At 57.5% G+C, this 56,260-nt stretch carries 61 protein-coding genes (2 of these 61 running past the window's edge); 38 read left to right on the top strand and 23 right to left on the bottom strand.

Going from position 1 to position 56,260, the window contains the following annotated elements:
* The 3 genes from H7850_RS06975 to H7850_RS06965 form a co-directional block, all read left to right on the top strand.
* Positions 1–613, top strand: partial view of a TRAP transporter large permease gene (locus tag H7850_RS06975; protein ID WP_227368800.1) — the 3' portion only. It extends 731 nt beyond the left edge of the window; only the last 613 of its 1,344 coding nucleotides appear in the window; its start codon lies beyond the left edge, outside the window; it ends in the stop codon at positions 611–613.
* Positions 614–812: 199 nt separating this feature from the next.
* A complete protein-coding gene (locus H7850_RS06970) occupies positions 813–1,301 on the top strand; it encodes a universal stress protein (RefSeq protein WP_227368799.1) in 489 nt (162 codons plus the stop codon).
* Positions 1,302–1,407: 106 nt separating this feature from the next.
* Positions 1,408–2,481: a YeiH family protein gene (locus tag H7850_RS06965; RefSeq protein ID WP_227368798.1), complete on the top strand. Its 1,074-nt coding sequence runs from the start codon at positions 1,408–1,410 to the stop codon at positions 2,479–2,481.
* Positions 2,482–2,610: 129 nt separating this feature from the next.
* On the opposite strand, the gene H7850_RS06960 is transcribed toward H7850_RS06965, so the two are convergent.
* Positions 2,611–3,402, bottom strand: coding sequence for a TraX family protein (locus H7850_RS06960; protein WP_227368797.1), 792 nt, complete (start codon positions 3,400–3,402; stop codon positions 2,611–2,613).
* Positions 3,403–3,664: 262 nt separating this feature from the next.
* Between H7850_RS06960 and H7850_RS06955 the strand changes: the two genes are divergently transcribed.
* Positions 3,665–4,396, top strand: a complete 732-nt coding sequence (locus tag H7850_RS06955) for a glutamine amidotransferase-related protein (protein WP_227368796.1) — start codon at positions 3,665–3,667, stop codon at positions 4,394–4,396.
* Positions 4,397–4,591: 195 nt separating this feature from the next.
* On the opposite strand, the gene H7850_RS06950 is transcribed toward H7850_RS06955, so the two are convergent.
* From H7850_RS06950 to H7850_RS06915, 8 genes are all read right to left on the bottom strand, one after another.
* Positions 4,592–5,365 (bottom strand): transporter substrate-binding domain-containing protein, encoded by a 774-nt coding sequence (locus H7850_RS06950; protein WP_227368795.1) that lies wholly within the window; start codon positions 5,363–5,365, stop codon positions 4,592–4,594.
* A gap of 147 nt (positions 5,366–5,512) precedes the next feature.
* Positions 5,513–6,241 (bottom strand): ABC transporter permease, encoded by a 729-nt coding sequence (locus tag H7850_RS06945; RefSeq protein WP_227368794.1) that lies wholly within the window; start codon positions 6,239–6,241, stop codon positions 5,513–5,515.
* Positions 6,229–6,945 carry an ABC transporter permease gene (locus tag H7850_RS06940; RefSeq protein ID WP_227368793.1) on the bottom strand — a complete coding sequence of 239 codons (717 nt, stop codon included), beginning with the start codon at positions 6,943–6,945 and terminating at the stop codon, positions 6,229–6,231. Before H7850_RS06940 ends, H7850_RS06945 begins: the two co-directional genes overlap by 13 nt.
* A 13-nt stretch (positions 6,946–6,958) precedes the next feature.
* Complete coding sequence (locus H7850_RS06935) at positions 6,959–7,729, bottom strand: ABC transporter ATP-binding protein (protein ID WP_227368792.1); 771 nt, start codon at positions 7,727–7,729, stop codon at positions 6,959–6,961.
* 245 nt (positions 7,730–7,974) lie between these two features.
* Positions 7,975–8,964: a succinylglutamate desuccinylase gene (locus H7850_RS06930; RefSeq protein WP_227368791.1), complete on the bottom strand. Its 990-nt coding sequence runs from the start codon at positions 8,962–8,964 to the stop codon at positions 7,975–7,977.
* 116 nt (positions 8,965–9,080) lie between these two features.
* Complete coding sequence (locus H7850_RS06925; RefSeq protein ID WP_319799269.1) at positions 9,081–9,638, bottom strand: lipocalin family protein; 558 nt, start codon at positions 9,636–9,638, stop codon at positions 9,081–9,083.
* 88 nt (positions 9,639–9,726) lie between these two features.
* Entirely contained in the window at positions 9,727–10,167 is a 441-nt protein-coding gene (locus tag H7850_RS06920) for a hemerythrin domain-containing protein (protein ID WP_227368790.1), read from the bottom strand.
* 138 nt (positions 10,168–10,305) lie between these two features.
* Positions 10,306–11,385, bottom strand: coding sequence for a tartrate dehydrogenase (locus tag H7850_RS06915; protein WP_227368789.1), 1,080 nt, complete (start codon positions 11,383–11,385; stop codon positions 10,306–10,308).
* 288 nt (positions 11,386–11,673) lie between these two features.
* On the opposite strand from H7850_RS06915, the gene H7850_RS06910 reads away from it, so the two are divergent.
* A complete protein-coding gene (locus H7850_RS06910) occupies positions 11,674–12,981 on the top strand; it encodes a glycosyltransferase (RefSeq protein ID WP_227368788.1) in 1,308 nt (435 codons plus the stop codon).
* Positions 12,982–13,011: 30 nt separating this feature from the next.
* Here the strand turns inward: H7850_RS06910 and H7850_RS06905 are convergent, their stop codons facing one another.
* Positions 13,012–13,710 (bottom strand): TVP38/TMEM64 family protein, encoded by a 699-nt coding sequence (locus H7850_RS06905; protein ID WP_319799268.1) that lies wholly within the window; start codon positions 13,708–13,710, stop codon positions 13,012–13,014.
* Between the two features lie 63 nt (positions 13,711–13,773).
* Positions 13,774–14,958 (bottom strand): TauD/TfdA family dioxygenase, encoded by a 1,185-nt coding sequence (locus H7850_RS06900; RefSeq protein WP_227368787.1) that lies wholly within the window; start codon positions 14,956–14,958, stop codon positions 13,774–13,776.
* Positions 14,959–15,081: 123 nt separating this feature from the next.
* On the opposite strand from H7850_RS06900, the gene H7850_RS06895 reads away from it, so the two are divergent.
* Both H7850_RS06895 and H7850_RS06890 read left to right on the top strand, forming a co-directional pair.
* Positions 15,082–15,984, top strand: coding sequence for a LysR substrate-binding domain-containing protein (locus H7850_RS06895; RefSeq protein ID WP_227368786.1), 903 nt, complete (start codon positions 15,082–15,084; stop codon positions 15,982–15,984).
* A 4-nt stretch (positions 15,985–15,988) separates the two neighbouring features.
* On the top strand, positions 15,989–16,348 hold the full coding sequence (locus tag H7850_RS06890) for a hypothetical protein (protein ID WP_227368785.1): 360 nt from the start codon (positions 15,989–15,991) through the stop codon (positions 16,346–16,348).
* Here the strand turns inward: H7850_RS06890 and H7850_RS06885 are convergent.
* Both H7850_RS06885 and H7850_RS06880 read right to left on the bottom strand, forming a co-directional pair.
* Positions 16,285–17,145 carry a zinc-dependent peptidase gene (locus tag H7850_RS06885; RefSeq protein ID WP_227368784.1) on the bottom strand — a complete coding sequence of 287 codons (861 nt, stop codon included), beginning with the start codon at positions 17,143–17,145 and terminating at the stop codon, positions 16,285–16,287. The genes H7850_RS06890 and H7850_RS06885 overlap by 64 nt on opposite strands.
* A gap of 8 nt (positions 17,146–17,153) precedes the next feature.
* On the bottom strand, positions 17,154–18,731 hold the full coding sequence (locus tag H7850_RS06880) for a bifunctional GNAT family N-acetyltransferase/carbon-nitrogen hydrolase family protein (RefSeq protein ID WP_227368783.1): 1,578 nt from the start codon (positions 18,729–18,731) through the stop codon (positions 17,154–17,156).
* Between the two features lie 454 nt (positions 18,732–19,185).
* Between H7850_RS06880 and H7850_RS06875 the strand changes: the two genes are divergently transcribed.
* From H7850_RS06875 to H7850_RS06850, 6 genes are all read left to right on the top strand, one after another.
* Positions 19,186–20,274, top strand: coding sequence for an ABC transporter ATP-binding protein (locus tag H7850_RS06875; RefSeq protein ID WP_227368782.1), 1,089 nt, complete (start codon positions 19,186–19,188; stop codon positions 20,272–20,274).
* Between the two features lie 13 nt (positions 20,275–20,287).
* Positions 20,288–21,442 carry an ABC transporter ATP-binding protein gene (locus H7850_RS06870; RefSeq protein ID WP_227368781.1) on the top strand — a complete coding sequence of 385 codons (1,155 nt, stop codon included), beginning with the start codon at positions 20,288–20,290 and terminating at the stop codon, positions 21,440–21,442.
* A complete protein-coding gene (locus tag H7850_RS06865) occupies positions 21,439–22,302 on the top strand; it encodes a carbohydrate ABC transporter permease (RefSeq protein ID WP_227368780.1) in 864 nt (287 codons plus the stop codon). Before H7850_RS06870 ends, H7850_RS06865 begins: the two co-directional genes overlap by 4 nt.
* Positions 22,303–22,310: 8 nt before the next feature.
* A complete protein-coding gene (locus tag H7850_RS06860) occupies positions 22,311–23,111 on the top strand; it encodes a carbohydrate ABC transporter permease (RefSeq protein WP_227368779.1) in 801 nt (266 codons plus the stop codon).
* 15 nt (positions 23,112–23,126) lie between these two features.
* Complete coding sequence (locus H7850_RS06855) at positions 23,127–23,399, top strand: DUF2160 domain-containing protein (RefSeq protein ID WP_227368778.1); 273 nt, start codon at positions 23,127–23,129, stop codon at positions 23,397–23,399.
* A gap of 101 nt (positions 23,400–23,500) precedes the next feature.
* Positions 23,501–25,207, top strand: a complete 1,707-nt coding sequence (locus H7850_RS06850) for an ABC transporter substrate-binding protein (protein ID WP_227369166.1) — start codon at positions 23,501–23,503, stop codon at positions 25,205–25,207.
* A gap of 95 nt (positions 25,208–25,302) precedes the next feature.
* Here H7850_RS06850 and H7850_RS06845 read toward each other — a convergent pair whose 3' ends face one another.
* On the bottom strand, positions 25,303–25,782 hold the full coding sequence (locus H7850_RS06845; protein WP_227368777.1) for a DUF6314 family protein: 480 nt from the start codon (positions 25,780–25,782) through the stop codon (positions 25,303–25,305).
* Positions 25,783–25,791: 9 nt separating this feature from the next.
* Between H7850_RS06845 and H7850_RS06840 the strand changes: the two genes are divergently transcribed.
* Positions 25,792–26,673, top strand: a complete 882-nt coding sequence (locus H7850_RS06840) for a carboxylate/amino acid/amine transporter (protein WP_227368776.1) — start codon at positions 25,792–25,794, stop codon at positions 26,671–26,673.
* A 9-nt stretch (positions 26,674–26,682) separates the two neighbouring features.
* On the opposite strand, the gene H7850_RS06835 is transcribed toward H7850_RS06840, so the two are convergent.
* Positions 26,683–27,684: a DUF1853 family protein gene (locus H7850_RS06835; RefSeq protein ID WP_227368775.1), complete on the bottom strand. Its 1,002-nt coding sequence runs from the start codon at positions 27,682–27,684 to the stop codon at positions 26,683–26,685.
* A gap of 153 nt (positions 27,685–27,837) precedes the next feature.
* Between H7850_RS06835 and H7850_RS06830 the strand changes: the two genes are divergently transcribed.
* From H7850_RS06830 to pepN, 10 genes are all read left to right on the top strand, one after another.
* On the top strand, positions 27,838–28,719 hold the full coding sequence (locus H7850_RS06830; RefSeq protein WP_227368774.1) for an NAD(+) kinase: 882 nt from the start codon (positions 27,838–27,840) through the stop codon (positions 28,717–28,719).
* 7 nt (positions 28,720–28,726) lie between these two features.
* Positions 28,727–29,725: a metallophosphoesterase gene (locus H7850_RS06825; RefSeq protein WP_227368773.1), complete on the top strand. Its 999-nt coding sequence runs from the start codon at positions 28,727–28,729 to the stop codon at positions 29,723–29,725.
* A 194-nt stretch (positions 29,726–29,919) separates the two neighbouring features.
* Complete coding sequence (locus H7850_RS06820; RefSeq protein WP_227368772.1) at positions 29,920–30,768, top strand: rhomboid family intramembrane serine protease; 849 nt, start codon at positions 29,920–29,922, stop codon at positions 30,766–30,768.
* Positions 30,769–30,788: 20 nt separating this feature from the next.
* Positions 30,789–31,049 carry a YeaC family protein gene (locus H7850_RS06815; protein WP_227368771.1) on the top strand — a complete coding sequence of 87 codons (261 nt, stop codon included), beginning with the start codon at positions 30,789–30,791 and terminating at the stop codon, positions 31,047–31,049.
* A gap of 26 nt (positions 31,050–31,075) precedes the next feature.
* On the top strand, positions 31,076–31,873 hold the full coding sequence (locus H7850_RS06810; protein WP_227369165.1) for a DUF2797 domain-containing protein: 798 nt from the start codon (positions 31,076–31,078) through the stop codon (positions 31,871–31,873).
* Between the two features lie 54 nt (positions 31,874–31,927).
* Positions 31,928–32,806, top strand: coding sequence for a glycine betaine ABC transporter substrate-binding protein (locus H7850_RS06805; protein WP_227368770.1), 879 nt, complete (start codon positions 31,928–31,930; stop codon positions 32,804–32,806).
* A 135-nt stretch (positions 32,807–32,941) separates the two neighbouring features.
* Positions 32,942–33,427, top strand: a complete 486-nt coding sequence (locus H7850_RS06800; protein ID WP_227368769.1) for a GNAT family N-acetyltransferase — start codon at positions 32,942–32,944, stop codon at positions 33,425–33,427.
* 74 nt (positions 33,428–33,501) lie between these two features.
* Positions 33,502–33,987, top strand: a complete 486-nt coding sequence (locus H7850_RS06795) for a YajQ family cyclic di-GMP-binding protein (RefSeq protein ID WP_227368768.1) — start codon at positions 33,502–33,504, stop codon at positions 33,985–33,987.
* Between the two features lie 54 nt (positions 33,988–34,041).
* Entirely contained in the window at positions 34,042–34,542 is a 501-nt protein-coding gene (locus tag H7850_RS06790) for a YbaN family protein (RefSeq protein WP_227368767.1), read from the top strand.
* A gap of 93 nt (positions 34,543–34,635) precedes the next feature.
* Positions 34,636–37,305, top strand: coding sequence for an aminopeptidase N (gene pepN / locus H7850_RS06785; protein WP_227369164.1), 2,670 nt, complete (start codon positions 34,636–34,638; stop codon positions 37,303–37,305).
* Positions 37,306–37,394: 89 nt separating this feature from the next.
* Here pepN and H7850_RS06780 read toward each other — a convergent pair whose 3' ends face one another.
* The 4 genes from H7850_RS06780 to H7850_RS06765 all read right to left on the bottom strand — a co-directional run bounded on the left by H7850_RS06780 (position 37,395) and on the right by H7850_RS06765 (position 39,701).
* Positions 37,395–37,817, bottom strand: a complete 423-nt coding sequence (locus tag H7850_RS06780) for an invasion associated locus B family protein (protein WP_227368766.1) — start codon at positions 37,815–37,817, stop codon at positions 37,395–37,397.
* Between the two features lie 184 nt (positions 37,818–38,001).
* Positions 38,002–38,295 (bottom strand): hypothetical protein, encoded by a 294-nt coding sequence (locus H7850_RS06775; protein WP_227368765.1) that lies wholly within the window; start codon positions 38,293–38,295, stop codon positions 38,002–38,004.
* Between the two features lie 3 nt (positions 38,296–38,298).
* Complete coding sequence (gene nfo, locus H7850_RS06770) at positions 38,299–39,168, bottom strand: deoxyribonuclease IV (RefSeq protein WP_227368764.1); 870 nt, start codon at positions 39,166–39,168, stop codon at positions 38,299–38,301.
* Positions 39,169–39,215: 47 nt separating this feature from the next.
* Positions 39,216–39,701: an Lrp/AsnC family transcriptional regulator gene (locus H7850_RS06765; RefSeq protein ID WP_227368763.1), complete on the bottom strand. Its 486-nt coding sequence runs from the start codon at positions 39,699–39,701 to the stop codon at positions 39,216–39,218.
* Positions 39,702–39,960: 259 nt separating this feature from the next.
* On the opposite strand from H7850_RS06765, the gene H7850_RS06760 reads away from it, so the two are divergent.
* Complete coding sequence (locus tag H7850_RS06760) at positions 39,961–41,670, top strand: 2-isopropylmalate synthase (RefSeq protein ID WP_227368762.1); 1,710 nt, start codon at positions 39,961–39,963, stop codon at positions 41,668–41,670.
* Between the two features lie 90 nt (positions 41,671–41,760).
* Here H7850_RS06760 and H7850_RS06755 read toward each other — a convergent pair whose 3' ends face one another.
* Positions 41,761–42,573: a formate/nitrite transporter family protein gene (locus H7850_RS06755; protein ID WP_227368761.1), complete on the bottom strand. Its 813-nt coding sequence runs from the start codon at positions 42,571–42,573 to the stop codon at positions 41,761–41,763.
* 188 nt (positions 42,574–42,761) lie between these two features.
* Between H7850_RS06755 and H7850_RS06750 the strand changes: the two genes are divergently transcribed.
* The 7 genes from H7850_RS06750 (at position 42,762) to H7850_RS06720 (ending at position 48,528) form a co-directional block, all read left to right on the top strand.
* Complete coding sequence (locus H7850_RS06750) at positions 42,762–43,457, top strand: MgtC/SapB family protein (protein WP_227368760.1); 696 nt, start codon at positions 42,762–42,764, stop codon at positions 43,455–43,457.
* Positions 43,458–43,496: 39 nt separating this feature from the next.
* Positions 43,497–44,459 (top strand): lipid kinase YegS, encoded by a 963-nt coding sequence (gene yegS / locus H7850_RS06745; RefSeq protein WP_227368759.1) that lies wholly within the window; start codon positions 43,497–43,499, stop codon positions 44,457–44,459.
* Positions 44,460–45,048: 589 nt separating this feature from the next.
* Positions 45,049–46,737, top strand: a complete 1,689-nt coding sequence (locus H7850_RS06740) for a sodium:solute symporter family protein (RefSeq protein WP_227368758.1) — start codon at positions 45,049–45,051, stop codon at positions 46,735–46,737.
* A 53-nt stretch (positions 46,738–46,790) separates the two neighbouring features.
* Positions 46,791–46,922, top strand: a complete 132-nt coding sequence (locus H7850_RS06735) for a putative transporter small subunit (protein ID WP_227368757.1) — start codon at positions 46,791–46,793, stop codon at positions 46,920–46,922.
* A gap of 151 nt (positions 46,923–47,073) precedes the next feature.
* A complete protein-coding gene (locus tag H7850_RS06730) occupies positions 47,074–47,502 on the top strand; it encodes a VOC family protein (protein ID WP_227368756.1) in 429 nt (142 codons plus the stop codon).
* 9 nt (positions 47,503–47,511) lie between these two features.
* Complete coding sequence (locus tag H7850_RS06725) at positions 47,512–47,949, top strand: nucleoside deaminase (RefSeq protein ID WP_227368755.1); 438 nt, start codon at positions 47,512–47,514, stop codon at positions 47,947–47,949.
* 99 nt (positions 47,950–48,048) lie between these two features.
* Positions 48,049–48,528 (top strand): hypothetical protein, encoded by a 480-nt coding sequence (locus H7850_RS06720; protein WP_227368754.1) that lies wholly within the window; start codon positions 48,049–48,051, stop codon positions 48,526–48,528.
* A 96-nt stretch (positions 48,529–48,624) separates the two neighbouring features.
* Here the strand turns inward: H7850_RS06720 and H7850_RS06715 are convergent, their stop codons facing one another.
* Together H7850_RS06715 and H7850_RS06710 are read right to left on the bottom strand one after the other, a co-directional pair.
* Positions 48,625–48,828: a cold-shock protein gene (locus H7850_RS06715; protein ID WP_048308232.1), complete on the bottom strand. Its 204-nt coding sequence runs from the start codon at positions 48,826–48,828 to the stop codon at positions 48,625–48,627.
* 353 nt (positions 48,829–49,181) lie between these two features.
* Entirely contained in the window at positions 49,182–49,388 is a 207-nt protein-coding gene (locus H7850_RS06710; protein ID WP_048308231.1) for a cold-shock protein, read from the bottom strand.
* Positions 49,389–49,642: 254 nt separating this feature from the next.
* Between H7850_RS06710 and H7850_RS06705 the strand changes: the two genes are divergently transcribed.
* From H7850_RS06705 to H7850_RS06690, 4 genes are all read left to right on the top strand, one after another.
* Positions 49,643–50,482, top strand: coding sequence for an isopenicillin N synthase family dioxygenase (locus H7850_RS06705; protein ID WP_227368753.1), 840 nt, complete (start codon positions 49,643–49,645; stop codon positions 50,480–50,482).
* Positions 50,483–50,843: 361 nt separating this feature from the next.
* Entirely contained in the window at positions 50,844–51,230 is a 387-nt protein-coding gene (locus H7850_RS06700) for an NINE protein (RefSeq protein WP_227369163.1), read from the top strand.
* Between the two features lie 54 nt (positions 51,231–51,284).
* Positions 51,285–51,866 carry an exopolysaccharide biosynthesis protein gene (locus H7850_RS06695; RefSeq protein WP_227368752.1) on the top strand — a complete coding sequence of 194 codons (582 nt, stop codon included), beginning with the start codon at positions 51,285–51,287 and terminating at the stop codon, positions 51,864–51,866.
* Positions 51,867–51,906: 40 nt separating this feature from the next.
* Positions 51,907–52,548, top strand: a complete 642-nt coding sequence (locus H7850_RS06690) for a LysE family translocator (RefSeq protein ID WP_227368751.1) — start codon at positions 51,907–51,909, stop codon at positions 52,546–52,548.
* 59 nt (positions 52,549–52,607) lie between these two features.
* Here H7850_RS06690 and H7850_RS06685 read toward each other — a convergent pair whose 3' ends face one another.
* Positions 52,608–54,554: a transglycosylase SLT domain-containing protein gene (locus tag H7850_RS06685; RefSeq protein ID WP_227368750.1), complete on the bottom strand. Its 1,947-nt coding sequence runs from the start codon at positions 54,552–54,554 to the stop codon at positions 52,608–52,610.
* 127 nt (positions 54,555–54,681) lie between these two features.
* Here H7850_RS06685 and H7850_RS06680 point away from each other — a divergent pair, with 127 nt between their 5' ends.
* The gene (locus H7850_RS06680) at positions 54,682–55,023 is read left to right on the top strand and encodes a YkvA family protein (protein ID WP_227368749.1); all 342 of its coding nucleotides are present in this window, start codon (positions 54,682–54,684) and stop codon (positions 55,021–55,023) included.
* A 97-nt stretch (positions 55,024–55,120) separates the two neighbouring features.
* Positions 55,121–56,260: the 5' portion of a molecular chaperone HtpG gene (gene htpG / locus H7850_RS06675; protein WP_227368748.1), read on the top strand. The gene runs 759 nt beyond the window's last position; the window shows 1,140 of its 1,899 coding nt (coding positions 1–1,140); the start codon lies at positions 55,121–55,123; its stop codon lies beyond the right edge, outside the window.

Genomic DNA, 56,260 nt, shown 5'->3' with positions numbered 1-56,260 from the left:
GATCATCATCCTTGGCGGTATCTACACCGGACTTTTTACACCAACGGAGTCCGCTATCGTCGCGATCGCCTATACTTTGGTGGTGGGTATCTTCCTGCATAAGGAACTCAAGTGGAAACCCGCCATGCGCACCCTGGAGACCACGACCTGGATCACCGGTCGGGTGCTGTTGATTCTGTTCACCGCAACCGTCTTCGGCCGGCTGCTGGTAGAACAGCGGGTGCCGGCGCACATCGCCGAGGCCATGCTGTCCTTCACTGACAACCTTTATCTGATCTGGGCGATGATCATCGTCTTCCTGTTATTCGTCGGCATGTTCATGGAAACTCTGGCGGCCATCATGATCCTGACGCCGGTGCTGTTGCCCATCATGTACATGCTGGGGGTGGACCCGGTACAGGTCGGCATCGTTGTGGTCTGCGCTCTGGCCATCGGCTTCCAGACACCGCCCTTGGGGGAGAATCTGTTCGTGGCCTCGGGGATAGGGGGCGCCTCGATCGAGGAAATCTCGCTTAAGGCCTTGCCCTTTGCCGCCGGTTCGATATTTGCCGTGTTCATCATTGCCTACTTCCCCGAGATTTCCTTGTGGTTGCCGAGAATGATGGGGTATTAGGGAAGCGCTGAATAAATTGGCGAACGGAATGAAGCGCAAGGCGCACGGCACACAGAAGGCGAGGCATAACATGGGATTAGGCGAGACTTCGAGTGCCGCGCAACGTAGCGATTCGTACGTGCAGCCATTTATTCAGTGTTTCCTTAGGGGCGTTGTTCGGCGCGACGCCCGGCCAATCTAATGCTGTGAGGAGTGGGACATGGAACAACGAATCGCGAGTATTCTCTGCTGTGTGGGGTTGCGTGGCGACTCTCATGGTGTGCTGGAGCAGGCAACGAGGCTGGCACTGAGCACCGGGGCCGAGTTGCACGTGCTGCATGTGGTCAAGCCTTTGGCCGAGGACGTGATGAGTACTCTCAGGGCCAATATTCGTAATCGCGAATCGCTTGAAGGATTCCTGCATCAGCGTATCGACCTGGCCAGGGAACAGTTGCAGGACAAGATCGGTGAGTTTTTCGAGCATCACCCCGAAGAAAAGCAGGCGCTGGCTTCTCGAGTGGTCGCCCTCGAGGTGCTCGAAGGCTATCCGGCCTCTGTAATCAATGACGTTGCGGCAAAGCATTCCCATGACTTCATTGTGGTCGCAGCCAACAAGCACGGCCTGAACGCTTCCTATGCGGGCAAAGTTGCCAAGGGTGTGCTGAAGCGTTCGCATATCCCCGTGATTGTGGTGCCGGGGCCAGCATGACACTGAGCGCTGCAGCGCTGCGCTAGACAATGTTTCAATGTATTCATGTAGTACTGACCGGTCGGCTTGGATACCGATCGGTGATTTTATTCCTAAAGGTGATTTCATGGCCGAGCAAGATCCCAATTCCCAGCCCGAGAGCGCGCTGAAGAAACATTTTCATCGCATGGGAGGGCGCCGAGCAGAACGTTTTACCGAACTCATGCCCGGTGTACTGGTATGCGTCACAATTGCCTTGGCCACTACCTTCATCGCCGATCATTATGGTGGGCCGGTGATGCTTTATGCGTTGCTGTTCGGCATGTCGTTGCACTTTCTCTCCGAGGAAGGCCGCTGCCTGGCGGGAGTGGAGTTCGCCTCGCGCACCATCCTGCGCATCGGGGTTGCCCTGCTCGGGGTGCGTATCACCGTCGAACAGATTAGCGAGCTTGGATTCGGTCCTATCTTGACAGTCATCGTCGGCGTTACCACGACGATTCTGGTGGGTTACGCCGTGGCCAGAATGCTCGGGTTACCCAAAGATTTAGGGCTTCTCACCGGCGGCTCGGTCGCCATCTGTGGCGCTTCCGCGGCCCTGGCGCTTTCTGCTGCCATGCCACGCCATGAAAATCACGAACGCAATACGATTCTCACCGTGGTGGCAGTGACCGCACTCTCTACAATCGCCATGGTGACCTATCCGCTGCTTGTCAGTGTGCTGGGCTTGAGCGACGACCAGGCCGGGATCTTCCTGGGGGGAACCATCCACGATGTCGCTCAGGTAGTGGGGGCGGGCTACATCATTTCTCAGCATACCGGGGATGTGTCTACTTTCGTCAAACTGTTGCGGGTAGCCATGCTGGTGCCGGCGGTGATGTGTTTTATTTTCATTTACCGTCAGCAACGCCAGGCCGAAAAAGGAACCGGCGGCAAGGTGCCCATGCTGCCGACGTTTCTGGTCGGCTTCATCGTCATCGTGATCATCAACAGTTTCGGTCTCATTCCGCCGGTTGCCGTCGAAGGGCTCACGGATCTCTCGCGCTGGTGTCTGGTCACGGCCATCGCGGGTCTCGGGATAAAGACGTCTTTTCAGAAGCTTGCCGTGGTCGGCTGGAAACCCATCATTTTGATGGTAGTCGAGACAGCGTTCCTGCTGTTGCTGGTGCTGGGCTTCATCCTGATCGGCGGGGTGGGAAGCTAAAGACCGCGGTAAGGATGCTGTGAACACAAAAAGACCGCTGTGGATTTATTCGACAGCGGTCTTTCTTTGAGGGGGCAGGGCAGGGCTATTCCCTTATTGCCAAGTTTGGCGGAGGTTTATCAATCGCGTTTACCAAGGGCCATGCAATAACAGCGCGATGACCGCGAAATGCGCCGGATACCAGGCCAACCACACCTTGCGCGGCATGCTGGCGCCAGGGCTGATTTGCGGCACGCGGCTGGCCGCGCCTGCCGCTAACAGCAAGATCAACAGGGTCGTCGCCACGGTAAAGGATTTGGCCATGTCGGAACTGTTCATCAAACCGGCAACGAGCAGCACCGGCACACTAGCCGCGACCATCAATAGGTGCTCTTGAAATGAGTCCGTCGATTGGGTCAACGCCTGCAGCGCGAACATGTAGCAGGGAATCAGCAGCAGGCCATAATGACCATATTCAAACCAAGAGCCAAATAGCCACCAGGCGAGTAACGAGGCACCTAGTAGCAAAGGGCGCTGCAGGGGGGCTTCCTGATCCTCACGACGTGCCAGGTCGCGCAACCACGTCCCCCAGATCAGCCCCAGCGCCAGGGTGAAGGTAATATTCAACTGGAAACCGTCCCGAGGCATGGTCATGTAGGGCAGCTGCGCGATCAGGCCGATGATCAGGATGCGCTTGGCATAACCAAACGGACTACGGGTGTTGAATAGGCCATGCCAGGCCACCATACCGGCGAATAGCGGAAAGGCAATGCGTCCTATGGAAGAGCTGGCCCAGCCAACGTCCCAGCTATCCGGTAATAGATAGCGCGTGACATGGTCCACGGTCATGGTGATCAAGGCAAGCCACTGACCCCAGGCAGTCCAGGCCGAGGAGGGGCGTAGTGTCGCCTGGGTTGTCGAGGCGGATGATGACGCACGCATCTTTTTCTCCGGCATATTGCGAGCGGATGGAGAATCCACTGAAAATTGACGAAGGCGCTACGATAGCGACCATCACCCCAAATCACCAGTGCAAGTTCGATGAAGGTCTCGCGTATCAATAGCCTGCCTCCTCTATTGCCGCGATATTTTCGTCAGGGCGGTGGAAAGGCAGCTTTAGCTTTCTTGCAGATAACGAACGGGTTGGCATCGCTGGATAGGAAAAGCGACAATTGCGCCTTTGCCGGTCTCAAGGAGGACTCCTATGCGTATTGGTCTGCTGCAGTGCGATGATGTGATGGAGGCGTTGCAGCCTCAGCACGGCAATTATCCGGAGATGTTCGAGCGTCTGTTCACGGCGGTGGATCCCACCCTCGAGTTTCGCGTGTGGCGATGCCAGGACGGTGAAATGCCAACGGATGTCGATGCGGTGGATGCCTGGCTGACTACCGGCTCAAAGCATGGGGTCAACGATGGCGACGAATGGATCGAGAACCTCTGCGGCTTCGTGCGGGAACTGTGGGCGGCGGGCAAACCGCTGGTGGGTATCTGCTTCGGCCATCAGCTGATCGCCAAGGCCCTTGGCGGTGAGGTGGTCAAGAGCGAGCGCGGCTGGGGCGTCGGCATGTCCTTCAATCGTCTTACCCAGCGCACCGAGTGGATGGAGCCCTGGCAGGAAGGGCTCGATCTGGTGGTTAGCCATCAGGATCAGGTAGCCCGTTTGCCGGAAGGCGCCGTGGTGCTGGCGGAAAGTGACTTTTGCCCGTTCTACCTTATCCAGGTGGGCGAAACGTTCCTTGGGGTTCAGGGGCATCCGGAGTTTGCCAAGACCTACTCGGCGGACGTGATGGCGATGCGTGAGGGCGTCATTGCGGGGAATCGCCTGCGCGAAGGTATGGCCTCACTCAATGCGCCGGTCGACGATCATTTGATGGTGCGCTGGATACTCAATTTCATGCGCCGGGCGTTGCGCCAAGAGCATTCCGCTCAGCGTTGATAAAGGCGCTGTCCACCGGCCCAGACCTCATCGATCGGCCACTCGTCGGCGGCAAGTGCTCCCAGCTCTACAGTAACCGAGGAGTTTGCATGAGAATTCCTGTCGGGTAGTTGCCGGGTGGTAGCCCTGAAAGTAAAACACCGCAAGCGCATGGCTCGCGGTGTTTTTTTTCGCTATCAAAAAATTACTTACGTATCACTTGTCGTTGTCTTCGAAATACTCCTGACGAATCTCTTCATAGGTGCCGTTGTCTTTCAGCGTGGCCAGGGCCTCGTTGAATTTCTTGGCCAGGTCCTCGTCGCGCTTGCGAAAAGCGATGCCGAAGCCGTCACCGAAGTACTCCTTGGGTTCGGTGATCATGTCGCCGATTACCTTGTAGTCGTTGTCTTCGCTGTCCAGCAGCGTGGACTTGCCCACCGGGAAGTCAAGGAAGACGATGTCGAGACGACCGGCTTCCATATCCAGCACCATGTCGTCGGCAGTGGCATAACGGTTGATGTCGGCGACGTTGCCATACATGTCACTGGCGTAATTGTCCTGCAGGGTACCGCGCTGCACGCCGATGTTCTTGTCCGTCAAGGCGTCTTCGCTGGGGTCGCTGATGTCGCTTTCACCGGGAACGAACCAGGCGGAGGGAGGTGTGAAGTAGGGATCGGAGAACAGCACTTGTTTGCGACGATCGTCGTTGATGGTCATGGAAGACATGATGGCATCGTACTTGCGCGACATGAGGCCGGGGATGATGCCGTCCCAGCCTTGCACGACCCATTCGCACTCGACACCGATCTCGGCACACAGTGCATTGCCCAGGTCGATATCGAAGCCGGTCAATTCGCCGTCCGGGGTGCGGTACTCCATTGGCTCGTAGGGCACGTCGACGCCGAAGCGTACGGTGTCGTAGTCGCGAGCCTGCGCGGTGCCAGCCAGTACGGCGGCGCTCAATAGTGTAACGGTCAACAGTTTTTTCATGACGTCAGTATCCCTTTTGATTGTTCTACGCTTGTAACGCTGAAGGTGATTACCAAACCACATTAGCGCAGCACGACGCTTGGCGATAGAGGGGCAACCCTTTGATTGAGCCTGTTTTCCAACGCTCGTTTGACGCTTTAACCGAGATCAATTCAGGGGCCTGAGATGGACCAGCATGCGCTTCTCCAGATAACGGAACAGGTAAAGAATGGCGAAGGTCAGGCACAGATAGAGTGCCGCCACGAACAGGAAGGCATCGAACGGCGCATAGAAGCGCGCGTACACCAGGCGCGCCGCCCCGGTCAGGTCCATGATCGTCACCACGCTTGCGATGGCACTGGCATGCAGCATGAAGATCACTTCATTGCCATAGGCGGGGAGCGCACGGCGAAAGGCACTAGGCAAAATGATACGGCGCATCATCAGGCTTTTCGACATGCCATAGGCCCGGGCCGCTTCGATCTCGCCCTTGGAGGTCGCCTTGATCGCGCCATGGAAGATTTCGGTGGTATAAGCGACGGTGTTCAACGTGAAGGCGATCAGAGCCGGGTAAAAGGGCTCCTCGAGGATAACCCACAGCCAGGTATCCTGGATGCCGTCGATGAAGACCACGCCGTAGTAAATGATGTAGAGCTGAATCAACAGTGGCGTGCCGCGAAACACGTAGGTGAAGAAGAAGATCGGCATCTTGATCCATTTGCGTTTCGAGCCTCGGGCAATGGATAGCGGCACGGCGATCATCAGACCAATGACCAGAGACAGGAACACCAGCTGTACCGTGGTGACTAGGCCTTCGCCGTAATAGCCCAGAGTGCGAGCGGTAAATATGCTGTTATCCGCCAGCTGCTGCGTGAACCAGGCGCTTAGTTGTTCCATTCGTCCGCCTCCCCGAATCCAACGTTATAATGCTTCTGCAAGCGTGCGAAGATCCATTCCGAGACGCTGGCGATCAGCAGATAGATGAGCGCCACGGGTATCAGGAAGGTGAAGGGTTCGTGAGTGGCCTTGGAGGCCTCGGCGGCCACTCGCACCATGTCCGTCAGCCCGATGATCGACACCAGCGCAGTGGTCTTGAGCAGCACCATCCAGTTGTTGGAAAGGCCGGGCAGGGCGTGGCGCATCATCTGCGGGAAACGTATACGGCGAAACATGAGTCTTTCCGACATGCCATAGGCGCGTCCGGCCTCGATTTGGCCGCTGTCTACAGCCATGAACGCGCCGCGGAAGGTCTCGCCCATGTAGGCACCGAAGATCAGTCCGATGGTAATGACGCCGGCAATAAATTCGTTGACGTTGATGAAGATGTCGATGCCGAAGCGATCGTAAAGCGAGTCAGTGATCATGTTGATGCCGATCTGGCCACCGAAGAACAGGAGCAGCATCAGCACCAGATCCGGCACACCACGAATGATGGTGGTATAGAGGGTGCCGATCTTGTGCAGCAGCCAGCTGCGCGACATCTTGGCGCTGGCGGTCAAAAGGCCCAGAACGATGGCCACGAACAATGAGAGTACTGCCAGTTCGATGGTAACCAGAGCACCCTCGAGCAGTCTCGGGCCGTAACCCTGCAGGTCGATCATATCTCTCTCCCGCTCAGTGCTTGGGGGCCAGGAACTGCTTCAGACGCTCGGAACGCGGGTTGCCGAGCACCTCCGCCGGCGGCCCGGCCTCCTCGACCATGCCCTGATGCAGGTACATCACCTGGCTGGAGACATCCTTGGCAAAGGCCATTTCGTGGGTGACCACGATCATGGTGCGCCCTTCCTTGGCCAGATCCCGCATGACCTTGAGCACATCGCCGACCAGCTCCGGATCCAGGGCCGAGGTAGGCTCGTCGAACAGCATCACCTCCGGGTCCATGGCCAAGGCGCGTGCGATGGCCCCGCGCTGTTGCTGGCCGCCGGACATCTGGGCCGGATAGTAATCGGCGCGATCCAGGAGTCCGACGCGTTCGAGCAGGGCGCGGCCATGTTCGACGGCTTCCTTGCGCGGCTTCTTGAGCACATGCACCGGCGCCTCGATGACGTTTTCCAGCAGCGTCATGTGGGCCCAGAGGTTGAAGTTCTGAAACACCATGGACAGTTTGGCGCGCATATTGACGACCTGCTGCCAATCCGCGGGCTCGCGACCCTGGCGGGTCTCCTTGAAGCGAATCGTTTCGCCGTGAACGATCAGCTCGCCTTCGTTGGGCTGCTCGAGAAGATTCATGCAGCGCAGGAATGTGCTCTTGCCGGAGCCGGAGGCGCCGATCAGAGTGATGACATCGCCTTGGTGAGCCTGAAGTGACAGGCCCTTGAGGACTTCGTTGTCGCCGAAGCGCTTCTTGAGATTACGCACTTCGAGGGGCAAAGGGGTATCGACCATAGGTGCTCCGAGGTGGCAGGGGCATGCCGGATTTGTAATGCACTCGATACTAAAAGGCAGCGATTCTAACAGACGTTTGACGGCTGTTCAGATCGTTCTCCACGGCGTGTGCCTTGTGGAAAAGCAGTCTAGCCGGAGCAACGGTGAATGTCTGAGTATGGCTGAATGGAACATGGGAATAGCCTCTGGTTTTTTGTTTTTGTCGGCTTGCCTTTCAAGACAAGCCATTTGGAATGGGTGCTGAATCACTTGTTCGGCAGCGGAACCTGTCGGGCCAACAAGGCAGCCCGGGCACCGACTTCCACCTTGGCATTGGGGAAAATCACCGTCAGGGGAGCGTCAGTCACGACACAGTCTCCGGCATTGGCGTCCTGAGCCAACCGAGCGCCGACAGGAAACTGACTGAAGTTGGGAGTGTCATCCGGGAAGCATAAAGCGAAATCCTCGGATGCTCGCATCAGTTCCTGAGTGACCTGGAAAAAGGCCATGGTATCCGGATTTTCTCGTTGGGGGTCATTGCCTGTAATCAACGCCTCGATCAGTGCACGCATTGGCTGCAAGTCGGCAAGGTCATTATTGCCGAAGGCATGCACCTTCCCCAGCTCCAGAGTAAAGGCCTGGGCGTGGTGATAGTGCTTCGAATAATGGGAGAAGGTCCAGCTGTGTTGATGTTGATGCAGTACGGCCTGCATTTCGGCACCGGCCAGCCAGTGCCATTGCTCATCGCTCGTGATGGTGTCATCGCTGAAGGGCTCGACGGCAAAACGAGGATACTGGCTGTCACGAATCGCCGTATGCAAATCGTAGTGCAAGCGCGGCTGGGGATGACGCTTGTAAAAGTCGTCCACTGTGGCCATCAATTCCCGGGCACGCTGCGGCTCGTCACCTTCTTCCGCGAGTTCGCGCTGGAATAACCGGTTGAGATTGGTGGTGCAAAAGCGTTGAGCGTGGCGAATGGCGGGCAGATTACCAAAAATGATCAATATCGGCGCCCCAACGCTCACCAAGCCGGCTTCCAGACGGGCGAGCACTTCGCCAACGAGTTCGATGGGGGCCGTCTCGTTGCCGTGAATGCCCGCCGAGAACACACAGGCTCGGGCTTGGGGCATCTCTGCATCCGGGTGTAGCTCGAGCACACCCGGGGCTCGGATTGTATAGCATGCGTCCGGCAAGCGGCCTTCAAGGCTTTCCGGGACGCGCTCTTCCAAGGTTAGATCGAGCCAATCAACGAGCATGACGATACTCTGTCGGGATGAAGTTGGATGCCAGACAGATCTTTAATACAAGACAGGCGGGGTTGTCACAACCCGATAGGTCGAGCAGGTGAAAAAAGCCGGTAGGAAAATGAAATTCATTGGCGATAAGGGTTGCAGGCTTGGCCTTGCTCTACCTCAATCAGGTCGTTCGTTGCAAAATCAAGCGCATTGGCGCGTTCGACCAGGCGTTGGTAAACCTCTTCTTCAAGGGTCGGCGTACGCGCCATGATCCATAGGTAATCTCGGTTGGGACCCGCGATCAGGACATGCTGATAATTGTCATCCAGTTCGAGAATGTTGTAGCCGCCGTAGAAGGGGCCGAAGAAGCTGACCTTTAGACGACCCACATTTTCGTCTTCGACAAAGTAGGCCTTGCCCTCGGCAACGTCCAGTTCGCCTTCTTCGAGATTCACACCGCGATTGATCACCTTGACGCCGCCATCGTCTCGCAGGCTGTACTGTGCCGTTACGCAGTCCAGGCCGCGTTCGAAGGAGTGATCGAGTCGCGCAATCTCGTACCAGCGTCCCAGGTAGGCGTCGAGATCGAAGTTCTTCACCGCCTGAGTACCCTCGGGAATACCGGTACAGCCGGCGCTCAGTGTGGCGGCGAAAAGAGTTACTGCAAGGGCGCTGTAAGTGGTTGACGAACGCACAAGAACTCCTTTCTACGAGGCGGGATGACGCGACCTTGGTGTCATAATGACGAAGCCAAGGTCGGTGTATTCGTCATTCAAGCAGTGCCTAGTTTTTGCGCTTAGCGTCCATTTCCTTGCGATAGACGCCGGCCAGTTCCTTCTTCTGGCTGTCGCTGAGCACTCTGCCCGCCGCCTGGAACATCTCCTGCTCTTCTTCATCAAGATGGTGAGTCACCAGGTGTTGAAGCTTCTGGGCAGAAGCGACCCAGCTGGAAGAGCTGTAGTCGGTGCTTTCGAGGGTCTCGATCAGTTCATCGATCTCATGATGCTCGGCGATACTGTGGCGCGCTTTTTCCTGAGTCGAGTCGTGTTCCATCATCGGGACATAAAGGGCGCGTTCTTCTGCCGCCGCGTGATGCTGCAGTTCCGTTTTTACCTTCTGGAACAGCTCGTCGCGTCCTTCGCTATTGCCCTGCGTCTTGACCAGCAGGTCGAGCAGGGTGCGTTGCGTATCATGATCGTCACGCAGCTCTTCGAACAATGTCACGAGTATCTCCTTTTATGGTTCAAGCCTTGATAAGCTGATCAGGTCTTCCAAAACCTACGCAAATTCTATACAAGATATTTTTTTTGTCCAATTATGCTAATGGAACGGACTCATCCAGTCGCCATCTTTCCATGACGGTCATACGGATGACACTGCATCAGCGATGGCTTTTCCAAGGGACTGAGTGGTGCCTTCGCCACGAATGTCGGGGGTCAGTACGCTTTTCTGAGCGCTGTCGCCCAGCACGCCTTCGATGGCCTGAACGATGGCTTTGCCGGCATCCTCATAACCCAGGTGTTCGAGCATCATGGCACCACACCAGATCTGGCCGATGGGATTGGCGAGGTTCTTGCCGGCAATATCCGGAGCACTGCCGTGCACCGGCTCGAACAAGCTGGGAAAACGTCCTTCGGGATTGATGTTGGCCGAAGGCGCAATACCGATGGTGCCGGTACAGGCCGGGCCGAGATCGGAAAGGATGTCGCCGAACAAGTTGCTGGCCACCACCACATCGAACCAGTCCGGATGCAGCACGAAATTGGCGGCGAGAATATCGATATGAAATTGATCGACACTGATGTCGGGATAGCGCTTGGCCATGGCTTTCACGCGCTCGTCCCAGTAGGGCATGGTGATGGAGATGCCGTTGGATTTGGTCGCGGAGGTCAGCGAGCGGCGGGGGCGCGTGGAGGCCAGCTCGAAGGCGTATGCAAGCACTCGGTCGATGCCCACCCGGGTCATGACGGTATCTTGTATGACCACTTCGCGCTCCGTGCCCTCGAACATCTTGCCGCCGACGCTTGAATATTCCCCTTCGGTATTCTCGCGCACCACATAGAAATCGATGTCCCCCGGTTCACGGTCCGCCAGAGGACTCTTTATGCCCGGCATCAAGCGGCAGGGCCGCAGGTTGATGTACTGATCGAAGGCACGCCGGAACTGCAGCAGCGAGCCCCACAACGAAATATGATCCGGCACCTTTTCCGGCCAGCCGACGGCGCCGAAGTAGATTGCATCGAACTTGGATAGAATGTCGAACCAGTCATCCGGCAGCATCTGGCCGTGTTCCAGGTAGTAGTCGCAGCTGGCGAAATCGAAGTATTCGAAGGTCAGGTCGATGTCAAAACCTTTGGCTGCGGCTTCCAGCACGCGCACGCCCTCGGGCATTACTTCGGTGCCGATGCCATCGCCGGGAATGACTGCGATACGATAAGCCATGAAAAACTCCTCGTTAGCTTGGTAAGATAGCGTGCTATGAATGCTGCGGTATGCTTGATGTCAATTTAACATCGGCGTGGCAATTTCCTGGGCACGATTGGCCTCTCAGTCTAGCAGCCTGCGGGCAAACTTTGCCGAAGGACGCGACCCTCGGCCACTTTCGCTTATCTTGCTGAGAGGGTATGCAGGTGGAGGCGAAAGAGATAAAGACGCTGGCAACAGGATGATAGCAACGTATCATGGACAACGAGCAAGCGAACGGCGTCAATGGCCAGGGGAGATAATGGCTTGAATATTCTCATGTTTACCAATACCTATCGACCGATCGTGGGCGGTGTGAGTGAGTCGGTGCAACGGCTCAAGACTCGCCTGCAGGCGGAAGGGCATCAAGTATTGGTAGTGGCGCCCAAGCTGGAAGGACAGCCACGACATGAGGCGGATGTGATCCGTGTTGCAGCGGTGCAACATTTCAATGGCAGCGATTTCTCGCTACCCGTGCCGATTCCAGGTCAGCTTTACGAAGCAATCGAAGCGTTTGAACCTGATATCGTACATTCACACCATCCTTTTCTACTTGGCGATACCGCTGCTCGAGCGGCAGAAACCTACGGCCTGCCGCTGATCTTTACCCACCACACGCTGTATGAACACTACACCCACTATGTACCAGGCAGCTCGCCTCGCATGCAGCGTTTTGCGGTGGCGCTGCCCACACAATACACCAAGCTGTGCGCGGCGGTGATTGCGCCCAGCAGCAGCGTCAGGGATCTCATGCTCTTGCGCGGCGCTAATGACGCCATCTATGTTGCGCCGAGCGGCGTCGATACCCGGCGTTTTTTCCGCGGTGATGGTGTCTGGCTGCGCCAACGCATGGGGATCAGTGATGATGCTTATGTGATAGGACATGTCGGCCGGTTGGCTCAGGAAAAGAATCTGCCGTTTCTAACGGATGCCGTGACGCGTTTGCTGGTCGAGGAACCCAAGGCGCACTTTCTGATCGTAGGGGATGGTGATGCCCGTATGATGATGCATGACGTAGCGGTCAGCGCCGGCGTTGCGGATCGTTTTCATTTTACGGGGAAGTTGCATGACCAGGAACTGATCGATGCCTACCATGCCATGGACGTATTTGCCTTTGCTTCCCACAGTGAGACACAGGGCATGGTGCTGGTCGAGGCAATGGCTGCGGGTCTGCCGGTCGTCGCTCTCGATGCGCCAGGCGTGCGGGAGGTGCTGAAAAACGCCGAGAACGGATACCTGCTTGCGGGCAATGACGCCCAGGCACTCGCTGCAACACTAGGCAATATGCAGGATAAATCCCATCGCGATCAGTTACGCAAGGGGGCGCTCAAGACCGCAAAGGCGTTCGATGAAAGCTGTTGTGCGGCACGTTGTCTCGATGTCTATCGTCGTGCCATCGCTGCCGGGGGGCCAGTGAGCCATGCCGATCAGGATGCCTGGGAGCGAGTGCGCAAGCGCCTGGGAGCCGAATGGCAGATGCTGCGCCATCGTGGGCGTGTACTGCGCTCGGTCTTTCAGGATCAGCCCATGCTAGGCTTGATCAACCCCGCCGATGAAGAATCCGAGGCACTTTAAAACGATGCCCATGGAACAAGTTGCCGGTTACTACAACCGTTTGGTGCGCTGTTTCCTTGTGCTGTAACGCTTCAGGCCTATCAGTACGATAACTGCCAGAATGATACCCCCCAAGGCATACAGTAGTTCGCTGCGGTTCTCTGCGGTGAAGAGCGATCCTAACTGGCTACCCAGTAGGGAAATGCCGAGTAGCCCAGGAATGATGCCGATCAAGGACCCCAGCATGTAATCGCGGAACTTCAGATGAAAGGCTCCGGCAAGCATGTTGGTCAGTGTAAAGGGCGCCAAGGGCAGCAGATTGATAAGGGTCATAGTACGCACACCACGCCCTGCGAGCAGCCGGGCAACCTTGTTCAGCCGTTGACCACCGTAACGCAACAGCGCATCGCGACCCAATCGGTGTCCCAGCCAAAAAGTGACTACGGACGTCGCCAGACTACCAATCAGAGAGTAGCCGAACCCCCACCAGGGGCCGAATAGCAGTCCTGTGACGGCGACCAGGATGCTCAATGGAAACATTACCAGCGAGGCAAGGACGTAGACACCCGTCACGATCAGTACTGCCAACGGGGAATCCCGCCAAGCCGAGGCGTAATCGATAAAGCCGTACAAGCGTTCGGCGCTTAGCACGTCGTGCATGGCGAGCCACTGCCACAGCAGACCCAGGCTGGCCAGCACGGCTAATACTGCAACAACGGTGATCAGCTGGCGCGACATGGCAATAATCAAATCCGCTCATGGAAGTCGCGCTTAGGATACCCGTGCCATCCGTGCTGGCCAATGCCTGTTTTGTCACGGGTTCCGTTGCAGCACTCGCAGCCGTGATTCGATCATGTCGATATCCAGATAAGTGCCCTGCAAATGGCGCTTGCCTGTAGTGGGATCAAAAGCGCGTCGGCCGTGTAATACCCGGCGATTGTCGAAAGCGGCCATCTGGCCAGGCACAAGGGCAAGTTCGATCTGATGTTTTGGATCGTGCAGCAGTTGCCAGAACTGACGAAAGGCCGCGTACCAGGGGCTGATCTCATCAAATGGCAACCGTAGAGTGTCGCGAATCCAGTTGCTGAACCGAATCTCGCGAAGCTGGCCTGTGGCATTCAGTTCGATGACCGGTGCCCGTATGCCGATGTCCTGTTCTTCATCCTGGAACCGAAAATCGATGGGGGTCTCGCAAAGTGTTCGAAAGGCTTGCGGGGCTGCTTGCCGCAAAGCTTCTGCCACCGCAAACCCATCGGCAAAGAGCGATTCCCCGCCTGCGGCGTCGTTTTGCAGACAGTAAAGCAGCTGAATATCCGGCGGCTGGCGCCAGTTGGGCAGATCGGAGTGCAGGGCCAGGCCGATCGACGTGTAGGCGGCGTTGTTGGGATTGGGTTTTGAATAGACATCGAAACGTGCCCCGAAATTGCTTGCCCGCATGGGACCGATGCGCCTTGCAATCCGACTGACTTCCTCATCCGCAAGAGGGCCCTCGTCGAGCAGCACCAGGCCGTCGCGCAGTAGCGTTTCTAGCCAGTGACGTTCTCCTTCCTCGGACATGGAATCCGCGTGCAACACATGGGTCGGGACGAAGTTCGTGGACCAGGGGCGCCGAATCCGGAGTAGCTCGCCGACAGGGTCGATGTCGTTATCCGGGCGTCGCTGATGTAACCAGACAGCATCGAACAGGCTGACATGGCTATCGGCCCATTGCAGCCGAAGGTTACCCTTGACCAGCGTCGCCTGAGGCGCTACCTCGATATCCGCCAGGGGGACAAACAAGCGTTCCCGGGTCAATGGATGGCGACATTGGATGCACGGGCAGTGGTCCCGCAGCCATAGCAGTGGGAAATGCCCTTGGCTGGCATCATTCCAGCGCAGCGATACGCATTCATCATCAGCCTTTATATCCGTGAGTTGCTGTCCGCCGACATAGGAGGATAGTTCCCCCATGTCGATACGGTGCTGGGTGGCGGGTATTTCGATCAAGGGCGTGGACATCGTTGGCTCCTGGGCAGGTTGGAACATCTCTTGGCTGCCGGCTCATCCTGTTCTCTTTGCAGGAGGCGGACAAACGATTAATCTGGGGGCTATGGCCCAGCTCAGCTTATGGCACACTTGTTCATGAATTCATTGCCACCGATTCTCTGGATGCAGGCCTTCGAAGCCGCTGCTCGCACGCTCAGCTTCACCCGAGCAGGACATGAGCTTGGGGTTACGCAGTCGGCCATCAGTCAGCGCATTCGCTTGCTCGAGGATCGCCTGGGGCAGGCGCTTTTTGTACGCTATCCGCGAAGCCTGGCGTTGACGCCCGCCGGCCAGGCATGGCTTCCCAGCGTTCAGGAGGCGTTCTCGCGATTGTGGGAAGGTACGGCGGAAGTGTTCGGGGCTCGTCCTGAAGCCTCGGTGATCCTGCGTGCCACGCCGGTCATGCAGCAGATATGGCTGGCGCCGCGCTTGGTGGCGTTCCATGCGCGTCATCCTGATATTGTGGTGCATGTGGTCAGCGCCATCTGGCAGGAGGATTTCAGTGCCGAAGGGGCGGATATCGAGATCCGCTACGGCCTTGGCCATTGGGAAGGGGTGGAGCGCTTGTCTCTGGGGCGCGAAACGATGCTGCCCGTCTGTTCTCCAGCGACCGCGAAACGCTTGCATACTCCTGCCGATATTGCCGGTGAAACGCTACTGCATGCGCCGGGTTTTGCAGTGGGCTGGTCCGCCTGGTTTGAAAAGGCAGGCATCGATGGGTTCGAAACTCGGTGCCTGGCGTTATCCTGCGACAGCCAGATCATGACGTTGACCCTTGCCGCTCAAGGGGGCGGGGTTGCCTTGATTCATCAGGGCTTGTTGGGAGAGCGAAACGATCTGGTGGCGCCTTTTGATCATGCTGCGCCCACGGAGGAGAGCTTCTGGCTGGTCAGGCCGGTAAAGCGTGAACCGCATTCGCAAGCGGTGCTGTTATGGGAGTGGCTGAGTGATGGGGCAAGCCGAAAAGATAACCATCGCATGGGAACAAGCCAAAGGTGAAGACATGATAGTGCAACGACAAGGAATTCAATGGGTACGCGACAGCGCCATCGTCGCTGTAGTGGGCGTCGCGCTGATGGGCGGGCTGGCGCTGACGTCGGGTCAGTCAATGGCCGGCGAGATTGGGCACGGAACCGGCCATACCTGGCAACAGGACGTGGAGATCTTCATCGACGGCTCGCGTCTTGTGACGATGCCTGATGGGCGTCGCAAAGGCGATCGGAACGGAGAACGCGCCAAGGACAAAGGCGGCCCCAGTATCTGTCATCAGGCCAACGGAACGACCTGGTCGACCCGGGATCAGAAGTGTCCTGACTCGAAACCGCCAGAGCGCTCCCGAGTCTGGTCCACGTCGCCGGAGTGATCGGGTTGGCCAGTTGGCGTCAGGCGTTTTAGCGGTGACTGCTGAAAGTAGTGTTCGAGCAGCGAATAGAGTTCTGGATAGGCGCGCACCAGTACTTGCGGGGCGGTAAAGAAGTATTCGCAGCACACGGCAAAGCATTCGCCTGGGTCACTTGCTGCGTAATCATCAATGGGAGGATTCTTACCCCGGGCCAGGTGTTCCTGCAGGTCGTCCCATACGGCACTGAATACCCGATGCCAGACCGATGCCGACATGTCCGCCGGTAACGGTGGAAAACCCTCCGCCTCCTGGGAATTGCCCATGTCGAGTTTGTGGGCGAACTCATGGATGATCACATTGAAACCACTCCAGTCGCCGCTTTCCATGACGTCGACCAGGGACAGCACCACCGGCCCCTGATACCAGGTCTCGCCGATACGCTCATCGGGGTATTCATGTATCACACCGGCATCGTCCATGGCGCTTGCCCGGCGACGGAAAACATCCGGTAGCAGCAGTACTTCATGCACGTTGGCGAAGGCATCTTCCGCGTCCGCATCGCTCCAGCCCAGGGTCAGCAGACTCGCCTGAGCAAATAGCCCAAGCCGGGTCGGCAGGTCGACATCGTGACCCTCCGGGATCGAGAGACGTTTCCTGTGCAGCAGGTACCAGGCCCGCAGGCCCAGGCGCTTGGCCGCCTCGTCATCCAGCGCCTCGATGAGCGGTAGATTCGAGCGCACTTCCTGCCAAGCCTGCTGCGGAAACGGATGGCGGGCGATAAACCGCTTCGCCCGCCATTGACGCCACCGGTGCAGCATGGCGGGGATTAGCTTTCGTCCTGACGGTTACCGGTCAATCGACCCCCGGACTTCCAGGACCAGTCCCGCAGGCGTAGATCGAATAGATCCTTGCGCCGATCCTTCAGGTTGGTGACCGAACCTTCCGAGCGCACCACCTTGAGCCGTGTCAGATCCAGATCGGAGAAGATCACCATTTCGGTATTCGGCGTGGATTCCGACATCACTGCATCGTGTGGAAAGGCGAAATCCGAAGGCGAGAACACCGAGGACTGAGCGTACTGGATATCCAGATTCTCGATCGAGGGCACGTTGCCGACGCTGCCACACAGCACCACATAGCACTCGTTCTCGATGGCCCGGGCCTGGGCACAGTGGCGCACGCGTAAATAGCTGTTCTTGGTATCGGTCCAGAACGGCACGAACAGAACGTCCATGTCCTGCTCCGCGAGCAACCGGGGAAGCTCCGGAAACTCGACGTCATAGCAGATCAGAATGCCCACCCGTCCGGCATCGGTATCGAAGACCTGCAGTTCGTCGCCGCCTTCCACGACCCAATCACGGCGCTCCTGAGGCGTGATATGCAGCTTGGACTGCCGCTCCGTCCCGCCATCCCGATGACACAAGTAGGATACATTGTACAGGCGACCGTCTTCTCCCACTTCCATCATCGAACCGGCGATGATGTTGATATTGTAGGAAACTGCCATGCGCGAAATTTCGGTCTTGAAGCGTTCCGTGAAGCCGGCAAGAAAGTGAATCGCCTGTATTTGATCGGATTGATCGGTCAGGCCCATCAACGGGGTATTGAACAGCTCGGGAAATACCACGAAATCGCTTTGATAATCGGCGACCGCGTCGACGAAATACTCGACCTGCTGGAGTACCGACTCCACCGAGGCGAATTCGCGCATCTGCCACTGTACCGCACCGACCCGCACCTGGGTCTTGCGGTTCTCGATTATGCGTTCCGCGGGTTCGTAAAGAATGTTGTTCCACTCGAGAAGCGTGGCATAGCCCTGGGACTTCTCGTCTTCCGGCAAATACTTGCGCAGCAGGCGCTTGACCAGGAAGTCATTGGCCAGCTGGAACGACAGAATAGGGTCGTGTATCTCCTTGCGCGCCACGGCATCCAGATAGGCACTGGGCGACATCACGTCAGCATGCAGGTGATAGTTGGGAATGCGCCCGCCGGCGAGAATGGCGCGCAGGTTCATCGAGCGGCACAGATCCTTGCGTGCCTCGTAAAGGCGGCGCCCCAGTCGATGGCCGCGATAGGCTGGGTTGATCAGTACATCCAGGCCGTAGAGCGCATCGCCATCCGCCGCATTGAGAATGATCTCGCGGTGTCCGATCAGGTCGTCGTACTTGTGTGGATTGGAAAACTCGTCGTAGTCAACGCGTGCCGTCAGTGCCACCCCGACGATACGATCGTCGTCCTCGATGAGAATCTGGCCGTCGGGAAACTCGTCGATCAGCTTGTCGATGGTGGATTTTGACCAAGCGCCGCCGATGTCATCGTAGATGCTATCCATCAAGGTCTTGAGCTGTGGGTAATCCTCCGACTCTAGATTGCGTAAGTTAAGAAGAAGGTCGTCTAGGGACATGAGTGTCTGGAATCCTGGTCGAGAATTAATGCGCCGATGATAACACGCACTGGCCATGCGGCAGGACATCGACGCGCCATAAAGTCTCACAGCTATGTCTCATTCAAAATAGACTTAAGACTATTCGCCCACCCCTCCTTGTTCAGGGTGCGTCGCTCAGAATCATAGCGATAGACGGTTATGCCACCATCGTTGCGATGGCCGGTGACCAACACCTTGGCCTGGGGCGAGGTGGCGATACTCAGGCTGCGCAGGTAGGAGAAGGTTCGTTAGTTATTCAAGTACGCTCAAATCACTGAACGAACTACTTATACCAAGGTATACCTGCTTTTATTTTTAATAAATACAAGAAATTAAGATTATTCAGCAATAGGCGAAAAATCTCTTTTTGCGCTTGGCAGGATGTTCGCCCATGATCTTTTGATGTGCTAATCCGAAGGGAAAATAATAATTCATGGCCCTGTCACTTGAGCATATCGAGCGAACCGTAAGCGGTGAGAAGCACATCATCGATGCCAATCTGACCCTAGAGTCCGGCACTTTCAATGTGTTGCTGGGGCATACCTTATCGGGCAAGACCTCCTTGATGCGCCTGGTGGCAGGGCTGGATGCCCCGAGTCGCGGTAGAGTGCTGCTCAACGGTCGTGACATGACCGGCGTATCGGTGCGGCAGCGCAATGTGTCGATGGTCTATCAGCAGTTCATCAACTACCCGACACTGACTGTCTTCGACAATATTGCCTCGCCGCTCAAGCTGGCCAAGGTGCCCAAGCAGGAGATCCGACGCCGGGTTGAGGAGATCGCCGGTATGCTGCGTATCGAGCATCTGCTGGGACGCTACCCCCAGGAGCTTTCCGGTGGACAGCAGCAGCGCACCGCCATGGCCCGCGCGCTGGTCAAGGAGGCCGATCTGGTGCTGTTCGATGAGCCTCTGGTCAATCTTGACTATAAGCTGCGCGAGGAGCTGCGGCTGGAGATGCGCAAGCTGTTTCATGCGCGCAACACCATTGCTGTCTATGCGACCACCGAGCCCGGCGAGGCCCTGGCCCTTGGCGATACCACGACGCTGATCCATGAAGGCCGAATCCTGCAGAGCGGCCCCAGCGATCATGTCTACCATCACCCCGAAACCGTCGAAGCGGCGTCGCTGTTCGGCGAGCCGCCTATCAATTTGATGGATGTCGAACTACGCAATAGCGAGTTGATTATCGATCGCTCGACCTTCGCGATTCCACCGCCCTTGGCACAGCTGAAGCCAGGGCGTTATCGCCTGGGTGTTCGGCCCAGTCATCTGGGTTTGAATCGGAAGAGAGAGGATGACCTGTCGTTCCGGATGGTCGTTGGCGTTGCCGAGATCAGTGGTTCCGAGACTTTTTTGCACGTAAGCAGTGACGCCTTCGATCTGGTGCTGCATCTGAGCGGTATCCACGAGTTCCAAGTGGATGATGAGGTTCGCGTCCATGCGCCCAGTCACAAGCTGTTCATTTTCGATAAGCACGGCGATCTGGTTCATGCGCCCGGCCAAATCCAAAAACAAGCATGAGTGAAAAGACACCATGGCGGAAATTCGTCTTGAGCAGCTGGCCCATAGTTATCAGGCCAACCCTCACGGGCCCGAGGATTACGCACTGCGCCGTATGGAGCACGTTTGGGAGCAGGGCGGCGCCTATGCGTTGCTGGGGCCTTCCGGCTGTGGCAAGAGTACCCTGCTGAATATCATCTCCGGGCTGCTCGAACCCTCCGAGGGTAAGGTGTTGTACGACGGGCAGTCGGTCAATGGCCTGACGCCGCAACAGCGCAACATTGCTCAGGTTTTCCAGTTTCCGGTGATCTACGACACCATGACGGTGTATGACAACCTGGCGTTTCCACTACGCAATCAGCGTCAGCCGTCGGGCAAGATCAAGGAGCGGGTTCGGGAGGTGGCCGAGTCCCTGGAGATCGAAGATCTGCTGCATCGCAAGGCGCGCAACCTGACCGCGGACGAGAAGCAGAAGGTCTCTATGGGCCGTGGCCTGGTGCGGGACGACGTGGCGGCGATCCTGTTCGACGAGCCGCTGACGGTAATCGATCCGCAGCTCAAATGGCGTCTGCGCCGCAAGCTCAAGCAGATTCACGAGCGCTTCAACATCACCATGGTCTACGTGACCCACGATCAACTCGAGGCCTCCACCTTCGCCGATAAGATCGCGGTCATGTACGACGGCCAGATCGTGCAGTTCGGTACGCCCCGAGAGCTGTTCGAGAACCCTGCCCACACCTTCGTCGGTTACTTCATCGGTAGCCCCGGCATGAACCTGCTCGAGGCAACGTCGAGCGAGACGGGCGTGCGCGTAGCCGGCGTCGACTTGCCGCTGGCTCCGGCCGTACGTGACGCCCTGGCGGGGCACTCCTCCCGATCGCTCAGGCTGGGCATCCGCCCCGAGTTCGTGCAACTGGTAGCGCCCGAGCAAGCGCATCTGCGTGCCAGGATCGATCTGGTACAAGATCTGGGTACCTACAAGATTCTTGATCTGCGGCTTGTAGGGGGTGACAAACCCTTGTTCATCAAGGCACGCATTGAAGAGGACCGTGCGGTGCCGAGCGGTGAGGTCGGTCTGTTGTTTCCCGAGTCTTGGACACGGTTCTACGCCGATGACATCTTGGTCGAGGTGGAGACGGCAGGTGTGGATGACGCCAGTGGAGATGGCCTGGTGGGAGAGCCGCAATGAAAGTACACAACAACAAGGCCTGGTGGCTGGTGCTGCCGGTATTCGTGCTTGTTGCTTTCAGCGCCATCATCCCGATGATGACGGTGGTCAACTACTCGGTTCAGGATATCTTCGACCCGAGTACCCGCTTTTTTGTGGGCACCGAATGGTACCGGGAAATCCTGCGCGACGAACGTCTGCTGGATGCGTTGCTGCGCCAGTTTGCGTTCTCCTTCAGCATCCTGGCAATCGAGATCCCGTTAGGCATCATCGTGGCTTTGTCCATGCCACGCCGCGGCATCGGCGTACCGATCTGCTTGATCCTGCTCTCGTTGCCGCTGCTGATCCCCTGGAATGTCGTGGGCACCATCTGGCAGATCATCGGACGTGGCGACATCGGCCTCTATGGTCGATTGCTGCACAATCTCGGCATCGACTACAACTACGCCTCCAATACCGTGGATGCCTGGGTTACGGTGTTGATCATGGACGTTTGGCACTGGACCTCGCTAGTGGCGCTGCTGTGCTATTCCGGACTGCGTTCGATCCCGGATGTCTACTATCAGGCGGCACGCATCGATCGCGCATCGCACTGGGCGGTGTTCCGCTATATTCAGCTGCCCAAGCTCAAGAACGTGCTGTTGATCGCCGTGATGCTGCGCTTCATGGATAGCTTCATGATCTATACCGAGCCCTTCGTATTGACCGGTGGCGGGCCCGGCACCACTACCACCTTTCTCAGTCAGACCCTGACCCAGATGGCGGTGGGCCAATTCGATATCGGCCGTGCCGCGGCGTTCTCGCTGATCTACTTCCTGATCATCCTGCTGGTAACCTGGTTGTTCTATACCGCCATGACCCACGCCGACGACAAGAACTGAGGCGCATCATGAAAACAAGAAAGCTGATCGTGCTGTTCGTCTACCTGCTGTTCGTGCTGGTACCGATCTACTGGCTGGTCAACATGTCGTTGAAGTCGAATCGAGAGATTCTAGGGTCGCTGTCCCTGTGGCCGGTGGATGCGACACTGGACAATTACCGGGTGATCTTTACCGACCCGAGCTGGTACATGAGCTATCTCAATTCACTCAGCTACGTGTCGATGAACATGGTCCTTTCACTGGCGGTGGCACTGCCCGCGGCCTATGCGTTCTCGCGCTATCGCTTCCTCGGCGACAAGCATATGTTCTTCTGGCTGTTGACCAATCGCATGGCACCGCCGGCGGTGTTTCTGCTGCCGTTCTTTCAGCTCTACTCCTCCGTGGGCCTGTTCGATACCACCATCGCCGTGGCCCTGGCCCACTGTCTGTTCAACGTGCCCCTGGCGGTGTGGATTCTCGAGGGCTTCATGTCCAGCGTGCCCAAGGAGATCGACGAGACGGCCTACATCGACGGCTACAGCTTTCCGCGCTTCTTCGTGCGTATCTTCATTCCGATGATTCGCCCGGGTATCGGGGTCACCGCCTTCTTCTGCTTCATGTTCTCTTGGGTCGAGCTACTGCTGGCGCGAACGCTCACGGCGGTAGATGCCAAGCCGATCGTGGCGCAGATGACCCGCACCGTCTCTGCCTCAGGGATCGACTGGGGAGTACTCGCCGCCGCCGGGGTCGTGGCCTTGCTGCCGGGTATCGCGGTGATCTATTTCGTGCGCAACCACGTGGCCAAGGGCTTTGCCTTGGGACGTGTTTAACCGGAGAGACAGCATATGGAATGGATGGCGTGGACATTACCGACAGCAAGTTTCTTCATCGCCATCGCCTTGATTCTGACCGCGATGACGATCTGGCAGACGGTATCGCCGGGACATCAGCGCAAGGGGTTTCTGCCGATCTCGACGACCCGGGGGGATCGACTGTTCATCAGCCTGCTGGGCGCCGGATATCTACACTTGCTGCTGCTTGCGCTGACCGTCTGGCCGCTATGGATCGCCACGCTAGCCAGCGTGGCGGGGCTCTTTATCATCCTGAAATGGGGGTAATGCATCACTGGCTGAAGTGTCATCGATCTCACTAGAGCACAACACCACACAACAACGAGGTTGCTATGTCTCATATCACCTATGCTCCGCGACTGACCCGTATGGCCATGGCCATGAGTCTGGCAGGCCTGATAGCAACACCTGGCCTGGCGTTTGCCGATCAGTACCAGGATGCCGCCAAGCGCTGGATCGAGCAGGAATTCGATACCTCTACGCTTACGCCGGAAGAGCAGATGAAGGAGATGCAGTGGTTCATCGATGCGGCGGAATCCCTACGGGGCAAGGAAATCAATGTCGCTTCGGAAACCCTGACCACCCATCAGTATGAATCGGACGTGCTGGCCAAGGCCTTCACCGAGATCACGGGTATCAGGGTCAATCACGATCTGATTCAGGAGGGCGACGTCATCGAGAAGCTGCAGACCCAGATGCAGTCCGGGCGCAACATCTACGATGGCTACGTCAACGACTCGGATCTGATCGGCACGCACTCCCGTTACGGCAAGGTGGTGCCGATCTCGGACATGATGGAGGGTGACGGCGCCGAATTCACCTCGCCGACCCTGGATCTGGACGATTTCATCGGCTTGTCCTTCACCACTGGCCCTGATGGCAAGGTCTATCAGCTGCCGGATCAGCAGTTTGCCAACCTCTACTGGTTTCGCGCCGACTGGTTCGACGACCCGGAACTCAAGCAGCAGTTCGAGGAGAAGTACGGTTATGAGCTGGGGGTGCCGGTCAACTGGTCCGCCTATGAAGATATTGCCGACTTCTTCAGCAACGACGTCAAGGAGATCGATGGCAAGCGCATCTATGGTCATATGGACTATGGCAAGAAGGACCCGTCGCTTGGCTGGCGCTTCACCGACGCCTGGTTCTCCATGGCGGGCGCCGGCGACAAGGGGATTCCCAACGGACTGCCAGTGGATGAGTGGGGGATTCGCGTCGATGAGTGTCACCCTGTGGGCTCCAGCGTATCCCGCGGTGGCGCTGCCAATGGCCCGGCAGCAGTGTACGCCACCCAGAAGTACGTCGATTGGCTAAAGGCCTATGCACCTCCCGCCGCCCAGGGCATGACCTTCTCCGAGTCCGGCCCGGTGCCCGCCCAGGGCAACATCGCCCAGCAGATCTTCTGGTACACCGCCTTTACCGCAGACATGACCAAGGAAGGTCTGCCGGTGGTCAACGAGGACGGCACGCCCAAGTGGCGCATGGCACCGTCGCCGGTAGGGCCGTATTGGGAAGATGGCATGAAGAAGGGCTATCAGGACGTGGGTTCCTGGACCTTCTTCGATTCCACTCCCCAAGAGAATCGCATGGCGGCCTGGCTCTATGCCCAGTTCGTTACCGCCAAGACCGTGTCGCTTAAGAAGACCCTGGTGGGATTGACGCCGATTCGCGAATCGGACATTCAGTCCGAGGCCATGACCGAAGCCGCGCCCAGGCTGGGCGGCCTGGTCGAGTTCTATCGCAGCCCGGCGCGTCTGCAGTGGTCGCCGACCGGCACCAACGTGCCGGACTACCCGAAGCTGGCTCAGCTTTGGTGGCAGTATGTTTCCCGCGCAGCAAGTGGCGAATCCAGCGCCCAGGAAGCCCTCGACGGTCTGGCTGAGGCTCAGGACCGCATGATGGAACGCCTGGAGCGCGCCAAGGTGCAGGAAGAGTGCGGACCCAAGCTCAACGAGGAGCGCGACCCCCAGTACTGGCTCGATCAGCCGGGCGCGCCGAAGGCCAAGCTCGACAACGAGAAGCCCCAGGGCAAGACCGTGCCCTATGACGAGTTGGTCAAGTCCTGGGAGGAAGGTTGATAGCACCGCTTGAAGATAGTTTGAGCAAGAAACGACGATGGCGCCTGCGGGCGCCATCGGTTTTTGTCAGAGGGAAGTTTATTCAGCGCTTTCTGTTACCGATACCGATAATGAAGATGTTCGTCCTTTCGCGGGCCCTGAATGGTCCATTCGAGATCGAAGCCCTGGGCCATGAAGGTCAAACGCGCCTGATAGCGGTCGTTACCGCACAGATGCGCCTCACGGGAAATGAGATCGCAACCCTGTTCGTGATCGGCAGTCACCAGATCGAATAACCATACCGCCGCATCAATGCCGCGCCGCTCGTGGCTCAAGACGATGGTGTCCGCCTGAGGCGTCCAGCGAAAGACATTGTGAAAGGCAATCGACTCGGCCGCTCCCTCCGGCCGAAAGCGGCCGCTTTCGAGGAACGTCAGGCTATTGTCGGCGTGCATCTTAGCGACGACCGTTCCATTGCCTCGGCCGGCCCAGCCACTTAGCGAACCCGCTTGGGGTTGTGAACTAAAACATACTCTTGAAGTTGACAGAAGCCGTTTGCGTAGCGCTAAGATAGCCGGCTCAATTGGTTTATTCACGGATCGCTCATGTCCTACCTGATTGGTGTCACGGCCCTATGGGCCTTCTCGTTCTCCCTGATCGGCGCTTATCTTGCTGGCCAGGTCGATAGTTATTTTGCGGTATTGGTGCGTATCGCACTCGCGAGTCTTCTGTTCTTGCCGTTCCTGCGGCCTTCGGCGCTTTCCAACGGCATGAAGATTGCCATGATGTGCATCGGGGCGGTTCAGCTGGGCTTGATGTACATCTTCTTTTACCAATCCTTTTTGCTGTTGTCGGTCCCCGAGGTGCTGCTCTTCACCATCTTCACGCCGCTCTATGTGACGTTACTCGATGACGCCATGGACAAGCGCTTCTCGCCATTCTATCTGCTTACTGCCGCCATTGCCGTACTGGGGGCTGCAGTGATTCGTTACGAGGGTATCAGTAGCGATTTCTGGCTTGGATTTTTAGTCGTGCAAGGTGCCAATCTATGTTTCGCCAGCGGTCAGGTTGCCTATCGGCATCTTGCCAATAGCCTGCCGCAGGATATTCCTCAGCGCAGCGTGTTCGGCTGGTTCTACCTGGGGGCGCTGGCGCTGGTAATCATTGCCTTCACCATCTTCGGCTCTACCGAGAAGCTACCCACCACGGGCGTGCAATGGGGTGTGCTGGGCTGGCTGGGACTGGCCGCTTCGGGGCTCGGCTATTTCCTGTGGAACAAGGGGGCGACTCAGGTCGATGCAGGAGCGCTTGCCATCATGAACAACGCGCTGATTCCTGCCGGGCTGCTGGTCAATCTGCTGATCTGGAACCGGGATGCGGACCTTGTGCGCCTGGCCTTGGGCGGTGCGATCATTCTCCTGGCCTTGCTGGTCAACGAATGGTGGGCAAGGCGCCGAAAGCAGCGCCACTCGACCACCGTTGCGTGAGCCCGGTGATCAGGGGGTGTTCGTTCCCGGTGTAGAAAAAGGCGGGAGCGGAATCCGATGAGGCCAGTCATCAGGAACGATGAACAGACGCTGCCAGCGACCGTCAGAATGCTTGAGTATCAGTTGCCGAGGCGATCGACGCTGAACGAAATGCTGTTCCAGCATTTCGTTCAGCCGGTTTAGTTCGATCAAGTCGGTATCGACGGGTGGCGCCAGCCAGTGCGGTTTATCGAGAAAGGCGCCGCGAATGGCGCTTTTGTCGTTGAGCGAGTTGCAAAACTCGGGCCAGCGGGAAAGGGCAAGCCAGTCACCGAAAAGTGCCTCGGGTGCGATCTCCCAAGGCGCGGGTAGCTGGGTTTCGCAGGGCCAGGGACGAAACAGCACGCCAAGCAACGCCAAACGAGACGTGAGAGGCGGAGCGCCGAAGGGTGCCAGCATGTCCGCGGCCTCGGGCCGAGAGGCCAAGGGCAGCTGATGATCGAGGCTGTGCTGGCGCTTGATGGCCAAGGAGTCGGCGCAGCCCGGGCCTATCCAGCGTGTCTGGCTATTCTCGGCATAGGGGCCTTGTGGCAAGCCGAGATAGTATTTGATCGCCAGTTCCAGATGCACCGGTTGGCTATCGCTGCCATGGCGATACAGCAGATCGAGCTCGCCAAGAGTACGCCTAGTGCCATCGCGGATGGTCAGATTGTGCGCCAACAGCTGCGTACCCGGGGCATGGTCCAGCAGGAAGTGCCAGAGTTTTTCATGATAGTGGCCCAGGCGGTTGACCAGGCTCGGCCCCACCTGAGCCTCGATCGTCTGGGGCTTTTGTTCGAAGGCATTTAGCCAGGCACGGCGCCGCTGAGGGTCTTCGAGCCCTAGCTCCTGCAACGAGGGGCGTCCGGCAGCCGGTGTTGTCAGTATATCCGGTGCGTGCAGCAGCCAGGCAAGGTCCCTGACCAATGGATGCCGTCGCCCGGCCAGGTCGGCAATGGTGGCGTCCTGGGAAGTGAGCGGTAGCGAGGACATCGGCGGAGCATCGGTGGAAGGCCAAGTTTGCAGTGTGCGCAAGCGGCGGATGCATTTCAAACATTGCATGACGTAGTCAGGGTCGTGACGGGTTTGCCCCGTATTCCCCTGAGCCCGCATAATGGCGCTTCTCGACGGGGTAACGGAGCGCCCATGGCATCCTTCAAGAATATCGGTCTGATCGGGCGTCTTGGCAGTGCCAAAGTGGTCGAGACGCTCAAACGCCTGGTGCGGTTTCTCAACGCTGCGCACTATCACGTCATCATTGAAGAGCGCACCGCCACGGTACTGCTCGATCATGGACAGCAGGAAGCTGGCACGCACCTCTTGGGCGATATCTGCGATCTGGTGATCGTGGTAGGCGGCGATGGCAGCATGCTGGGCGCGGGACGGGCGCTGTGTCGAAGCGGTACGCCGGTGTTGGGTATCAATCGGGGGCGCCTGGGGTTTCTGACTGATATCTCGCCGGACGAGGTGGAAGAGCGTGTAGGCGAGGTGCTGGCGGGCGACTACATGATCGAAGAGCGTTTCTTGCTGGATACCGAGGTCTTTCGCAGGGATGAGCTGGTGGGTACCGGGGAGAGTCTGAACGACGTGGTAATCCATCCGGGCAAGGCGGTACGCATGATCGAGTTCGAGCTGTTCGTCGACGGTCAATTCGTCTACAGCCAGCGCTCGGATGGGTTGATCATCGCAACGCCGACGGGCTCCACTGCTTACGCCTTGTCCGGCGGCGGGCCTATCGTACATCCCAAACTCGATGCCATCACCTTGGTGCCGATGTTTCCCCATACGCTATCGAGTCGCCCTATCGTGGTGGATGCGGCCAGCGAGATCGTGGTGCACATCGGCGAGACCAACGAAACCTATCCCCACGTTAGCTGCGATGGTCAGACCCGGGTGGTCTCGACCCCGGGCGATATCGTCCACGTGCGTCGCAAACCGCATAAACTCATGCTGATTCATCCGCGAGGACACAACTATTTCGAAATCTGTCGCAGCAAACTGGGCTGGAGTAGCCGGCTCGGAGAGTGATACGTCCATGATCGACAATGTCGATGGCTACGATCTGATAGGTGATGTGCACGGCTGTGGCGCGACCCTGGCGGCATTGCTCGAAAAGCTGGGTTATCACAATGATGAAGGTACCTATCGGCATCCCCGGCGCAAGGCCATCTTTCTTGGGGATCTCATCGACCGGGGGCCCCGTATCCGTCTGGCGGTATCCATCGTGCGTAACATGGTCGAGGCGGGAGAAGCGTTCATCGTCATGGGCAACCACGAGATCAATGCCCTGGCCTACAGCCGTCGATGCCCGCCAGACCTGAGTTGTGAATGGCTACGGGAACACACCCCACGCCATAACCGGGTCATTCAGGAAACCCTCGAGCAGTATCGCGACCATCCCGGAGAATGGGAGGAGACCCTGGCCTGGTTCATGGAAATACCCTTGCTGCTCGAACGGGATGGCTTGAGAGTAGTGCATGCCTGCTGGGACACACCGCTTATCAATCAGTTTCTGGCTCATTATCCAGACGCCCGCATCGATGAGGCGTTTCTCGATGATTCGGCGACACCGGAGAGTTTTGCCTTTCAAGTACTGGAGCGTTTGACTCGAGGTACCCATATCCGATTGCCGGAAGGCATCAAGATTCACTCCGGGGATGGCTTTACCCGGCGCACCTTTCGCGCTCACTTCTGGGCCCAGGCCCCGCGCACCTACGGCGATGTCATTTTTCAGCCAGACAACCTGCCGGGAGATCTCGAAGAGCGCTCTTTGTCAGAACGGGAACAGGCACGTCTGGCATACTATGGTCCTGAAGAACCGCCGCTTTTCATCGGCCACTACTGGTGTGAAGGGGTGCCGGCATTGCCGGCGCCCAATATCGCCTGCGTGGATTACAGTGCCGTGAAGTTCGGGCGCCTCGTGGCCTATCGCTGGGACGGGGAGCAGGCATTGAGTGCCGACAAGTTCGTCTGGGTACGGGTGCCACGAGATGAGCAGGCCAGGGTCCAGCCTCGGGAAATCGACTTCGATTAGAAGCCTTACAATTCATTACGCGAATTTTTCTTGATGATGGAAACTTGTACTGCCGACTGTCGTCTCAATAGGTGTTCCCTTGAATGATTCCTTGCTCGTTGTCCGGCGGTTCTCCCCGCCGGACTTTTTATTGTGTGGGATACTGGCCGCGTCGAATCCTATGCTGAGCGTACCGACAAGAAGAGGGCGAACCGATGCATAAGGTGCTGATGCTGCCCCGGGACACCGATACCCGAGCGCTTCGCAAGGCGCTCTGGGCCCAGCGTATCGGCCATCGTTTTACCGAAGAGAATGATGCCCAGGTACTATGGCTAGCCGATCCTCGTCAGCAGGAGGATCTGATGCAACTCATCGAGCGCTGGAAACGGGGCGAGTCATTGACCCTGAATGCCGAGCAGCGTTCCGGGCCGCGAGGTTGGCGCCAAGGAATACTGGCCGAAGCGCCTTTGGCAGCGGGTCTGATCCTGGTGTGCCTGGCGGTGTTTGGATTGATGGCCATCCTTGGTGATCTGGTCATCGCGGCCATGACAATTACCCCCCTTGGTGTAGTAGGGAACCAGCTTAGCGTCGGTACTCTTGGCGATACCCTGTCCTCGGGACAGATCTGGCGCCTGGTCTCACCGGCATTTTTGCACTTCGGCTGGACGCATCTGATCTTCAACATGCTGTGGCTGTGGTATTTCGGCCGTCAGATCGAAGCGCTGCAGGGGGCGTGGCGTCTGCTGGGCGTGGTAATTATCAGCGCATTGATCTCGAACCTGGCCCAGTACGCCACGGGCACTGTCTTGTTTGGCGGTATGTCCGGGGTTGATTATGCGCTGCTCGGCTATGTCTGGCTCATGGCCTGGCGAGCGCCGAAAAGCGGTTTTTTCGTGCCCCAGATGCTGGTGGTATTCATGCTGGGCTGGATGGTCTTTACCATGACGGATTTTGCCGAACCCATCGGCTTTGGCAACGTTGCCAACGAGGCCCATCTGGGCGGACTCATTAGCGGCCTGATAATGGGATGGCTGGCCAGCAGCCGCGCCCGCCGCATTTCGTGACAATTCTTGTGGAGCAGACGATGAGCGACATGACCTTCGAGCGCATGATTCAGCAGATGACACCAACCATTTATGAAAGCCTCAAACAGGCGGTGTCCCTGCGCAAGTGGCCCGACGGGCGTCGACTCAGCGAAGAGCAGACCGAGCTGTGTCTGGAAGCCGTGATGCGCTACGAAGCCGAACACAATGTACCGGAGAACGAACGGGTCGGGTATCTCGGCAGTAGCGGTTGTGGCAGCGACAAGAATGACAGTGAGGATAGCATCACGTGGGTGAACTGATTGCGCTCAGCGGCTGCTTGAGCAAGATGGACATCACGCCGGGTGACAATGATCAGCCGGCCCAGTATACGCTGCGCGCCGGCGAGCAGCGTCTTGGTCTCAATGCGCGCCTCGGTGAAACGTTGCATTTGAGACATACCGGGGCCATCGCCTGTACCCACTGCGGTCGTCCCATCCGCAAGAGCTTTGCCCAGGGCCATTGCTACCCTTGTTTCAAGCGCCTGGCCCAGTGCGATACTTGCATCGTCAAGCCGGAGCTTTGCCACTATTTCGCCGGTACCTGTCGGGAGCCCGAGTGGGGCGAGCGCCACTGCTTTCAGCCCCATGTCATCTATCTGGCCAACTCCTCGGGGCTCAAGGTGGGTATCACTCGCAAGACCCAGATGCCGACCCGCTGGCTGGATCAAGGGGCGATCCAGGCGCTGCCGATCCTCGAGGTCGATACCCGCCAGCAGTCCGGTTTCGTCGAGGTGCTGTTCAAGGAACTGGTCGCCGATCGCACCAACTGGCGCGCCATGCTCAAGGGCGAGGTGGCGCCCATGGACCTGCGCGCGGAGCGCGACCGTTTGCTTGAGTCGCTGTCCAGTGGGCTTGCCAACCTGCGCGAACGCTTCGGTGAAGATTTTCTGCGCCTTCTCGACGCCGAACCGATGAGCTTCGAGTACCCGGTGCTTCAATCGCCGACCAAGGTGGTATCCCACAACTTCGACAAGAATCCCGATGTTTCCGGCACGTTGCTCGGGTTGAAAGGACAATATGTGATGCTCGATACCGGCGTCATCAATCTGCGCAAGTTCTCCGGCTATGAAGTGAGCGTCCAGTAGTCTTGCCCTTCTAGCGTGGTATGTTGAGCGGGCAATCATCAAGGAGGTGTGACAATGCCAGGAATAGCAAGAATACTACTTGCCGCAGGAGTGGCTGCGACAGCGCTGGGCGCCCAGGCTCAGGAACAGAAGCAGGTCGATATCGCCACCCTCAATTGGGCCGAGAACATCGCCGCGGCCAACATGTGGAAGCTCGTGCTGGAGAAGGCGCCCTACAATTACCAAGTGGACATCACCAACGTCGGCAAGAGCGTAGCCTTCAGCGGTATCGCCAACGGCGACATGGACATCTCCCTGGAAACCTGGCTGCCCACCACCGACAAGGAGTACATCGAGCCCCACGAGGATCAACTGACCGTTCACGAATCCTGGTACGACGGCCCGGGGCTGGGATTGGTGGTGCCCGCCTATGTGGATATCGATTCGATTTCCGAACTTGCCGAAAAAGTCGGGGATTTTGACTATCAGGGCCGCCCGACCATCGTCGGCATCGATCCAGGCTCGACGATTTCCACCGCCACCGAGGATGCCATCGAGACCTACGATCTGCCGATGCGTCAGCTCAGCAGTTCCGAGGTCGCCATGATGGCGGCGTTCAAGGACGCCTACAAACGCCAGGAACCCATGGTAGTGACTCTGTGGAATCCGCACTGGGCCTTTGCCGAATACGATCTCAAGTATCTCGACGACCCGGAGAACGTCTACGGCGCCGAGGAAGAGGCCATTTACTGGTTCTCGCGCAAGGGGTTCGCGGAAGACGATCCCTGGTTGACCGCGGTACTCAACGCCTGGGAAATGGACGACGACTCCTTGGGTGGTTTGATGGCGATCATCGAGAAAACCGGCGACCCGGCCGAAGGCGCCCGGCAGTGGATCGAAGAGAACCGCGAGCTGGTGGATGGCTGGCTGCAGGCCGGTGACAGCGCGAATTGAGTGTACTCTTCAACAGATAGTCTTGGGATGCGACTCGGCCTGGTGTGTGTCGAGTCGCTCCAACCCGATGACAAACCTCGAAACACCCCCCAAAATGCTCGCGTCAATTCCGTCTGCCGAAAGATGAGTTCCACCGTGTCACCATCGCTTCGCCCGGCCTGTCCCGATGATCTCGATGCCCTTTGTCGGCTGGAACTCGAGTCCTTCGAGGGAGATCGCTTCAACCGTCGGCAGCTCACCCATTTGCTCACCCGCGCTCATGCCACTACCTGGGTTGTCGAGAATAAAAGCGGCCGCCTGCTTGGCTATGGAACACTGCTTTTTCGACGCAACAGCCGCAGCGCTCGGCTTTACTCCTTTTGCGTTCACCCAGAAGCCCGGGGGAAGGGTATCGGCCGGCGGATTGCAGAACGGCTCGAACAGGAAAGCAGAGAGCGTGCGCTGCAAAAACTGATTCTCGAGGTGCGTGCGGACAATCGTCGGGCAATCGGACTCTACCGTCGGCTTGGTTTTCTGCCCCGGCGTTGGCTGGACGACTACTACAGCGATGGCTGCGCTGCCTGGCAGATGGATAAGGTATTGGAACCAGAGGATGCGGTAGGCCTCGTTGTAGCGGGCTAGCTCGTCAGATCGAGGATGCGAACCATGATCGCTTGGGCTAGCATGATGCTTTCCATGAATGTTGCGGAGTTTTCATGCCTTCTTTCGATATCGTCTCTGAACTCGACAAGCACGAAGTGACCAATGCGGTGGATCAGGCCAATCGGGAGCTTGCGACCCGGTTCGATTTTCGCGGTGTTACCGCAAGCTTCAGTGAGGAAGGCGAGAACGTGAACCTGGAGGCGGATGCGGATTTTCAGCTGCGCCAGATGATCGATATCCTAAAGGGGCGTTTGATCGCCCGAGGCATCGATGTAAGCTGCCTGGAAGAAAAGGACGCGGATAGCAGCGGGGTGCGGGCCCGTCAGCAGCTAGTACTGCGCCAGGGCATCGATCAGCCATTGGCCAAGAAGATCGTCAAGGCGATCAAGGATGCCAAGCTCAAGGTGCAGGCCCAGATTCAGGGCGAAAAAGTGCGGGTTACCGGCAAGAAGCGCGACGATCTGCAAGAGACCATGATGCTGCTGAAAAACGATAAATCCATCGATATGCCGCTGCAGTTCAATAATTTTCGCGACTAGAATGAGGTGACGGAGCCTCACCGGCCGGGGGCTTCATCTTATCGGGAGACCTGCATGTCGACGCTGAGACGCGCGCTTTATACGAGCCTGGCGGGCATCAGCTTTGGTCTGGGTATCATTGGCGCCTTTCTGCCACTGATGCCGACGACGGTATTCATGCTGTTGGCGCTCTGGTTGGCGTCCAAGGGGTCTCCTCGATTCGCCCGCTGGATTCGTTGCCACCCCCGCTTTGGCCCTCCGATCGTCAGCTGGGAAAATGAGGGCGCCATCTCGCGTCAGGCCAAGTATCTTGCCTGCGCCATGCTGGCGCTATCGATGCTGATGATCGTCCTGAGCGTCGAATCCCGATGGTTGCAGGCGACTCTGATTCCCGGGCTTGCCTTGATAGGCGTATGGCTTGCCACTCGGCCGGAGCCCACGGACGTCGCCAATGCCGAGGCACCCGCTTCGCCAGAATCTGCCTCGTCAGAATCCCTCTTGTCTGAAAAAGCCTCTACTACCGATGACCAGACATCCCGTCGTGATCGTCTGTCCACCCAACGCTCGAGTCGCTGACTACTGCTTTCAGGGCTGTAGCCTCTTTGAGGCCCAGGACACCCGAGGCGTACAATGATCGGCAATTCGATTCAGGAGTTTCAGTTGATGACCATGTCGCAAGCAGCACCGACGAATGCGAAACCACAACCCACCTATCTGAGTGACTACCGGCCGCCCGCGTTTCGAGTGACCCATACCGAGCTCAAGTTTGAACTCGATCCATCGAATACGCGCGTCACGGCCGTGCTGAATCTCGAACGTCATCCGGATAGTGAGCCAGAACGTTCGCTGACCCTCAATGGTGAAAGGCTCTCCTTGCAGCGCATTGCCATCGATGGCCAGGAGCTTCAGGAAGGCGAGTACCGGCTCGATGAAAAATCCCTGACCATCGACAACCCGCCGGAGCGGATGCGGCTGGAGACCGAGGTGGTCATCGATCCCGCTTCCAATACCGCCCTGCAAGGGCTCTATGTCTCCAACGGCATGTTCTGTACCCAGTGCGAGGCGGAAGGTTTCCGCCGCATCACCTTCTACCCGGATCGCCCGGACGTCATGGCAACCTTTTCCACCACGGTGATCGGCAATCGCGAGCAGTTGCCGGTGCTGTTGTCCAACGGCAACCCGGTGGAGCGGGGCGACCTGCCGAACGGCAAGCATTTCGTCACCTGGGAAGACCCTCATCCCAAACCCAGCTACCTGTTTGCGCTGGTAGCGGGACAGCTCGAGAACATCGAGGATCGTTTCACCACCATGAGTGGTCGTGAGGTATTGCTGCAGATCTGGGTCGAGCCGCAGAACCTGGACAAGACCGAGCACGCCATGCGCTCGCTGAAGGCATCGATGAAGTGGGATGAAGAGACCTATGGCCGGGAGTACGACCTCGACCGCTTCATGATCGTCGCCGTGGATGATTTCAACATGGGGGCCATGGAGAACAAGGGTCTCAATATCTTCAACAGCGCCGCGGTGCTGACCCATCCCCAGACCGCCACGGACGCCGCCTTTCAGCGAGTGGAAGGGGTCGTGGCCCACGAGTATTTCCACAACTGGTCCGGCAACCGGGTCACCTGTCGCGACTGGTTCCAGCTGTCGCTGAAAGAGGGCTTTACCGTCTTTCGCGATCAAAGCTTCACCGCGGAGATGAACTCGGCGCCGGTCAAGCGCATTCAGGACGTCTCCTTCCTGCGTACCGCGCAGTTTGCGGAGGATTCCGGCCCGACCGCGCACCCGGTGCGCCCGGATCACTACATCGAGATCACCAACTTCTACACCCTGACCATCTACGAGAAAGGCTCGGAGATCGTGCGCATGCTGCGCCATCTGCTGGGATGGGAAACTTTTCGCGAGGGGTCGGATCTCTATTTCGAGCGCTTCGACGGCCAGGCGGTGACCATCGAGGATTTCGTCGGCTGCATGGCAGAGGTCTCCGGGCTTGATCTCGATCAGTTCATGCGCTGGTATTCCCAGGCCGGTACGCCGGAGATCGATGCCATTGGTGAATACGACTATGCCAAGGGTGAGTATCGTCTGACCCTGCGCCAGCGCACCCCGGCAACGGCGGATCAGCCCAACAAGCAGCCGCTGCACATTCCTGTGAAGGTCGGCCTTGTGGGTACCAAATCCGGTGAGGATCTGAGACTGACGCTGGAGGATTTGGAGGATCAGGCGAATCTGGACAAGGGCGGCGTACTGCATTTGCGGGAAGAAGAGCAGACGTTTGTCTTTACCGGGCTCGAAGAGGCGCCGATTCCGTCATTGCTGCGAGGGTTTTCCGCGCCGGCCAAGCTGCGCTTTCCCTATGGGCGCGATGATCTGGCATTTCTGCTCATGCACGATATCGACGGTTTCAATCGCTGGGATGCAGGCCAGCGTCTGGCCATGCTGGCACTCGACGACCTGATCGCAGCCCATCGCAACGGGGTGGAAAAGGTCATGGATTCGCGAGTCATCGACGCTTTTCGCAGCCTGCTGACCACCCCGACAGAAGACAAGGCGGTACTGGCGGAAATGCTCACGCTACCGTCCGAAGCCTATATCGCCGAGCAGCAGCCGGTGGTGGACGTGGATGCTATCCATGCTGCCCGTAGCTTCGTCAAGCAGTCACTCGCTTATGCATTGCGGGACGAGTTTCTGGCGATCTATCAAGCCAATCAGTCCAAGGCGGAGTACGTTCCCAATGCTGAACAGATTGCCCAGCGCAGTCTCAAGAACGTGGCGCTCTCCTATCTGATGAGCATCGAGGACGAGCAGGGCGTTGCCCTGGCCCAGCAGCAGTTCGAGGCGGATCACAACATGACCGACGTGCGGGCCGCCTTGACCCTACTGGTGCACAGCTCCCGGGGCGATATCGCCGATCCGGCACTGCGCGCCTTCGGCGAAAAGTGGGCCCAGGATCCGCTGGTCATGGATCAGTGGTTCAGCCTGCAGGTCACCCGGCCGCAATCCGATGCACTGGACCGGGTAAAATACCTGATGTCGCACCCGGCCTTTTCCCTCAAGAACCCCAACCGGGTACGGGCGCTGATCGGCACCTTCGTCGGCCAGAACCGTGTCAACTTCCATCGCCTGGACGGGGAAGGGTACAAGTTGCTGGCGGACGTAGTGATCGAGCTCAATAAGCTCAACCCGGAGATCGCCGCGCGCATCATTACGCCGCTGACTCGCTGGCAACGTTTCGATGAAGAGCGCCAAGAACTGATGAAGGCGCAGCTCGAGCGTATCCGCGCCGAGGATCTCTCGCCGAACGTCTATGAGGTGGTGGAAAAAGCCCTAGCCGGCTGATGCGAAAGCTGGCTAGCTTAATGGCTGGGTAAACAGAACGGGCCGCTCAAGTGAGCGGCCCGTTCTGTTTACGCTGTTTGATGAGATGTTCAGGGAGCGATGCGGTCATTGGCGGCGGTAAAACCTTGCAGCGATACCGGCAGGTCAAGGCGTTCACCTCGAGGCCCCATGATGCTGACGGTAGCTCTGGTGCCGTTGCGCATTTGCTGTAGCAGGGTTTCGGTAACAGGAATATCAGCACGACAGCCTTGCTCCTGGCACATCTGATAGGGGAATTTGATCGGTTCGCCGTTGTCGACGACAAGCTGCAGACCCGGTGCCAGACGGGTGCCAAGCGGCAGGATGAACGCCATCGCCGGTGCATCCAGCTCCTTGGGGTAGGCCATGATGACCTGCATGATGGGTTGACCGCCTTTGGGGTTGTCGACCAGCTGCATCATTGAACAGAGTTCTGCATTGCCGCCACCCTGGGGGCAGCGCACTTCCCAATCCTGGAAGTTTTCGACGCTCATGTTCGGAGCCGCCTGTCCTTGTTGTGCAAAGGCCTGTGGCAAGAGCCCGCCACAGAGCAGTAGCGCGAAAAGTCCAAGCCGTAATTTGAAACGAGAAAGCATAGGATATGTCGTCCTGGTTGTGATCCACTCCGCTACTTTACGTGACCGAATGGAGTTCGTCATGGGAGGGTGTAGGTTTTCATCATGCCATTAGCCAGCTCAGCACCAGCAGGCCCGCCACTGTCCAAATCACGCCACCAATGATGGAGCGGCCTACGAAACTGCTGATGCCCTTGATGAGCAGCAGTAGGCCGATGACCAAGACGACCATGTTGAACAGCGATGTGTTGACGCCCAAGGAACCGGATAGCCCCTCGACGAACTCGTAAATGGCGACTCCGATGCCGGCGAAGAAGCCTGAAAGCAGGTCGACGATCGCACGGATTGCTTCACCAATACTCTCGCCGAGCCAGTTGAAAAAACCGTCAGTTTGCATAAATCATCCGTGCAGTGAGTCCAGGGTGTCGGAATGTTGTTGGCCGCGCAGCCAGCTTATTTCCTGCGACCAGATAGCCGGCTCAATGGTTTCCAGTATCAATGGAATGCCATCGGTCCGCGTATCGCGCATCAGCGCGGTGAAGGCGTCGAGGCCGATATTGCCTTGCCCCAGGCTGTGATGACGATCGACCCGGCTGGCAAAGGCGCTCTTGGCATCGTTCAAGTGCATGCCGCGTAGATACTTCATGCCCACCACGGTATCGAATGCATCCAGCATGGCGGTGCAGGCCTCGGCGCTGCGCAACTCGTAACCCGCGGCGAAGGCGTGGCAGGTGTCGATGCATACGCCGACCCGGGTCTTGTCGTCGACCTGCTCGATGATCTCCGCCAGATGCTCGAAGCGGTGCCCCAGATTCGTGCCCTGACCGGCGGTGTTCTCGATCACCGCGGTGACGCCGCGGGTATGGGTAAGCACCTCGTTGATCGATTCGGCGATGCGTGAAAGGCATTCGCTTTCGGAAATCTTGCGCAGGTGGCTGCCCGGATGAAAGTTGAGCAGGGTAAGCCCTAAACGTTCGCAGCGCTGAAATTCATCAAGGAAGGCCGCCCGGGACTTCCTCAAGCCTTCGGGGTCGGGATGGCCGAGGTTGATCAGATAGCTGTCGTGGGGAAGGATCTGCTCCGGCGCGAATCCGTATTGCTCGCAGGCGGTCTTAAACGCCTCGATGGCTTCGTCCGTCAATGGCTTGCCTACCCATTGGCGCTGGTTCTTGGTGAACAGCGCAAAGGCATTGGCGCCTAGCTCATGGGCACGAATGACCGCCTGGTCGACACCACCGGCGGCACTGACATGGGCACCGATATATTTCATGGGAACTCGTGACTAAATGACTATCGAGGTATGGTAAAGCATTTGACTCAAGCCGTCGGCGCCGGCGGGTGATCAATCACCTGGCGCAGCACGAAGCTCGAATGTACGCCGCTGACCCCTTCGATGCGGGTGATGCGATTGAGCAACAGATCCTGATAGTCGTCCATGTCCCGCACCACCACCTTGAGCTGATAGTCGGCTTCCTGACCGGTAATCAGCAGGCATTCCAGTACCTGGGGCAGGGCGTCTATCTCCTTTTCGAAGTTGGCGAAGCGCTCTGGCGTATGGCGATCCATGGAGATGTGCAATAACACCATCAGGCTGTAGCCAAGGCGCTTCGCGTCCACCAGAGCGCGATAGCCGGTAATCAGCCCGTTTTCCTCCAGTGCGCGAACCCGGCGCAAACAAGGGGAGGGCGAAAGTCCGATGCGCTCCGCCAGTTCCTGGTTGCTGATGCGCCCTTCGCGCTGTAGCACGTCGAGGATGTGACGATCATAACGATCTAGCGCAGCAGGGGGCTCGTTTTTTGGCAAAAGGGGAGTTCCATATCGCTAATTTGCTAATTCGCGCTATTTTATGCCATTGAAGGCTGAAATATCATCCTATTTCGCAATCCACTACGCATTAAAATGGCGTAATCTAGTCACTATCGTTACCACGATAATCTCGTTGTGCCGGCAGCGGCTCCACAAGAGCCGCTGCCGGCGCTAGACTCACAAGGTCTAACACACGCTCATACATTCGCCGGCACAAGCTGACATCCGGCCTCAGACTCCGGCAAGGACACGACTCATGGCTTCTGTTTCCACTGCTTTCGATCATCGCAAATACGCACCGGCGGAGCCGGTACCGCTCACCAATCGCCAGTGGCCTTCCCGCACCTTGACCCAGGCGCCCTACTGGGCCAGCGTCGATCTGCGCGACGGTAACCAGGCGCTACTCGAGCCGATGAGCGTGGAGCAGAAGAAGCGATTGTGGGCGTTGCTGATCAAGGTCGGTTTGACGGAGATCGAGATCGGCTTTCCTGCGGCCAGTCAGCACGACTACGACTTCGTGCGCTGGCTGATCGAGGAAGACCAGATTCCCGAGGGCGTGAACGTCCAGGTGCTGGTGCAGGCACGTGAGCACTTGATCGAGAAGACCTTTGCCGCCCTGGAAGGCGCCAAGCGCGCCATCGTTCACGTCTACAACTCTACCTCCAAGGTACAGCGTGAGCGGGTCTTCGAGCAGGAGCGTGAGGGCATCATCGGTATCGCCGAGCAGGGCGCGCGCTGGGTGCAGGAGCATGCCGCGCGCTACCCGGATACCCACTGGACCTTCCAGTATTCCCCGGAAAGCTTCACCAGTACCGAGCTGGACTTCGCCGTGGAGATCTGCGAGGCAGTGATGGACGTCTGGCAGCCGACGCCGGAAAAGCCCTGCATCCTCAATCTGCCGGCCACGGTCGAAGTGGGGCCGGTCAATCATTTCGCCGATCAGATCGAGTACTTCATCACTCATCTCAAGAATCGCGAGAGCGCGATCATTTCGTTGCACACCCACAATGATCGGGGCGGCGCTGCGGCGGCAGCGGAGCTAGGGTTGCTTGCCGGTGCCGATCGCGTTGAAGGGACGCTGCTGGGCAACGGCGAGCGCACCGGCAACATGGACATCGTCACCCTGGCAATGAATCTCTACAGTCAGGGCATCGATCCCAAGCTCGATCTTTCCAATCCGGACGAGATCATCCAGGTGTGTACCGAATGCACCGGCTTGACGGTGCATCCGCGCCACCCTTGGATCGGCGAGCTGGTCTACACCGCCTTTTCCGGCAGCCATCAGGACGCCATTCGCAAGTGCCTGCACAAGCAGCAGGATGACGAGGCGTGGCAGGTGGCTTATCTGCCCATCGATCCCAAGGATCTGGGGCGCGACTATCAGGCGGTGATCCGCGTCAACAGCCAGTCCGGCAAGGGCGGCATGGCCTTCCTGCTTGAGCGGGATTTCGGCATCAGTCTGCCGCGCTGGATGACCCTGGAGCTGGCGCCTCATGTCCAGGCCGCCAGCGAAAAGACCAATGGCGAACTGTCGAGTCAGATGATTCGGGATATTCTGCTCGACACCTTTATGCAAGATGCCCCGCTCACCCTCAAGGGGTATCGCCTGGACCGGGAAGGCGCCGAGAAGTTGACGGCGACGCTGATGCGGGGCGGCGACGCCATTGCGCTCGAAGGTCAGGGTAATGGCGCCATTTCTGCATTCATGGATGCCTGGCAGCGTCATACCGGCCAGAGCGTCAACGTGGTGGACTATGGCGAGCACGCCCTGGGAGAAGGGAGCGACGCCGTGGCCATTGCTTTCGTGCAGCTCAATATCGATGGGGCAAGAGTCAGCGGCATGGCGGAGGATGGCGACACCGTGAGCGCCTCCATCAAGGCGGTGCTCTCGGCGATCAATCGCAGCGATGCCGCTATGGAATTGGTCGGCGCGTCTCAGGCGCAAACACGCGCAGCCAGCGCGTGATGAAAGTTGGAAACTGATGCTGCCAAATGACAACGGCCGCCTTTAAGGCGGCCGATTTTTTTGAAATATAGCGCTGCCGCTCGAGTTCGATCAGTTGTCGCTGCGAACCTGGGCATGGCTGATCAATGCAAAAATGAACGTGCCGCCCACTACGTTGCCGAGTAGCGTCGGTAATGCAAACTTGAAGACGTAATCGCTCATGCTGGCCTTGCCATCGAAAACCAGATATAGCACCTCCGTGGAGCCCACGATGATGTGTGTGAACCCGCCAAGACCAATCAGCGAGGTAACGATCAGAATCACCCAAACCTTGGCATCCCCGGCGGCGGGAATCAGCCACACCATGGTCGCAATCATCCAGCCGGCAATGGCGCCCTTGGCAAACATCTGGCCGGTATCGTTGCTCAGGATCTTTTCTCCCAGGCCAATAAAAACTTCCTGGGTCTGGCTGTCGAACAAAGGCATGGCCAGAAGAAGATAGGCGGAGATCGCGACGCCGATCAGATTGCCGATGAGTACCACGCTCCATAAGCGCAGCAGGTAGAAGAGCTTGTAGAGCCCCGGTTCGGTCACCAGAGGCAGTACCGCTGTGACGGTGTTTTCGGTAAATAGCTGCTGGTGTGCCAGGATGACGACGATGAAGCCGACGGCGTATCCCAGGGAAGAGATCAACACGCCGATGTCGTTATCTGGAAGATGCGATTTGATCAAGCCGATGGCCAGCATCGAAAAGCTCATCGACATGCCAGCGGCAATGGCCGACCACAGCAGCGCCGAAACGGTACGGCCAAGCTCCTTTTCTCCTTGGGTACGAATCGTCTTGTGTATGGCAGCTACTTCGGTTTGACGGGTATTGTTCTCTGAATCCGAGACGCTGGAACTTGATTTATTGGTCGTGGACAAAGGGGCGGTTCCTTCCGATGGAAAAAGCAAGTGCTCTTGACTGTGGTCGATAGGGTGAGGTGCTGCAATATTTTATCGCTTATTCAACGGATCAGGCATATTTAAAAGGTCATAAAATCAAATTCTGGGCAATGTTTTCTGGAAATTTCACTTTAGGAAAATACGCTTGACTGATGTAGGAAAGAGTCATGTCTGATGTGTCATTAGCGATTGTGCTCAATCTGGGTGCCGCCTGGCTGGCGGGTAGTCTGATTGGGCTTGAACGTAGCTATCACGGACGCCCTGCAGGGTTTCGCACCCATGCTCTGGTGTGCGGCGCATCGGCGATGCTGATGCTCGTGTCCGTGCACCAGGGTGAATGGATGGCAGGCAGCAGTCTGGCGGAGACGGCGATACGCACCGATCCGACTCGCATGGCTCAGGGCATCATGACCGGTATCGGGTTTCTAGGTGCTGGCGTCATCTTCAAGGAAGGCCTGACGGTGCGCGGGCTGACCACGGCAGCGTCGATCTGGGTTACTTCGGCACTGGGTATCCTGTTTGGTATCGGCTTTTTCTATCTCGCGGTCGTGGCGACCATTGCAACGCTGGTGACCCTCTCGACCTTTCGCTGGGTGGAAAATCGTCTACCGAGCAAGTTATTTGCCGATCATATGCTGTGCTATGCCATCGAGGCGGTGGATGATGAGGCAAAGGTACGTAAGATGATTACCGAACATGGATGCACTATTAAATCAATGAGCTATAGTCTGGGTGAACGTGGCACCCTCTATCGCTACCATATGGTATTGCAAACCAACCACCAGCAGAATCTGGCGAGATTGGCAGCCTATCTGCGTGATTCGAATACCATTCAAGAATATCGGCTAGTGTCGTCGACATGAGAGCTGGGGCACATAACATCATAAGTAAGGAACGCAGGAATGGCCGATGCAACGGCGGGTATGACGCGTTTGATCATCAATGGCAAGTCGTCACAGGTTCCTGAATTACGTGAGGCCGTGAAGGCGTTACGAAAAGAGGGATACGATCTCCAGGTGCGTGTTACCTGGGAGTTGGGGGATGGCCTGCGCTACGCTCAGGAAGCCTGCCGCGAAGGTATTGGCCGATTGATCGTTGGCGGTGGTGACGGCAGCGTCAATGAAGTCGTCAACGGTTTGATGCGCCTCGAGGAAGCCGAACGCGCAGCGCTGGGCGTACTTCCTCTAGGGAGTGCCAACGATCTTGCCCGTGGCCTTGGTCTATCTCTCGAACCGCAGATCGCCCTGCGCGAAGCGTTGAGCGTCTCGTCCAGAGCTGTGGATGTTGCGCACCTGGGAGACGATTATTTCATCAATGTCGCATCCGGGGGCTTTGGCGCCCAAGTGACCACCTCGACGCCCAGGGCGCTCAAGCGTGTGCTGGGAGGCGGCGCCTACGCGCTGATGGGCATGTTCAAGGTCTGGCACTATCGACCTTACAGCGGCCTCATCCGCTGGAACGAAAATGGGCAAGAAAAAGAGATCGAAGCCCCGCTTTTTCTACTGGCCATTGCTAATGGCTCCCAGGCCGGAGGAGGTCAGCAATTGGCGCCACAGGCCAAGATCGATGATGGGTTGCTGGATATATTGATCGTGCGTCATTTCTCCTCGTTGAGTGAAATGCGCCAGCTGATGCACGAACTCGAACGTATTCCGGAAAACGGCGACTTTGTACGCACGGTGCGCGCGCCGAGGGTTACTTTTCACGCGGATGGTGCGTTTCCGCTCAATCTTGACGGTGAACCGCGTTATCTGCGGGAGTTCGAGGCCACGCTGATACCCCGTGCCATTCGTATGCTACTGCCTACGAGCAGTCCGCTATTGTCCTCCGTATCGACTGCTCAAGCCGAAACCGTCTCCAGCTGAACGCAACTCTGGATTTTTCAGGAGGCTTTACAAGAGACTGCTCTGCCTCTAGCATGCTGTGCCTTCGTGGAGCGTCTGCCTTGCTCCACCGCTGGTCTCGCTTTGCCGATGACTGCATCACCAGCGTTAACGAACGTCACCTGACATGACGCTATCGCCGGAGAGAGTTCATGACAAAGTACAATTCGCCAAGACCTGTTTTGGCTAGATTCATCTTCATTGCCGTCATTGTGATTGGCGATATTTTTCCCAAACGTATGAATCCCCGGGCATATGCCTCCTTTCGCCAGAAAGGCGATCCCTAGCGACTCCCCAGACACCTGGCCCCTGAGACCAGTCTTTTTCATGTCGGCTTCTGCCAACGCTTCTTGCCTATCTGAACCTGTGAGCTCTGGCATCGCCTCACGCTCCCAGAATCCAGATCTGATCGACTAGCTTTGGGCTGCGTTTTGCAAGCCACATCCCGTTACGATCACCGCGTCGAATTTTCGCGCTGGTCCGTCCATCAACGCTGATGCCACCTGTCGTTAGGATTGCAGCAACGCTGTGGCCAAGGATGCGGCATCCAGCCCGACCGAGAGATCCTACCTTGAACGACGCAGGCTTCTATCAATTCTCTACCCTCACGGTACTGCTCCTTTTAGCAGCCTTCTATGGCGGCACCTATCTGCTGACCCTGACCATCAAGAAAGGCAAGGAGGATACCGACGCCTTCATGGTCTCCAATCACCGGATTGGCTTTGGCATGGGGGCGGCCAGCATGACCGCCACCTGGATCTGGGCGGCTTCCTTCTACGCTGCCGCTACCTCCGGCTACACCTACGGCGTTTCCGGCCCGCTCCATTACGGCCTATGGGGCGCGCTGATGATTCTGTTCATCTATCCCTTCGGTCAGCGCTTTCGCAAGCTGGCGCCTAATGCGCATACGCTGGGGGAGTTGATTCATGCCCGCCACGGGTCTTCCAGCCAGTTGATCTTGGCGTTTTCCAATCTGCTGGGCAGTATCATCAGCTTGATGGTCAACTTTACTGCTGCTGGAGCGCTGGTCTCGGTACTGTCACCGCTCTCCTTTCAGGTAGGCGTGATTATCGCCGGTGTCGGGGTGCTGGGGTATACCCTGTGGTCTGGCTTTCGCGCCTCGGTGCTTACCGATTTCGCTCAGCTCATGGCCCTGATGGCCATCGCCGTCGTGATTATTCCTGCGGTGCTATTTGCCATGGGTGGCCCATCGGTCATGGTGGAAGGACTCGGCAACCTGACCAGTGAACAGGCCAATCTGTTTTCCACGGACGCTATTCTCAACCAGGGCGCGCCGTATTTCGTTGCCGTACTGGCCTACGCCATCGGTAACCAGACGATCTCCCAGCGTCTGTTCGCGGTCAACGAAGATCACATCAAGCCTACGTTCATCACCGCTACTATCGGCTATGGCGCCATCGTTATCGGTCTTGGCATGATCGGTCTGATGGCGTTGACCGTTGGTGTCGAACCGATGAACGGTGACATGAACAACCTGATTCCGCAGATGGTGTCCACCTACCTGCCACCGGTATTCATTGGTCTGTTCTTCATTCTGGTGATCGGCTCGCTCTCGTCCACCGCGGATTCCGATCTATCGGCCCTGTCCGCCATCGTGATGGCGGATGTCTACGGCAAGAATCTGGCCAAGGGCAGGGCAGACCCCAGGAAGATGCTCTTCATCGGACGTTTGACCATGGTCATTGCCACCGTGATCGGCATCGTCTTTGCCAGCTTCTCTCTGGATATCTTGGTGATGCTGGTATTCGTCGGTGCGCTATGGGGCGCCATCGTGTTTCCGGTGATTGCCAGCTGCTTCTGGAATCGAGTCACCAATGCCGCCTTTACCTGGTCGGTCGTCGTCGCGCTGGTCATGTTCTGTCTGGCGCGCTTTGAGGTGCTGTCCATGACGGGGGTGGTGGCGCTGTTCTTCGAACTGTTGGCTTCGATCGGCGCCGGCGTGGTGATCGGGCTGATGAGCTTTGGCTTCTGCGGGCGCCGTATCGGCGCTATTGCAGGTATTGTTACCGCCGTGGCGATGGCCTTTTTTGCGACCGACTTCCTGCGGGACTATACCGTACTGCTGTCGTCGCTGACCGCTTACGGTACCAGCACTCTAGTGTGCGTGGTGCTGAGCCTGATGGCCAACGAGCACTTCGACTTCAATGACATCAAACGTCGGGTGGGCAATTACGACCATGATGAAGGCGTTGGCATGGCTGTAGACAAGCCTAAACCCGGTATCGCCAGCTACGAATAACCATGATGCGACCAAGCCTCGGTGTCATCGCTGGGGCGAATGGAGGAAAGAAAATGCAAACGTTGATTTATGGCACCTATATTCTGATTTGGCCTACCATTACCCTGGCGGTATTGCTGCTGATCTGTTCAGCGGTTCGCAAGGATATTCGCGCGGCCAAGCGAGAAAAGCGCGACTTGGTCTAGCTTGAGGCTTTTATAGATCCCTGTGTCGCTGTCAGAAATAGAGTAACGAATCTAGCCCGTGCCAGGGAAAACCCAATTGCCGGGAGTAAACTCGTCTCTCTAACAATTCTGCGCTTGAATATGAGAAGGTCGAGTCAAGGAGGAATATTTTATGCCGCATCCATTTCATCTGGCCGTGCAGGTGCGTGATATCGATGAGTCTAGAAGGTTCTATGGCGATCTACTTGGCTGCGCGGAAGGGCGCTCCAGCGACATTTGGGTCGATTTCAATCTCTATGGTCATCAATTCGTTTGCCACCTGAATCCCGAGTTAGAGAGCGTTCAGGGTAATCTTCACCGGAACGCCGTGGATGGCCATGGTGTGCCCGTGCCTCACTTTGGCGTCGTGCTGGATATGCCGGAATGGGAAAGCCTGGTCGATCGTCTGACTCGGGCGGGAATACGTTTCGAGATAGAGCCTTACATCCGTTTTCATGGTGAGCCAGGCGAGCAGGCGACCATGTTCTTTTTCGACCCATCGGGCAACGCGCTGGAGTTCAAGGCGTTTCGTGATATCGAGGGTCAACTGTTTGCTACTTGAGGAAATATCATGGATGAGTTCATGCAGGCGGCTGTCGACGAAGCGCGCCGGGGGCTGGAAGAAGGAGGGGTACCCATTGGCTCGGTACTGGTCTATCGTGGCCGTATCATAGGGCGTGGGCATAATCAGCGCCATCAACGCGGTAGCGTGGTGTTGCATGCTGAAATGGATGCGTTGGAGAATGCGGGGCGTCAGCCCGCGTCCGTCTACAGTGAGTGTGTGCTTTATACCACCTTGTCGCCGTGCCCGATGTGCAGCGGCGCGATCCTGCTTTATGGCATTCCGCATTTGACGATAGGCGAGAACCGTACCTTCATGGGGGCTGAAACGCATCTTCGCGAAGGCGGGGTCAAGCTCGAAATCATTGATAGCAAGGAATGCCGCGAGTTGATGGAGGCATTCATCGAGCGTCATCCGGATCTGTGGAATGAGGACATCGGCGTATAAGTAATGCGGGCAACCGTTCTATCTTGCGCAAGGGGGCTGGGTTTGCTGCAATGACGCTGCATCGGACGAGGGGTTCATTCATTTTCAAGGAGAGGATTGATGGCCAAAGCGCCCTGGATGTTGCCTACAGCAACACTGATGCTGTCACTGGGCTTGGCAGCTTGTGACGATGGGGAGAAACCATCGACGCAATCGAGTCAAACGAGTAGCGATTCAGTGCAAATCGCGCAGGCATCACCGCAGTCGCCTGAACGGTCGAATAGTCAGGCTCAGACTGGTTCATCTTCAAATGGTGCAGCAACGGCGCCTGAAGAACCTACTGCTACGGTAAATGACGATCAGACGATGCCCAGTGATACGCGCTCGAGCGATTCCACTATTGGTAGCAGTTCAGGAGAAAAGGCTGCGGATAGCTCATGGGATAACACGGAAGATGATGTCAACGAGGCGTTGAAGGAAACGGAGAGGCGCTTCGAGGAAGCAGAGAAGGAGCTCGAAGAGCAGTTCAAGGCCGCGGAAGAGGAAGACGTCAAGCAGAACCAGGAGGTCGATGGGTTGGACAAAGGAAATCGACCCTAGCGGCATAAACGACGGACACGAAAAGGCCCACTCGTAAGTGGGCCTCTTACTGCAATCCGCTTATCTAAAACGGATTACTACATCGTGCAGCCGCGATTACTCGGGCTTGATGTTGGCAGCCTGAAGGCCTTTCTTGCCCTGAGTGACGTCGAAGGAAACCTTCTGTCCGTCCTGCAGAGACTTGAAGCCGTCAGCTTGAATTTCAGAGAAGTGAGCGAAGAGGTCATCACCGCCGTCGTCCGGAGAAATGAAACCAAAGCCTTTTGTATCGTTGAACCACTTGACAGTGCCAGTTGCCATTGTCGATTTCCTTACTGCTAACTAGATGATATTGATGTGGTTTCGAGAAGCCGTGAGCTGCTTTCCACCATCAGTGCGAGGCTCATATGCTAGAGAAAACGCGCACGAGGATTATCGAGGGGAATCGATTACAACCGACGTCATTCTGCTTACAAACCAACGGATGAGAGAATGGGCTATTCACTCGATAGGGTCAAGAACTATTTGCCATAATACTCAGGAGTATGACACATTCCACTATGGTGTGCGCAAGCAAAAAAGGCCTGCCGCAACAAGCCCTTTTTGCTATCGAATGCTGGTTGATGAGAGGAGGCGAAGAAGTCGACGCCTTTTGCCTCGAAGAGGCAGTGGGGTTAATTCACAACCTTGATATTAGCAGCCTGAAGGCCCTTTTTGCCCTGGGTGACATCGAAAGAGACCTTTTGTCCATCCTGCAGGGTCTTGAAGCCATCCGCCTGGATTTCGGAGAAGTGAGCAAACAGGTCGTCGCCGCCATCGTCTGGGGAGATGAAGCCGTAGCCCTTGGTATCGTTGAACCACTTGACAGTGCCAGTTGCCATTTGCAGATTTCCTCGACTAGCTAATGATGGTGCTGGGTATAAATCGGACCGATACCTTCTTTACACCCGTCATACTTCAATTACATGGATCATCAGCAGCAGATTCGTCGCCCAATGCCGGAAAAGCGAACGGAAGGGCAATGTCGAGCCAGTTGCTCAATGATGCAAGTTCGTATCCCAAGGGTTCTGCCGTACTGCTATACCGGCACTTTTCAGGTTACGATGCTCGCTAAAGCAACATAGTTGGAAAAATCATGCACGTCCAGAACGTCGATTATGCATCATCGGATGCTGCCGAACACTTCGCGCAGTCGTTGCGCGATACGGGATTTGGGGTTTTGCGTAACCATCCGTTGCCTGATGCTTTGCTCGAGTCGATCTATCGCCGTTGGCAAGCATTCTTCGATAGCGACGACAAACATGCCTGGCGCTTCGACCCCCTGCGCCAGGATGGCTATTTTCCGCCGGACGTCTCGGAAACTGCCAAGGGTCATGGCGTCAAGGATCTCAAGGAGTATTACCACGTCTATCCCTGGGGGCGTATACCGGATTCGCTGCGTGATGAGGTCATGGACTATTACCGGCGTGCGGAGTCCCTTGCTGCGACGCTACTTGGCTGGATCGAGGCGCAAACGCCTGCCGAAGTGGCACGTCACTATCATGAGCCGCTGTCTCATATGGTCGAGGGTAGTGAGCAGACCTTGCTGCGGGTGTTGCATTACCCCCCATTGGCCGGCAACGAACAGCCTGATGCGGTAAGGGCCGCCGCCCATGAGGATATCAATCTGTTGACGGTGCTGCCTGCCGCCAACGAGCCGGGCCTTGAAGTACGTGGTCGGGAGGGTAAATGGCATCAGGTGCCTTGCGATCCTGGGCAGCTGGTGATCAATGTCGGCGATATGCTGCAGGAGGCGTCCCAAGGTTATTTCCCTTCCACTACCCATCGAGTGGTCAATCCCGTCGGGGCAGCTTGTTCCCAATCGCGTTTATCGTTGCCACTGTTCTTGCATCCACGCCCCGAGGTCGAGCTGTCACAGCGCCATACGGCGGATAGCTATCTCAAGGAAAGACTCAGGGAGCTTGGCGTCCTCTAGGGTCTGTTGACGTTTCGTTCACGGCCGCGCTGGCGTCAGTTTTTATTCGGGGCAAGGCAGGAGGAGAGAGGTTTGGTTATTCCAAATGAACGACGACTAACGCCGCAGCGGATAAAAACTGACCCAGCCCTTCGGGTTGCGCATCAAAAAGCGCCATCCTGCGTTGCGAAACTTGAAAAGGGAATAACCCTTCCCTGCGTTCCGCGCCTTGGCTGGCACTTTTTGATGCAGCAACGCGGTTCGTGATGAAACGTCAACAGACCCTAGGCATCCCCAGGAGTCATCTTGCTAGTATTTGATTCCTCAACAACTCGCTACAGGAGCAAACGTGACTCAATTGTCTACCAGCAATACTCACAATATGGGCGTTGGTTACCTGCTATGGATACTAGGTTTCACCGGGGCCCATCGTTTTTACTATGGTAAACCGATCACCGGCACGATCTGGTTTCTTACACTGGGTCTTCTAGGCATTGGCTGGCTGATCGATCTGTTTTTGATTCCCGGCATGGATAGGCAGGCCGATCTGCGCTTCAGGGCAGGGCCAACCAACTATACGCTGGCCTGGGTGCTATTGACCTTTCTGGGGATTTTCGGTGTTCACCGAATGTACATGGGCAAATGGATTACCGGCATTCTCTACCTGTTTACTGGTGGGTTGTTCCTGATTGGAGTGCTCTACGATTTCTGGACGCTGAACGATCAGATCTCCTTGAAGCATGCACGCCGTGGAATCTTCAGTAATTGAGCATACGGCTCATCTCATTTCGATCCTGCCAACTGAACCCGCCAGGGAGGGCGCATGGCGCAACGCATTACCTTGACACAACTATTAAAACAACTCGATGAATCCGATAGTGGTGAGACCATTCGGCTGCAGGATATCATCGACAATTTTGAAACCCGCGGTTTCGGGCCATTGCTGGTATTGCCGGCACTGATCGTACTGCTGCCCACGGGCGCCATTCCCGGTATACCGACCCTTTGTGGGCTGTTTATCGCCATGGTGGCGATACAAATGGTAATGGGAAAGTCCTCGCCCTGGCTGCCCCGGCGCCTGGCTCAACGCGGGTTCAGCCACGATAAGTTCAGTCACGCCGTAACAAGGTTGAAGCCCTGGACTCAACGTATCGATAAGTTGCTCAAGCCGCGCCTGCAGGGTTTGGTCAATCCGTTTTCACAACGGCTGATCGCGGTACTGGCGGTCGTGTTGGCGTTATCCATGCTTCCTCTGGAACTCTTGCCCTTTGCGGCTGCCTTGCCGGCGCTGGCCATTACCCTGATGGGGCTCGGGCTGGCCGCCAAGGATGGCTTGTTGATGGTGATCGGACTCGCCGTTGTAGTGGTTGGCGGTTTCTTCCTTTTGCAGTCGCTAGTTCTTTGAAAGCTCCATTCATGCCAACGTTTTATCAATAGCCCTCCCTATGCTGATCGATGCTCAATTCTGGACTTTCGTACTTGCCATTACGCTGTTGAGCATGACTCCGGGTATCGATACCTTGCTGGTGATCCGAAACACGGTACGCGGCGGTATCTGGGATGGGGTGCTGACCAGCTTGGCCATCTGTTGTGGCTTGTTCGTGCATGCCAGCGTTTCTGCTCTGGGGATTTCGCTGATCCTGCTGCAATCCGCCTGGGCATTTGGCATGCTCAAGCTGCTGGGGGCGGCTTATCTCGTATGGTTGGGCATACAAAGCCTGCTCAGCGCCCGACGCGGATCACCCTTGCCCATCGCCGGAATCGACTCGCCGTCACGGCGGGTTTCTTCCTGGCAATCCCTGCGGGAAGGATTCTTGTCGAATGTGCTCAACCCCAAGACCGTCGTTTTCTACATGGCCTTTCTGCCTCAGTTCATTGCACCCAGCGACCCGGCGCTGCTCAAGTCGCTATGGCTGGCAGGCGTGCATTTCGTCATCGCCAATGTCTGGCAAATCGGTATCGTGCTGATGGTGGGGCGTGCGGGTCATTGGCTGGCGAAAGGATGGGTATCACGCAGTCTCGAAGGTGTCACGGGAGCCGTGCTAATCGCATTCGGAATCAAGCTGGCCTTGCAACAACGCCCTTGAGTATCAGAGGCGCAAAAAAAGCGCCTCGATCGAGGCGCTCAGTATCACGACCCAATGTTCTAATTGCGCGCCATCAGCGACGCATCGTACTCACCCTGACGCTCGGCTTTCGTCAGCATGGCGATGCCCCGGGTATCGCCGTCTTTTGCCAGACTGGCAAAGATGACTTGATACGCCAGTACCGCCTGAACGTAATTGCGAGTTTCACGAAAAGGGATGCTCTCGACGAACAGGTCGAACTCATCGGGTGAATCGCGCAGCCAGCGATCGACTCGGCTGGGGCCAGCGTTGTAGGCGGCAGTGGCGGCCAGACGGTTACCGCTATAGCGCTTGAGCATATCGCGAATGTAGGTGCTGCCCAGGCGGATGTTGACCTCGGGATCGAACAACCCTTCCAAGCTGGGGTTGGCGCTACCGATCTGACGGCTGACCAGCGCGGCAGTACCCGGCATCAGCTGCATCAAGCCGCGAGCCCCCACAGGAGAGACCGCCTCATTGTTGAAGGCGCTTTCACGCCGGGCGATACCCATCAGCAGGTAGGGGTCGACACCGGTCGTCTCCCCCCAGCGCAGAAAACTATCCCGATACGCCTCGGGGAAGCGCCAATCCAGCGCGTCCCACTGTTTGGCGGTAATCGTGGTCTGTACCAGGGTAGCGTAGCGGCCCTGACTCAGCGCGTAATCCGCCAGTGCCTTGGCCTCTTTTTCAGAGGCGCGGGCCACAGCGCCATACCATTCGCTTCGGGCGAGTCCCGGCTCATCGATGCGCTGCAGGGCTTCGGCGCGTTTTACCGCGGGCCAGTTGGCGACCTGGCGACGGAACTCTTCGCTGAAGGTGGCGCGTTCCAGATTGAGGTTGTAAGGCTGCTGCAGGCGATCCGCCGCGGCAAAGCCGAAGAAATCGCGTTGGGAGGCGGCAATGGCGTAGGCGTTGCGAGAGGCCTGATCATCGCCTTGCTTGGCCAGGGCGCGACCCAGCCAGTATTGCCAGTGGGCGCTCTGACGCGCCTCTTCGGGCATCGCGCGAACCCAGTGAACGACCTCGTTCCAGTTGCGTTGGGCCAGGGCACGACGCACGCGCAACTCAAGCAGGTCCTCGTCGGCTAGCCGAGGCAGCACGTCGTCCACCCAGCCTTCGTTGTTGCCAACCTCACGAACCATGGAGTAGAACGCCAGGTCGCGTTCGATCTGGTGGCGCTGGGGAGCCTCCAGGGATAAATGAGGGCCGACCTTGCGCCAGGCCTCCAAGGCGGCTTCGGTATCGGCCCGGGTGAAATTATGCATGGCCGCCGTAAAGAGAGCGGCACTGCCTGCTCCGCCAGGCCCAAGGCTTACCGGGATTTGCGTGATTGCGGCATAATTCTTTTGCAAGCGCTCGTAAGCCGTCTGAGCGCCGTCCCAGGTGCTGGGAAGCGAGCGTGACAAATAGCGGGCCAGACTATCCTCGCCGTTCTCCCAGGCGAGCATTTGACGCTGCCAGATGGCGCGGCCATCGATAACGCCTCGGGCGCGAAGGGTCGCGAAGAGGTCGTCGCAGGCATCCGGCTGGGAGCGTCCGGTCAGCCACAGATCGAGGCCGCCCTGGGCCGCAGTTGCGGGCTCGCGGTCAAGCAGGGCGGTATAGTAATAGCACTGGCGAACGGTGCCGCGAGGCTTGCCGTCGCTGACCGCAAGCAGCGAATCGAAACGACCGCCATGGCCGTAACTGACTTCCGCGACGCCCCGCATCCAGCTGCTCAGCGGTGAATCGGCATAACGCTGAATAAACTCGTTGACGACCGCCGCATCAGCATGAGGCAAGCGATCGCGCAGCCGGTGGTATTCGATATAGCCTGCCAGCACATGATCCTCGATGGCGTCCTGATCAATCTTGTCCCACTGCTTATTGCGCGCGGCCTCCAGGGATTGACGCATTTGCTGATCGACGTTATCGCTAGCCATGATCGGCAGGCTCATCATTGCGGCAACCGTCAAGGCCATGCCACGCCTGAGATATTGAAATTTCATGACTGGTGTTTCCTTGTACTTGCCCCAATTATGTAAAGCAGTCGCAAAACGTGAATGCTACCAGGTTTTATGAAGTCTCTAAGCGACTACTCATGATGAGTTTACGCGCCTGACACGGAGAAACGTAATGTCAATATTCAAACGCTTGAATCCTTTTTCGCGACTGACGGCTCGGGCTGGCGCGCTATCACGGATAGCCCGTGCGCTGAAGCTGTTTGCCCCCATGTGCGCCGATGTCATCAAGGGCCGCTATCGCCCCGTCCCCTGGTCGGCATTTGTCTGGATGGCGCTGGCCCTTGTCTATCTTGTATCGCCTCTCGATTTGATTCCTGAAGTGTTTCTGCTGATCGGCATGGTGGACGATGTGGTGATCGTCGGCTGGTTGCTGACCAAGGTCGACAACTCTCTCGAAGACTATCGGCGCTGGAAAGCGGTCGATATCGATCCGCCGATGCAAAATCCAGGCTGATTCATGACGTATTGCATCCAAACGCTTGAAAAGTCCCTACAGGACCCCATATCCGTGTCGAACGATTCTCCATGACACCATGAGGGGCTTTTGCCACATGACTACCGCCACCCATGAAGAAACGCTTGGTTTCCAGACCGAGGTCAAGCAGTTACTGCATCTGATGATTCACTCCCTGTACTCCAACCGGGAGATATTCCTTCGTGAGTTGATTTCCAACGCCGCGGACGCCTGCGACAAGCTGCGCTACGAGGCATTGGACAACGACGCGCTTTATGGCGACGACAGCGATCTGCGCATCGAGATCGAGCACGACGACAAGGCTGGCACCGTCACCGTGCGCGACAACGGCATCGGCATGAGCCGTGAGGAAGTGATCAAGAATCTCGGCACCATCGCCAAGAGCGGCACCGCGGAGTTCCTGCAGCAGCTTTCCGGTGAGCAGCAGAAGGACGCCAAGCTGATCGGCCAGTTCGGCGTCGGCTTCTACTCCGGTTTCATCGTCGCCGACGAGGTGACGGTGCGTACTCGCCGCGCCGATGCGGACGAAGGCGTGGAGTGGCGCTCCCAGGGCGAGGGCGAGTTCACCATTGCCGATATCGACAAGCCCCGGCGGGGCACCGAGATCGTGCTGCAGTTGAAAAAGGACGCCCAGGAGTTCGCCGACGACTTCCGCCTCAAGAATCTGGTGCGCAAGTACTCCGATCATATCGAAGTCCCGGTGCGCATGCCCAAGGTCGAGAAAGCCCAGGACGAAGACGGCAACGACATCGAAGGCAGCGAAACCGTTACCTGGGAAACCGTCAACGAGGCTCAGGCATTATGGGTGCGCCCCAAGTCGGAGATCAGCGACGACGAGTACAAGGCGTTTTACAAGCACGTCGCCCATGACTTCAACGATCCGCTGACCTGGAGCCACAACAAGGTCGAGGGCAAGCTCGAATATACCAGCCTGCTCTACGTGCCGGGTCGCGCGCCTTTCGATCTTTACGAGCGGGACGGCGCCCGAGGCGTGCGTCTTTATGTGCAACGCGTGTTCATCCTTGAAGACGCAGAGCAGTTCCTGCCGCTCTATCTGCGCTTCGTCAAGGGCGTGGTAGACTCCAAGGATCTATCCTTGAACGTGTCTCGGGAACTGCTGCAGCAGGACCCCCAGGTCGACAAGATGAAGTCGGCGCTGACCAAGCGTGCCTTGGACATGCTCAAGAAGCTGGCCAAGGACAAGGAAGGCTATCAG

This window comes from Halomonas sp. M20 (assembly GCF_020622265.1).
GTDB lineage: Bacteria > Pseudomonadota > Gammaproteobacteria > Pseudomonadales > Halomonadaceae > Modicisalibacter.
The sequence above is the reverse complement of the archived record's forward strand: the minus strand, read 5'-3'. Positions and strand labels throughout refer to the sequence as shown.

Bases quoted from the DNA above. Each gene is read 5' to 3' on its own strand.
- H7850_RS06730 (WP_227368756.1), top strand. From the start codon at position 47,074: ATGCCGCATCCATTTCATCTGGCCGTGCAGGTGCGTGATATCGATGAG.
- H7850_RS06810 (WP_227369165.1), top strand. From the start codon at position 31,076: ATGGACATCACGCCGGGTGACAATGATCAGCCGGCCCAGTATACGCTG.
- H7850_RS06915 (WP_227368789.1), bottom strand. From the start codon at position 11,385: ATGGCTTATCGTATCGCAGTCATTCCCGGCGATGGCATCGGCACCGAA.
- H7850_RS06830 (WP_227368774.1), top strand. From the start codon at position 27,838: ATGGCATCCTTCAAGAATATCGGTCTGATCGGGCGTCTTGGCAGTGCC.
- H7850_RS06955 (WP_227368796.1), top strand. From the start codon at position 3,665: ATGCGTATTGGTCTGCTGCAGTGCGATGATGTGATGGAGGCGTTGCAG.
- H7850_RS06940 (WP_227368793.1), bottom strand. From the start codon at position 6,945: ATGATCGACCTGCAGGGTTACGGCCCGAGACTGCTCGAGGGTGCTCTG.
- H7850_RS06865 (WP_227368780.1), top strand. From the start codon at position 21,439: ATGAAAGTACACAACAACAAGGCCTGGTGGCTGGTGCTGCCGGTATTC.
- H7850_RS06875 (WP_227368782.1), top strand. From the start codon at position 19,186: ATGGCCCTGTCACTTGAGCATATCGAGCGAACCGTAAGCGGTGAGAAG.
- H7850_RS06815 (WP_227368771.1), top strand. From the start codon at position 30,789: ATGAGCGACATGACCTTCGAGCGCATGATTCAGCAGATGACACCAACC.
- H7850_RS06965 (WP_227368798.1), top strand. From the start codon at position 1,408: ATGGCCGAGCAAGATCCCAATTCCCAGCCCGAGAGCGCGCTGAAGAAA.
- H7850_RS06795 (WP_227368768.1), top strand. From the start codon at position 33,502: ATGCCTTCTTTCGATATCGTCTCTGAACTCGACAAGCACGAAGTGACC.
- H7850_RS06790 (WP_227368767.1), top strand. From the start codon at position 34,042: ATGTCGACGCTGAGACGCGCGCTTTATACGAGCCTGGCGGGCATCAGC.
- H7850_RS06720 (WP_227368754.1), top strand. From the start codon at position 48,049: ATGGCCAAAGCGCCCTGGATGTTGCCTACAGCAACACTGATGCTGTCA.
- H7850_RS06820 (WP_227368772.1), top strand. From the start codon at position 29,920: ATGCATAAGGTGCTGATGCTGCCCCGGGACACCGATACCCGAGCGCTT.
- H7850_RS06780 (WP_227368766.1), bottom strand. From the start codon at position 37,817: ATGAGCGTCGAAAACTTCCAGGATTGGGAAGTGCGCTGCCCCCAGGGT.
- H7850_RS06685 (WP_227368750.1), bottom strand. From the start codon at position 54,554: ATGAAATTTCAATATCTCAGGCGTGGCATGGCCTTGACGGTTGCCGCA.
- H7850_RS06880 (WP_227368783.1), bottom strand. From the start codon at position 18,731: ATGTCCCTAGACGACCTTCTTCTTAACTTACGCAATCTAGAGTCGGAG.
- H7850_RS06895 (WP_227368786.1), top strand. From the start codon at position 15,082: ATGAATTCATTGCCACCGATTCTCTGGATGCAGGCCTTCGAAGCCGCT.
- H7850_RS06840 (WP_227368776.1), top strand. From the start codon at position 25,792: ATGTCCTACCTGATTGGTGTCACGGCCCTATGGGCCTTCTCGTTCTCC.
- H7850_RS06725 (WP_227368755.1), top strand. From the start codon at position 47,512: ATGGATGAGTTCATGCAGGCGGCTGTCGACGAAGCGCGCCGGGGGCTG.
- H7850_RS06950 (WP_227368795.1), bottom strand. From the start codon at position 5,365: ATGAAAAAACTGTTGACCGTTACACTATTGAGCGCCGCCGTACTGGCT.
- H7850_RS06890 (WP_227368785.1), top strand. From the start codon at position 15,989: ATGATAGTGCAACGACAAGGAATTCAATGGGTACGCGACAGCGCCATC.
- H7850_RS06900 (WP_227368787.1), bottom strand. From the start codon at position 14,958: ATGTCCACGCCCTTGATCGAAATACCCGCCACCCAGCACCGTATCGAC.
- H7850_RS06760 (WP_227368762.1), top strand. From the start codon at position 39,961: ATGGCTTCTGTTTCCACTGCTTTCGATCATCGCAAATACGCACCGGCG.
- H7850_RS06835 (WP_227368775.1), bottom strand. From the start codon at position 27,684: ATGTCCTCGCTACCGCTCACTTCCCAGGACGCCACCATTGCCGACCTG.
- H7850_RS06735 (WP_227368757.1), top strand. From the start codon at position 46,791: ATGCAAACGTTGATTTATGGCACCTATATTCTGATTTGGCCTACCATT.
- H7850_RS06935 (WP_227368792.1), bottom strand. From the start codon at position 7,729: ATGGTCGATACCCCTTTGCCCCTCGAAGTGCGTAATCTCAAGAAGCGC.
- H7850_RS06825 (WP_227368773.1), top strand. From the start codon at position 28,727: ATGATCGACAATGTCGATGGCTACGATCTGATAGGTGATGTGCACGGC.
- H7850_RS06870 (WP_227368781.1), top strand. From the start codon at position 20,288: ATGGCGGAAATTCGTCTTGAGCAGCTGGCCCATAGTTATCAGGCCAAC.
- yegS (WP_227368759.1), top strand. From the start codon at position 43,497: ATGGCCGATGCAACGGCGGGTATGACGCGTTTGATCATCAATGGCAAG.
- H7850_RS06960 (WP_227368797.1), bottom strand. From the start codon at position 3,402: ATGCGTGCGTCATCATCCGCCTCGACAACCCAGGCGACACTACGCCCC.
- H7850_RS06945 (WP_227368794.1), bottom strand. From the start codon at position 6,241: ATGGAACAACTAAGCGCCTGGTTCACGCAGCAGCTGGCGGATAACAGC.
- H7850_RS06775 (WP_227368765.1), bottom strand. From the start codon at position 38,295: ATGCAAACTGACGGTTTTTTCAACTGGCTCGGCGAGAGTATTGGTGAA.
- H7850_RS06705 (WP_227368753.1), top strand. From the start codon at position 49,643: ATGCACGTCCAGAACGTCGATTATGCATCATCGGATGCTGCCGAACAC.
- H7850_RS06805 (WP_227368770.1), top strand. From the start codon at position 31,928: ATGCCAGGAATAGCAAGAATACTACTTGCCGCAGGAGTGGCTGCGACA.
- H7850_RS06690 (WP_227368751.1), top strand. From the start codon at position 51,907: ATGCTGATCGATGCTCAATTCTGGACTTTCGTACTTGCCATTACGCTG.
- H7850_RS06715 (WP_048308232.1), bottom strand. From the start codon at position 48,828: ATGGCAACTGGCACTGTCAAGTGGTTCAACGATACAAAAGGCTTTGGT.
- H7850_RS06860 (WP_227368779.1), top strand. From the start codon at position 22,311: ATGAAAACAAGAAAGCTGATCGTGCTGTTCGTCTACCTGCTGTTCGTG.
- H7850_RS06970 (WP_227368799.1), top strand. From the start codon at position 813: ATGGAACAACGAATCGCGAGTATTCTCTGCTGTGTGGGGTTGCGTGGC.
- H7850_RS06750 (WP_227368760.1), top strand. From the start codon at position 42,762: ATGTCTGATGTGTCATTAGCGATTGTGCTCAATCTGGGTGCCGCCTGG.
- H7850_RS06710 (WP_048308231.1), bottom strand. From the start codon at position 49,388: ATGGCAACTGGCACTGTCAAGTGGTTCAACGATACCAAGGGCTACGGC.
- H7850_RS06695 (WP_227368752.1), top strand. From the start codon at position 51,285: ATGGCGCAACGCATTACCTTGACACAACTATTAAAACAACTCGATGAA.
- nfo (WP_227368764.1), bottom strand. From the start codon at position 39,168: ATGAAATATATCGGTGCCCATGTCAGTGCCGCCGGTGGTGTCGACCAG.
- H7850_RS06850 (WP_227369166.1), top strand. From the start codon at position 23,501: ATGGCCATGGCCATGAGTCTGGCAGGCCTGATAGCAACACCTGGCCTG.
- H7850_RS06700 (WP_227369163.1), top strand. From the start codon at position 50,844: ATGGGCGTTGGTTACCTGCTATGGATACTAGGTTTCACCGGGGCCCAT.
- H7850_RS06680 (WP_227368749.1), top strand. From the start codon at position 54,682: ATGTCAATATTCAAACGCTTGAATCCTTTTTCGCGACTGACGGCTCGG.
- H7850_RS06885 (WP_227368784.1), bottom strand. From the start codon at position 17,145: ATGCTGCACCGGTGGCGTCAATGGCGGGCGAAGCGGTTTATCGCCCGC.
- pepN (WP_227369164.1), top strand. From the start codon at position 34,636: ATGTCGCAAGCAGCACCGACGAATGCGAAACCACAACCCACCTATCTG.
- H7850_RS06930 (WP_227368791.1), bottom strand. From the start codon at position 8,964: ATGCTCGTTGATTGGCTCGATCTAACCTTGGAAGAGCGCGTCCCGGAA.
- H7850_RS06855 (WP_227368778.1), top strand. From the start codon at position 23,127: ATGGAATGGATGGCGTGGACATTACCGACAGCAAGTTTCTTCATCGCC.